The sequence below is a fragment of the Micromonospora sp. LOL_025 genome, assembly GCF_048060285.1.
In the GTDB taxonomy this organism is placed as follows: domain Bacteria; phylum Actinomycetota; class Actinomycetes; order Mycobacteriales; family Micromonosporaceae; genus Micromonospora.
The window spans coordinates 284,877-341,706 of record NZ_JBHMIR010000002.1 but is presented as its reverse complement, the minus strand read 5'-3'; the positions used below and the strand labels follow the sequence as shown (position 1 = coordinate 341,706).

Genomic DNA, 56,830 nt, shown 5'->3' with positions numbered 1-56,830 from the left:
GTCGGCCTCTCACCGGCCGGAGTCTGACTATGCCCAAACACACGCCATCGACACTCGACCCCAGGTCGCCGCTGGTCCTCGACACGAGGGAGCTGCCGCGCCGGCCTGGTGCCTTGCGTACGGTCAAGCGGGTGGTGCCGGCACCGGCGGACCTCGGCGGCGAGATGATCGCCGTGCCGGAGGGCGCGGACCTCGACCTCGACCTGAGGTTGGAGTCGGTGTCCGAGGGCGTGCTCGTCTCGGGGACCGTCAGCGGTACCGTCCGGGGCGAGTGCGGTCGCTGCCTACGCGAGATCGACGACTCGCTGGCCGTGCGGATCCAGGAGCTGTACGCGTACGAGAACAGCACCACGGACACCACGACCGACGAGGACGAGGTGGGCCGGATGCAGGGCGATCTGATCGACCTGGAGCCGGCGCTGCGGGACGCGGTGGTGCTCACGCTGCCGACCAACCCGCTCTGCCGGGAGGACTGCCCAGGCCTGTGCCCCGAATGCGGGGTGCACTTGGACGATCTGCCGGCCGACCACAGTCACGAGCAGATCGACCCGCGTTGGGCGGGCCTGTCGCAACTGAACCGTAAAGAGGAGTAGGAACCGTGGCCGTCCCCAAGCGCAAGATGTCGCGCAGCAACACCCGCGCCCGCCGGGCGAACTGGAAGGCGACCGTGGTCGCGACCGTGGCCTGCCCCCAGTGCAAGTCGGCGAAGCTGCCCCACGCCGCCTGCTCCGTCTGCGGCACCTACAACGGCCGCCAGGTTCTCGAGGTCTGACCTGGACGCCGAGTGACGCCCCCGACCCCTGGTCGGGCGGCGCGCGCACCCTGGCAATCGCCCGGTGCCCCGGCTCCCTCCGACGCCGGCCGGTCCGTTCCGGCCGGCGTTCCGATGGAGCCGGGCACCGCGCGGATCGCCGTTGACCTCCTCGGCGGGGACGACGCTCCCGCCGTCGTGGTTGACGGCGCTCTGCGGGCCGTGCGCGCCGACCCTGACCTGCATCTGCTGCTCGTCGGCCCGGCTGAGGCCGCCGGCGAGGTGATCCGTGCCCTCGACCCGGCGCAGCGCGCCCGGGTCACCGTACGGCCCGTCCGCGTCGCCGTCGGCATGGCCGACCACCCCGTGGCCGCCCGCGCCGAGAGCACCGTCCGCGCGGCGGTGCACGCCGTCCGCGACGGCGTCGCCGACGCGTTCGTCTCCGCCGGGTCCACCGGCGCCACCGTCACCGCCGTCGCCCTCGGCCTCGGCCGCTGGCCGGACGTGCGCCGTCCCGCGCTGGTCGCCACCCTGCCGGCCGTCGCCGGCCCGGTGGTGCTGCTGGACGTCGGCGGCTCGCTGGAGCCACGCCCGGCCACCCTGGCCCGCCACGCCGTGCTCGGCGCCGCCTACGCGGCGGTGGCGCACGCCGTCGCCGCGCCCCGGGTGGGGCTGCTGTCGGTGGGCACCGAGGCGGGCAAGGGCGACCGCGCCCGCCGCGTCACCGATCCCGTCCTCGCCGCCGCGTCGCTGCCCTGCGACGGCCGCTACGTCGGCCTCGTCGAGGGGTACGACGTCTCCCTCGGCGCGCGCGCCGATGTGGTGGTCACCGACGGGTTCACCGGTAACGTGCTGCTCAAGGCGATCGAGGGCGCGTACGCGATGGCCGGCGGGCCCCCCTCCGGCGGCGGCGCCCCGCGCGCGGCGGCCCTGCTCGGGGTCGCCGGGACGGTGGTCGTCTGCCACGGCGCCGCCCGCGCCGAGGACGTCGCCGCGGGCATCGCGCTGGCCGCCCATCTCTGGCGACGGCGCGCCACCGACCAGGTCCGCGCGCTGCTCGACGGCGCCGAAACGGGCGACCGCGAGGAACGCACGGACCGCTCCACCGACACCGAGGTACCCACATCATGAGCAACGACAAGCGGCGGCGGGCGTCCGTCGGTCACCTGGAAGCCGCGTTCGGCGTCAGCCTGGATCCGGAGCTGCTGCAGCGCGCGCTGACCCACCGCTCGTACGCGTACGAGAACGGCGGCCTGCCCACCAACGAGCGGTTGGAGTTCCTGGGCGACTCGGTGCTCGGCGTGGTGATCACCACCGCGCTCTTCCACAACCACCCCGACCTGCCCGAGGGGCAGCTCGCCAAGCTGCGGGCCAGCGTGGTCAACATGCGCGCCCTCGCCGACGTGGCCCGGGGCCTCGGCCCGGACGGGCTCGGCGCCTACCTGCTGCTCGGCAAGGGGGAGGAGACCACCGGTGGGCGGGACAAGGCGAGCATCCTCGCCGACACCCTGGAGGCGCTGCTCGGCGCGATCTACCTTCAGTACGGGCTGGACACCGCCGCCATCGTCATCCACCGGTTGTTCGACCCGCTGATGGCCGAGTCGGCCGGCCGGGGCGCGGCCCTGGACTGGAAGACCAGCCTCCAGGAGCTGACCGCGGCGCTCGGGCTCGGCGTCCCCGAGTACCGCATCGAGGGCACCGGGCCGGACCACCTCAAGACGTTCACCGCCTGGGTGGTCGTCGCCGGCAACCGCTACGGCGGGGCCGACGGGCGGAGCAAGAAGGAGGCCGAGCAGCGGGCGGCCGAGGCGGCCTGGCGGACGCTCACCGAGCAGGCGGAGCGGGAGCCGGTCGGGCCGGAGGGCCCGGTGGCCGGGGACGGGGCGGCGCAGGCCGCCGAGGCGGGCCTGGGCCGTGCCTGAGCTGCCGGAGGTCGAGACGGTCCGGCAGGGGCTGGCCCGCTGGGTCACCGGCCGGCGGATCTCCTCCGTCGAGGTGCGCCACCCCCGCGCGGTACGCCGGCACACGCCCGGCGGCGGGCACTTCGCCGACGTGCTGGCCGACCGGACGGTGCTGGACGTGCGCCGGCGCGGCAAGTACCTGTGGCTGCCGCTGGACAGCGGCGACGCCGTGATCGGGCACCTGGGCATGTCCGGCCAGCTGCTGGTGCAGCCGGCCGACGCCCCCGACGAGACGCACCTGCGGGTCCGGTTCCGGTTCTCCGACGACGGTCCCGAGCTGCGTTTCGTCGACCAGCGCACGTTCGGCGGCCTGTCGGTCTCCGCGGGGGGCGCCGAGCTGCCGGCGGAGATCGCCCACATCGCGCGGGACCCGATGGACCCGCAGTTCTCCGACGCGGCGTTCGTCGCCGCGCTGCGCCGGCGGCGTACCGAGGTCAAGCGGGCGCTGCTGGACCAGACGCTGATCTCGGGCGTGGGCAACATCTACGCCGACGAGGCGCTGTGGCGGGCGCGGCTGCACGGCGCCCGCCCCACCGACGCGCTGACCGGCCCGGCCGCCCTGCGGCTGCTCGGCCACGTCCGGGACGTCCTCGGCGAGGCGATCAAGTCCGGCGGCACCAGCTTCGACGCCCTCTACGTCAACGTCAACGGGGAGAGCGGTTACTTCGACCGGGCGTTGAACGTCTACGGCCGGGAGGGGCTGCCGTGCCACCGGTGCGGCGCGCCCGTCCGCCGCGAGGCGTTCATGAACCGTTCGTCGTACAGCTGCCCGCGCTGCCAGCCCCGCCCCCGAGGGTCCCTCCGGGGTTGACCGGGGCGTCGCCCCGGGCGAGGGCCACGCGGGAAGGCACCGGCGGTCAGGGCACCGGGCAGGGGAGCCGCCACGCGTCGAGCCGGCGTTCCTTGCGCATCGAGGAGAGGCCGTAGCCCACCGTGGTGACGCAGAAGTCCGTCGTCGAGCCGGCGTACTCCACGTGGAACACCGGCTTGCCCGCCTCGACGAACGGCAGCAGCCGGGCGCACTGGTCCAGCCGTACGCACTCCTCGTTGACGGCGAAGTCGAAGTCCGGGGCCAGGGCGGCCACCTGCCCCAGGTCGTTGACCAGGCCGGGGGAGAGGCTCAGCGAGCGGGCCAGCGCGGCCAGCCGGCGGTTGAACAGCAGTTGGTCGTCGAAGCCGAGCGGGAAGCCGGAGCGGTGCGCGTACCCGTCGGCGTCGGCCAGCGCGACCGCCCCGAAGCCCTTGCCCCGGCAGAGCCGGAACCGGTCGGCCAGCACCGGGCGTAGCGCGTCCCACTGCCGTACGTCGAGCCAGCGGCCCTGCGGCCGGCGGGACGCGGCACCCCGTACGGCGGCCGGGAAGCGGTCCGCGTCCGGGTCGGCCGGCAGGACGGAGCCGACGTGCACCTGGCAGACCAGCCGGCGGTCCCGGGAGCGCAGCTCGGCGGTCTGCGCGGCGGTGGTGGCGACCGGGTCGAGCAGGAAGACGTCGGCGTCGACGGCAGGATCCAGCACGCCGCTGAGCTGCCACTGCCACTGCCACCGGCCCGCCGACGCCGCCGGCCAGGTGGTCGGGGCACCGGGCGCGGTGAGGTCCGGCCGGCAGGCGGCGAGCACGCTCAGCAGCGCGAGCGCGACGCAGGCCGGCAGGGCCCGGCGCAGGCCCCGCCCGACGGTGCGCGTACGCGGCCGGATCCGCATCGGCAGCTCCGCGGGTCGCGGGCGGCGGCACACCGCCCGAGCGGGTACGCCGCGTCGGCGTACCTCACCCGGTCAAACGAGCGCGGACCCGCCCACGACTCGCGTTCAGCGCGGCGCGGCGAAGACCTGCGTCCAGTACGGCCCGTTGCTGTTGGCGACGCCGACGCCGATCTCGGTGAAGGCGCAGTTCAGGATGTTGGCCCGGTGGCCGGGGCTGTTCATCCAGGCATCCATGACGGCGGCCGGCGTCTTCTGGTTCCAGGCGACGTTCTCGCCGTAGGTGCGCCAGGAGTAGCCGACCCGGTCCAGCCGCGTCCCGACGTTGCTGCCGTCGCTGCCCGTGTGCGACATGTTCCGGTGGTCGGCCTGGTCCTGGCTGTGCCGCTGGGCGGCGGTCGTCAGCTTGTCGTCGACGCCCACCGCGCCGCAGCCGGCCTTGGCGCGCTCGGCGTTGACCAGGTCGACCACCTCGCGGGCCTGGCTGCTGGCCCCGCTACTGACCGGGGCCTTCGTGCCGCCGCCGGCCGGTGCCGTGCTCCGCTCGGCGGTGCGCCGCGAGGCCGCGGTCGTACGCGACGGCGCCGGCGTCGGCCTGGTGGTCTTCGTGGCCGACGGTGTCGGCCTGGCGGAGGTCGGGGCGGTGCTCGGGGTGGCGCTCGGGCTGGGCGGGGCCAGCGCGTCGCCGGGTGCCGATCCGCCGCCCGGCAGCACCGGGGCGGCGGCGATCGTGTCGTCGACGGCGGTGGGGTCGGTCGCCGGGCCGTCGCCGGTCAGCGCGACCGCGCCGACGCCGAGGCTCACCACGAGCGTGGCGGCCGCGGCGGCACCGCCGATCACCAGCGGGCGGCGGAACCGGCGGCGGGGGCGGTGGCGGCCCTCGGCGGTGGCCGGGGTCGCCGCGGCCGGGGCGGTCCGGAGCGCGGCGAGGTCGACGGGGGCGGTCGGGTCGTCGACCGGCCAGGCGCCGGCGGTCCGGTCGGCGGGGAGGGGACGCTCCGTCCGGTACGGCCCGTCCACCGGGTGGCCGGATCCGGCGGCCCAGCGGTCGTCCGACCCGGCCTGCCAGCGGTCGCCCGGCTCGGGCCGCCAGGCCGCGGTGGGCTCGGTGGACCGCGGCTGCCAGGTCCCGGCCGGCTCGGCGGGCTCGGGCTGCCAGCGGGCGGTCGGCTGGTCGCGGTGCCACTCGTCGGCGGGCTGCTCCGGGTCGTCCCCGAACAGGTAGGCCGACCTCGGCTCCGGACGGTCGGTGAGCCAGGCCGGCGGCTCCTCGCCCAGCGGCTGCTCGCGGCGCCGGCCGGCGCCGTCCGGGTCGTTCGGGTCGGTCCAGCCGTACACGCCTCTGCCTCCAAGGGGTCGGTTGCGGGCCGGGGTGACGCTACGTGGCGGGCGTGAACAGCGGCAACGTGGCTAAGGAAGAGTTAAGGGGAAGCCGGCCGGCGGGGTGGGGACTTCCCGGGATCCGGGGCGTAGAGTCAGGGTGTCCGGACAGAGTGTGTCCGCGCCTTGTGGCAGCCCCCGGCAAGTGGACAGGTCGACGTGGAAATGATCTACGGCCTGCGAGAACTTGACGAAAGAGGGGGTGTCGGCTCAATATGTAGGTGTCGCCAGTCGCGCCCGGTCATGCCCAGAATCGTCTGGGGTGACAGCCGCGTACACATTTGGGCGCGCGTTGGCCGGCCCTTCCGGCAGCGCATATCAAGGAGTCAACATGGCTAAGGCCCTGTACGGCCACGTAGGTGCGGCGCCCGATCGGCGTCTGCTCGACGAGGTCACCCGACTGCGTGCCACGGTTCGGGCTCTGGAGTTCGAGATCACGCGGCTGCGTGCCGAGAACGATCGGCTCGCGGCGGCTGCGGCGGAGGCGGACGACCTGCTCCGTCTGGCCGAGCCCGCGCTGACCTGATCTCCGGATCGCAAAACTGAATCGCATCACGCAAAAAGAGCGCGCCGACACTTCTGTGCCGGCGCGCAGCTCTGTCCGCACCTCTTTCCGCCGCACCAATTCCTGATCTTGTGCGGCCCGCCGCGACGATTCCCGCACGGCTCCCGGCCGACGGAAGGGCGCACGGGCGCACGCCGGCCGGCGGATCGACCCACGGCACCTCCGACGAGCGCCCGGCGGTCGTCAGGCGGGTCGCGTGCCCGGCGGTTCCCGGTCCCGGGTTAGTCTGCGGGTTCACCCAGGTCCGCGCAGCCGGCGACGGTACGGCGGCCACCGGACGAGGATCGAGAAGGTGCATCTCAAGAGCCTGACGGTGAAGGGCTTCAAGTCCTTCGCCTCCGCGACGACGCTGAAGCTGGAGCCGGGGATCACCTGCGTGGTCGGCCCGAACGGCTCCGGCAAGTCCAACGTCGTCGACGCCATCGCCTGGGTGCTCGGCGAGCAGGGGGCCAAGGCGCTGCGCGGCGGCAAGATGGAGGACGTCATCTTCGCCGGCACCGCCGGCCGGGCCCCGCTGGGCCGGGCCGAGGTGACCCTCACGATCGACAACACCGACGGCGCGCTGCCGATCGAGTACACCGAGGTCTCGATCACCCGCCGGATGTTCCGCTCCGGCGAGAGCGAGTACGAGATCAACGGCGACTCCTGTCGGCTGCTCGACATCCAGGAGCTGCTGTCGGACTCCGGCATCGGCCGGGAGATGCACATCATCGTCGGCCAGGGGCGACTCGACGGGATGCTGCACGCCAAGCCGGAGGACCGGCGGTCGTTCATCGAGGAGGCGGCCGGCGTCCTCAAGCACCGCAAGCGCAAGGAGAAGGCGCTGCGGAAGCTCGACGCGATGCAGACGAACCTCAACCGGCTCACCGACCTCACCGCCGAGCTGCGCCGCCAGCTCAAGCCGCTGGGCCGGCAGGCGGAGGTGGCCCGCCGCGCCGCCGCCATCCAGGCCAACCTGCGCGACGCCCGGCTGCGGCTGCTCGCCGACGACCTGGCCACCCTGCGGGCCACCCTCGACCGGGAGATCGCCGACGAGACCGCGGTGCGCGAGCGGCGCGAGCAGGTCGAGGCCGAGCACACCGAGGTGCAGGCGCGGCTGGCCGAGCTGGAGGCGGCCCTCGCCGAGGACGCGCCGCTGCTGGCCGCCGCCCAGGACACCTGGTACAAGCTCTCCGCCCTCTCCGAGCGGTTCCGCTCCATCGAGCAGCTCGCCCGGGAACGGCTGCGGCACCTCAGCGCCACCCCGGACGACGAGCGCCCCGGCCGCGACCCCGAGCAGTTGGAGGCCGAGGCCGAGCGGATCCGCGAGCAGGAGGAGGAGCTGCGCGGCGCGCTGACCGACGACCAGATCCGGCTGGCCGAGGCCGTCGAGCACCGCCAGGAGCTGGAACGGCAGCTCGCCGCCGCCGAACGCGAGCTGGTCGCCGCGGCCAAGGCGATCGCCGACCGGCGCGAGGGCCTGGCCCGGCTGACCGGCCAGGTCAACTCCGCCCGCGCCCGGACCACCAGCGCCGGCGAGGAGATCGAGCGGCTCGCCACCGCGCACGCCGACGCGCTGGCCCGGGCCGACCAGGCCCAGGCCGAACTCGACGCGGTCGCCGAGCAGTCCACCGAGGCGGACCGGGACAACGCCGACCTCGACGCCCGGCACGCCGAGGCGGTCGCCGCCCAGGAGCGGGCGCAGGCCACCGTGCGGTCGCTGACCGACGCGGAGCGGGCGGCGGAGAAGGACGCCGCCACCTGGAAGGCCCGGGAGGAGGCGCTCGCCCTCGGTCTGCGCCGCAAGGACGGCGCGGGCGCGCTGCTGGCCCGCGCCGACGAGGTCCCGGGCCTGCTGGGCAGCCTCGCCGGGCTGCTCACCGTCGCGCCCGGGCAGGAGGCCGCGCTCGCCGCCGCGCTCGGCGGGCTCGCCGACGCGGTCGCGGTCAGTGGCGTCGACGAGGCGGTCGAGGCCATGCGGCTGCTGAAGATCTCCGACGCCGGCCGCGCCGGCCTGCTGGTCGGCAGCCCCGCCGGGCCGGGCATGGACGGCCCCGCCGACGCGCTGCGGCCCAAGCTGCCCGACGGCGCCCGCTGGGCGCCCGACCTGGTGGAGTGCTCCCCACAGATCCGCCCGGCGGTGCACCGGGCGCTGCGCGACGTGGTGCTGGTCGACGACCTCGCCGCGGCGGCCGAGGTGGTCGCCGGCAACCCGGAGCTGCGCGCGGTCACCCCCGACGGGGACGTGGTCGGGGCGTACGCGGCGGCCGGCGGGTCCGCCAAGGCGCCCAGCTTCATCGAGGTGCAGGCCGCCGTCGAGGAGGCCCGGTCGAACCGCCTCGCCGCCGAACGCGCCGGCGCGGAGCTGCGCGAACAGCTCGTCGACGCCCGCGCCGAGGTGGCCGCCGCCAAGGAGACGGTGCAGCACGCCGCCGCCGCCAAGCGGGAGGCGGAGAGCCACCGCAACGCCGCCGCCCGCCGCCTGGCCGAGCTGGGCGCGGCGGCCCGCTCCGCGAAGGCGGAGACCGACCGGCTCGGCGAGTCGCGGGCCCGCGCGGAGGCGGCCCGGGAGCGGGACCTGCTCACCCTCGCCGAGCTGGAGGAGCGGCTGCGGCTGGCCGAGGAGACCCCCGTCGACGCGGAGCCCTCCACGGAGGAACGCGACCAGCTCGCCGCGATGGTGCCGCAGGCGCGGCAGAACGAGATGGAGGTCCGGCTCGCGGTGCGTACCGCCGAGGAGCGGGTCTCCTCGATCGCCGGCCGCGCGGACTCGCTGCGCCGGCAGGCCACCGCCGAGCGGGCCGCGCGGGAACGCGCGGCGGCGCGGCGGGCGGCGCGCACCCGGGGCGCGGGCATCGCCCGGGCCGTGGCGGGCGGGGCCCGGGAGGCCCTCACCCGCCTGGCCACCTCCATCGCCGCGGCCGAGGAGCACCGCGACGCCGTGGCGCGCGAGCGCGCCGCCCGCGAGGCCGAGCTCCAGGAGGTACGCGGTGCGGCCAAGCGGCTCGGCGCGGAGCTGGAGCGGCTGACCAGCCAGGTGCACCGCGACGAGGTGGCCCGCGCCGAGCAGCGGCTGCGCATCGAGCAGCTGGAGGCGAAGGCCGCCGAGGACTTCGGCCTGGACGTGGAGACCCTCGTCGCCGAGTACGGCCCGACCCAGCCCGTCCCGCCCACCCAGGCCGACGTGGCGGCGGCCGAACGCGACGGCCTGCCGGTGCCCGAGCCGGTCCGCTACGAGCGGCCGGTGCAGGAGAAGCGGGCGGCCAAGGCGGAACGGGAACTGGCCCTGCTCGGCAAGGTGAACCCGCTGGCCCTGGAGGAGTTCGCCGCGCTGGAGGAGCGCTACAAGTTCCTCTCCGAGCAGCTGGAGGACCTCAAGGCCACCCGCCGCGACCTGCTCACCGTGGTCAAGGACGTCGACGACCGGATCCTGGAGGTCTTCGCCAGCGCGTTCGAGGACACGGCCCGGGAGTTCCAGCAGGTCTTCACCGTGCTCTTCCCCGGCGGCGAGGGGCGGCTGGTGCTCACCGACCCCGACGACCTGCTCACCACCGGCGTCGAGGTCGAGGCCCGCCCGCCGGGCAAGAAGATCAAGCGGCTGTCGCTGCTCTCCGGCGGCGAGCGTTCGCTGACCGCGGTGGCGATGCTGGTGGCCATCTTCCGGGCCCGGCCCAGCCCGTTCTACATCATGGACGAGGTGGAGGCGGCGCTCGACGACGTCAACCTGGGCCGGCTGATCACGCTGCTGGCACAGTTGCGGGAGAAGAGCCAGCTCATCGTCATCACGCACCAGAAGCGGACGATGGAGGTCGCCGACGCCCTGTACGGCGTGACCATGCGCAACGGGGTGACCCAGGTGATCAGCCAGCGGCTCAACCGGGCCGACGGAGACGAGCGGCGTGGCCGCGGCGAGGAGAACGAGTAGTGGGTCGGGAACGGGCGACGGCGCTCCTGGTGGACTTCGACGGCGTCCTACGACGGTGGGACCCGGCGGTGGCCGCCGGGGTGGAGCGGGAGTACGGCCTGTCCGAGGGCGTACTCACCGAGATCGCCATGCAGTGGGGGCGGCTCCAGCCGGTGCTGACCGGCCGGGTCAGCCACGCCGACTGGATGACCAGCGTGGCCGACGCGCTGGCCGACTCCGTGGGCGGCCCCGAGCGGGCCCGGGCCGCCGTGGAGCAGTGGCAGCGCTACCGGGGCGAGGTGGACCCCGAGGTGCTCGCCTTCGTCCGCGAGGCGCGGGCCGGCGGCATCCGGGTCGGGCTCGGCACGAACGCCACCGACCTGCTCGACGCCGACCTCGCCGCGCTCGACCTGACGGACGAGTTCGACGTGGTGGTCAACTCGTCCAGGATCGGGGTGAACAAGCCGGCGAAGGAGTACTTCCAGGCGGCCTGCGAGGCTTTGGAGACCCCGGCGGCCCGGGTGCTCTTCGTCGACGACGAGGACTGGGCGATCCGGGGGGCCCGCGTCGCCGGCCTGTCGGCGCTGCGCTGGAGCGGCCCGGCCGACCTGCGGTACGCGCGGGCGGCCCTGGCGTACTGACCCGCTCCCGCCCCGGGCGTGGGCTACTCGCCCGTGACGCCGTCGATGCGTTCGCGGATCAGGTCGGCGTGGCCGTTGTGCCGGGCGTACTCCTCGATCAGGTGCACGTAGACCCAGCGCAGGTTGAACGTCCGGCCCTTCGGGCCGACCTCGGTGAAGGTCTCGTCGAGCGACCGTCCGGCGGCGGCGGCGCGGGCCAGCGCGATCTCCCGGTGGTAGGTGGCGAAGTCGGCCTCGGCGTCGGCGGCGCTGACGTCGTGGTCGGCGTCCGGATGCTCGGGCGTGAAGTAGGGGTAGTCGACCTCCTGGCCGGCGAAGTTCTCCCGGAACCACCAGGCCTCCACCTCGGCCAGGTGCCGGACCAGACCGAGCAGGGTGAGCCCGGAGGGCTCGACGCTCGGCGTGCGCAACTGCTCGGCGGTCAGCCCGGCGCACTTGAGCAGCAGGGTCTGCCGGTGGTAATCCAGCCAGCCCTCCAGCATCGTGCGCTCGTCGCCGACGTGGTGCTCGGGGGTCCGGGTGATCTCCGGTGCTCGCCATGTCATGCCGGTCATCCTGGCCGGCGCGTCCGACATCCGGCGAGCGGTTATCGGGGCGCCGGGACCACCGGCGGCGCGTCGGCGGTGGTCCGCCCGTCGCGGGCGGGCCGGCCGGGGTCCGGCGAGAGGTTCAGCCGCCGGGGGTGAGGCGCTGCCGCATGACCTCGCGCAGGTGGCCGTCGCTGGTGGTGCCCTCGATCGTCACCTCGGCCCTCCGACCGGCGTGCACCAGCGTGGCGACCGCGTTGCCGAAGTACGGCCCGGCGAGCCGCTTCCAGCGGAAGGGCGGGCGGCGCACCCCGGCGGTGCGGGCCAGCGCCCGGGTGGCCCCGGCCGGCCCGGACGACCAGCCGAGCTTCATCAGCGGGCGCATCCCGGCGGGCACCTGGTTGTGGATGGGCGAGCAGGTGAGCTGGTGCACCGGGGTGACCACGCTCCGGTCGTCGAAGCGTGCCCGCGCCACGTACGAGTGGTGCACGTCGCCGGAGAGCACGCTGATCGACGCCGGTGGCGCGTACGCCGGCCCGGCCCCGACCCGCTCGCCGGGCCCGCCGGGGGTGCCGCTGCCGAGGCGGGCGAAGAGCGCGCCGAGCCCGTCGAACGAGCGGCGGAACGCGGCCCAGTGCTCCAGGTCCAGCCCCCGGCGCAGCTTCTCCGACAGCCGGGCGACCCAGCGCCGCCGGGAGTCGGCCAGCTTCTCGTTCCACGCCTCCACGTGGTGGATGCCGGGCGGCAGCAGCCAGGGCAGGGAGGCGCCGACCACGAGGTGGTCGTAGACGCCGTGGGCGCGGTCGAGGAACCACGACCACTCGCCCGGGGGCAGCATCGCCCGCTGGCCCGGCTCCAGCACCCGGCTGCACCGGTTGTCCAGCATGACCAGCCGGGTGCGGCCCAGGTCCAGCGCGTAGCTCCACTGGTACTGCACGGCCCGCCACCGCTCGGTGTCGTGGGCGAGGTCGGCCTCGGTGTCGACCCGCTGCCCGAACTCGCGCAGCACGCCGGTCGCGTCCTCCGCCGCGACGACCTTGGCGTAGACCGGGTCGGCGGCGATCTCGTCGGGGGAGAGGTTGCCCAGGTGCTGGTAGACCCAGTACGAGGCGAGGCCGCTGGCGATCCGCTCCGCCCACCAGGGCTGGTCGCGCATGTCGGTCCGCCAGGGGGCCGAGGTGTTCCAGTCGTCGATGATCTCGTGGTCGTCGAAGATCATGACGCTCGGCACGGTGGAGAACAACCAGCGGATCTCCGGGTCCCGCCAGGACTCCAGGTAGAGCTTCGTGTACTCGTCGAAGCTGACCACCTGGTCGCCCGGCGCGCCCTTGGGCCGCCGGCGGCGCCGCTTCAGCAGCCGCCGGACCGTGGGGGAGGTCACGTCCGCGTAGACCTGGTCGCCGAGGAGCACCAGCAGGTCGGGCACGTCGGCCGGGTCCGGGTCCGCCATCAGCCGCCGGGCGTACGCGTCGAGGGCGTCGGGGGGCAGCCGCCGGGTGGTGGCGTGCTGGGTGGTCTCGCGGCACGAGCCGAAGACCAACCGGACCGGCTGGTCGAGGTCGTCGGCCGCCCGGGTGCGGATCACGCTGGGCGGGAACGTGCTCTTCGGCACCGGCCAGGCGACCTCGTCGTCGATCAGCACCTCGTAGGTGGTGGCGCTGTCGGGGGTGAGACCCTCCACGACGACGAGGGCGTAGTGGTGGTCGTACGCCGAGAAGGTGGGGGCGGTGCCGCCGGCGCCGTCGGCGGTGCGGACGGTGACCACCGCGGGCGCGCTGGTCTCGACCCAGATGGTGGCCCTCGTGCCGACCACCCTGCGGAGTAACGGGCCGATGAGCAGGTGTGCCGCGGGCATGGTCGACCTCCAGATGAGCGGACTTCATCTTTACTACCCGGCCGGCGGTCGCACCACTGCTGGCTGTGACCGAGCCTACCGTCGGCTTCCGCGGGCCCGGTCGGGAGCGGTGGCTGGGACAGCTTCGCCGGCATCTGACAGGATTCCGGCATGACCGAATACCTCCTCATCGCGCTCGCCCTGCTCGGCGTGCTGATCCTTGGCGGCATCGGGCTGGTCGTGCCGCGGCTGCGCCGGCGACCGGAGCCGCCGCTGCCCGAGACGGAGGTCGAGACCCGGGCCGAGGAGGACCTGGCCGGCCCGCCGGTGGAGGCGCCGGAGGCCGAACTGTCCACCGGGATCCTGGTGGAACCGCCGGTGGTGGAGGCCCCGGCCCCGGTGCTGGAGGTCCCCGAGCCGACGGCCGGGCGGCTGGTCCGGCTGCGCTCGCGGCTGTCCCGCTCGCAGAACGCCTTCGGCAAGGGTCTGCTCGGCCTGCTCAGCCGCGACCACCTCGACGAGGACGCCTGGGAGGAGATCGAGGACAGCCTGATCACCGCCGATGTCGGCATCGACGCCACCCGGGAGATCGTCGACCGGCTGCGCGAGCGGACCCGCGTCCTCGGCACCCGCTCCGCGGGTGAGCTGCGTGCCCTGCTCGCCGCCGAACTGGTCAACGCGCTCGATCCGACCCTGGACCGGTCGCTGCGGACCGCGCCCAAGGACGGCGTGCCGGCGGTGCTGCTGGTCGTCGGCGTCAACGGTGCGGGCAAGACCACCACCTGCGGCAAGATCGCCCGGGTGCTCGTCGCGGACGGTCGCAGCGTGCTGCTCGGCGCCGCCGACACCTTCCGGGCCGCCGCCGCCGACCAACTGGAGACCTGGGGCGGGCGGGTCGGCGCGGAGACCGTGCGCGGGCCCGAGGCGGCCGACCCGGCCAGCGTGGCCTTCGACGCCGTCAAGCGGGGCATCGACACCGGCGTCGACACCGTGCTGATCGACACCGCCGGCCGCCTCCAAAACAAGATCGGCCTGATGGACGAGCTGGGCAAGGTCAAGCGGGTGGTGGAGAAGCACGGCCCGATCGACGAGACGCTGCTGATCCTCGACGCCACCACCGGGCAGAACGGGCTGGAGCAGGCCCGCGTCTTCACCGAGGTGGTCAACGTGACCGGCGTCGTGCTCAGCAAGCTCGACGGCACCGCCAAGGGCGGCATCGTGATCGCCGTGCAGCGCAAGCTGGGCATCCCGGTCAAGCTGGTCGGGCTCGGCGAGGGCAAGGACGACCTGGCCCCGTTCGACCCCGCCCAGTTCGTCGACGCGCTGCTCGGTACCGAGCCGCTCGCCCGCGACGCGTAACCTCGCAGTGACGACCGACGATCGCGCCTACGCCGGGTGGCGCGACCCCAGCCACCCGTCGCCGCGCCTCGGGAGACCGTACGTGACTTCGCAGGAGATTCCGCTGCACGGCGGGAACGTCAGCACCGTCGTCCGGGTCGGCGACACGGTCCGGCGCAACGCCGGGCCGTGGACGCCCTCCGTGCACGCCCTGCTGCGCCACCTGGAATACGTGGGCTTCACCGGCGCACCCCGCGCGCTCGGCATGGACGAGCGCAACCGGGAGGTCCTGTCGTACCTGGAGGGGGAGTGCGGGGAATACCCGCTGGCCCCGCACTGGGTCACCGACGAGGCGCTGGTGACCGTCGCCACCATGCTCCGCATGTTCCACGACGCCCAGTACGGCTTCGTCCCGCCGCCCGGGGCGGTGTGGCGCTCGTTCGGCCCGCCGCCGCCGGACACCGAGGTGATCTGCCACCACGACGCCGCCCCGCACAACGTGATCTGGCGGCCCGACGGCACCCTCGGGCTGATCGACTTCGACCTCGCCTCGCCCGGCGCCCGGATCTACGACGTGGCGTACGCGGCCTGGACCTGGGTGCCGATATTCTCCGACCGGGACTCGATCACGCTCGGCTGGAAGCACCCCGACCGGCCGCGCCGGCTGCGCCTCTTCGCCGACGCGTACGGGCTGATCCCCCGGGACCGGCACCGGCTGATCCGGACCATCCGCAAGCGGATCGTGGACCACGTGGAGGGCATCCGCCGGATGGCCGCCGCCGGCGAGCCGGCCTTCGTCCGGATCGTGCACAAGGGGCACCTGCGCCGACCGATGCGCGACCTGCGGCTGCTCGACTACGAGCGCAACGCCCTGGAGTACGCGCTGCGCTGAGCGGTCGTGCCGTCGGCCGCGCCGGCCGGCGGTGAGGTTCTCTTCACACGTCCGAAACAACCCGTCACCATCCGGAAATCGACGGGTGACGCTGGGGGAAACAGGAGGCGAGCAGGCTTCCGCCCATCCGGCGTACGGGCGACGCTGCCCCGGAAGCCGTGAAGGAGGGAACTTCACCTTTAGGAGGCCAGCGTGCCTGAGGCACCCACGATCGATTCCGGCAACACCGTGTGGTTGCTGGTGTCGACGGCGCTCGTGCTGCTCATGACGCCCGGACTGGCGCTGTTCTACGGCGGCCTCAACCGGTCCAAGGGTGTACTGAACATGATGATGATGAGCTTCTCCGCGATCGGGCTCATCTCTGTCTTGTGGTGGTTCTACGGTTTCAGCATCGCCTTCGGCAGCGATGTCAACGGCCTCTGGGGCGACCCGGGCGCCTATCTCGGCACCAAGACGTTCCTCGCCGAGACCGACCTCTGGGGGGCGACGGCGGAGAACCCGAGCGGCATCGGCGTCCCGCTCTACGTGTTCATGGCCTTCCAGATGATGTTCGCCGTGATCACCGTCGCGCTGATCAGCGGCGCGGTCTCCGACCGGGCGAAGTTCGCCGGCTGGCTGCTGTTCGCGTTCGGCTGGGCGACGCTTGTCTACTTCCCGGTCGCGCACTGGGTGTGGGGCGGCGGCATCATCGGCGCCGACCTGCACGCGCTCGACTTCGCCGGCGGCACCGCCGTGCACATCAACGCCGGCGCGGCGGCCCTGGCGCTGGCCCTGGTGCTGGGCAAGCGGCTCGGCTGGCCCCGGGAGGGCATGAAGCCGCACAACATCCCGCTCGTCGCGCTCGGCGCCGGGCTGCTCTGGTTCGGCTGGTTCGGCTTCAACGCCGGTTCCGAGCTCACCGTCGACTCGGTCGCCGGCCTGGCCTTCATCAACACCCAGCTCGCCACGGCCGCCGCGGTGCTCGGCTGGATCGTCGTGGAGTGGATCAAGGACAAGAAGCCGACGCTGGTCGGCGCCTCGTCCGGCGCCGTCGCCGGCCTGGTCGCCATCACCCCGGCCTGCGGCTTCGTGGCCCCCTGGGCGGCGGTGCTGCTGGGTCTCGTCGCCGGGGCGGTCTGCGCGCTGGCGATCAGCCTCAAGTACAAGCTCGGCTACGACGACTCGCTCGACGTGGTCGGCGTGCACTTCGTCGGCGGCTGGATCGGCTCGCTCTGGCTCGGCCTCTTCGCCACCAACTCGGTCAACGGCGCGATCACCGACGTGATCGGCGCCTCCGACGGGCTCTTCTACGGCGGCGGGGTGACCCAGCTCGGCCGGCAGGCCCTGGCCGGCCTGATCGTCACCGCCTGGTCCTTCGCGGTGGCCTGGGTGCTCGCCTTCGCCATCGAGAAGACGATCGGCTTCCGCCTGCGGGCCGAGGACGAGGTCGGCGGCATCGACATCGCCGAGCACGCGGAGAGCGGCTACGACCTGTCGCCGGCCGCCGGCAGCGGCGGGGGCAGCGCGTTCGCCATGGCCGGGCTGACCGGCGCCAGGCCGGCGACGGAGCCGGCGGCCGCGCCCACCGCGCCCACCGAGTCGGCCGCGCCCGCCGGGCCGGCCGCCGAGTCCGCCGCCGAAAAGGTCGCCGGTTAACGTTCCTGGGATGGAGGGGTTGGACATGAAGCTGGTGACCGCGGTCATCAAGCCGTACCAACTGGACGCGGTGAAGGAGGCCCTGCACGCCCTCGGCGTGGCCGGCCTGACCGTCAGCGAGGTCCAGGGCTACGGGCGGCAGAAGGGGCACACCGAGGTCTACCGGGGTGCCGAGTACACGGTCGAGTTCCTGCCCAAGATCCGGGTCGAGGTGCTCACCGACGAGATCGACGTCGACAAGATCGTGGACGCCGTCGTCGGCGCCGCCCGGACCGGCAAGATCGGCGACGGGAAGGTCTGGGTGACCGCCGTCGAGGAGGTCGTCCGGGTCCGCACCGGCGAGCGCGGCCTCGACGCGCTCTGACCGGCCACCCACCGACATGACCTCGTCGACCAGGAAGAACGCGTCGGGACGCACCGGCGACGGTGCCGCCGGACTCCTGGTCGACGAGGTCGTCGGCGGCAACGACGGCGTCGGGGAACCGGCGCGGGCCGCGCGGGCCGACGCGTACGACCGGTGGTTGCGTGGGCTGCTGCCGCAGCGGCCCGGGGTGGCGCTGATCGCCGTCGGCGGGCTGGGCCGCCGGCAGTGCGCGCCGCACGGCGACCTCGACCTCGTCCTGCTGCACGCCGGGGTGCCCGGCGTGGACGAGCTGGCCGCCTCGGTCTGGTACCCGGTGTGGGACGCCGGACTGCGGCTGGACCACTCCGTACGGACCGTCCCCGAGGCGCTCTCCGTCGCCCAGGACGACGTGAAGGTGGCCCTCGGGCTGCTCGACGCGCGGCTGGTCGCCGGCGACGCCGCGCTCGCGGACACGCTCGTGCGCACCGCCGCCGACCACTGGCGGCGTACCGCCGTGCGGCAGCTCCCGGCGCTCCGCGAGCTCACCGCCGCCCGCTGGGCCGCCCACGGCGAGCTGGCGTTCCTGCTGGAGGGCGACCTGAAGGAGGCGGCCGGCGGGCTGCGCGACGTCGGCATCCTGCGGGCGATCGCCACCGCCGGCGTCACCGACGCGCTGCGCCCCGCCGTCCGCGCCGCGCACCTGCGGCTGCTGGACACCCGCGACGCGCTGCACCGGCAGGTCGGCCGCCGGGTCGACCGGCTGGTCGCCCAGGAGCGCGACGGGGTCGCCGCGCTGCTCGGCCTCCGGCACCTCCCGCCGGGCGCGGCAGGCGTCCCGCAGCCCCCGCCGGGCGCGGGAGACGTCCGGCAGCCCCCGCCGGGCGCGGGAAACGTCCGGCAGCCCCCGCCGGGCGCGGCCGACGGCCCGCGGCGGGCCGCAGCCGCCCCCGAAACCGTCGGCGACGGCGACGCGCTGTTGCGCCGGGTCGCCGGGGACGCCCGGACCGTCAGCCACGCCCTCGACGACGCCTTCCGCGCCGCCGACCGGCTCCGCTCGGGCCGCCGCCGGGGCGCCGACGGGCGTCCGCTGCGCCGACCGGTCGCCCGGGACGTCGTCGAGCACGACGGCGAGCTGGTGCTGGCCCGCACCGCGATCGGGGCGCGCCCCGACCCGAGCCTGTCGCTGCGAGTCGCCGCCGCCGCGGCCGTCACCCGGCTGCCGATCGCCCGGGCCACCTGCGAGTGGCTGGCCGCGTACTGCCCGCCGCTGCCGGCGCCGTGGCCGGCCGAGGCCCGGGCCGCGCTGATCACCCTGCTCGGCGCCGGTCCCGGCCTGGTGCCGGCCTGGGAGACCTGCGACCGGTACGGGCTGATCGAGGGCTGGCTGCCCGAGTGGACCCGGCTGCGCAGCCTCCCGCAGCACAACCCGGTGCACCGGTTCACCCTCGACCGGCACCTCGTGCAGACCGCGTACGAGGCCGGCCGGCACACCCGCGACGTGGACCGCCCCGACCTGCTGCTGCTCGGCGCCCTCCTGCACGACGTCGGCAAAGGGCTCCCCGGCGACCACAGCACCGTCGGGGCGCCGCTGGCCGAGGCGGTGGCCGCCCGGATCGGCCTGCCCGCGCCGGAGGTGGCGCTGATCGGCACGCTGGTCCGGCTGCACCTGCTCCTGCCCGACGTGGCCACCCGGCGGGACCTCGCCGACCCGGTCACCATCGCCGGGGTGGCCGAGCGGGTCGGCGACCCGACCACGCTGGACCTGCTGCACGCCCTGGTGCGGGCCGACGCCGCCGCCACCGGGCCGGCCGCCTGGTCGGACTGGAAGGGCCGGCTGGTCGCCGAGCTGGTCACCCGGGTACGGACCGCGCTGGACACGGGCGTGCTGCCCGCCCCGCCCACCCCCGATCCGGCCCTGCTGGCGGGGCCCCTGCCGGTCGTACACCTGACGGCCGACCGGGTGGCCGTGGCCGCGGCGGACCGGCGCGGCCTGCTCGCGACGGTGGCCGGCTGCCTGGCGCTGCACCGGCTGGAGGTGCTCTCGGCCGACGCCTCCACCGTCGACGGCCGGGCCCTGGTCGAGTGCCGGGTGCAGCCCCGGTACGGGCTCGCGCCCGACCCGATCGCCCTCGGCGCCGACCTGCGCCGCGCGGTGAACGGGGACGTCTCGGTCACCCAGCGGCTGCGCGGCCGGGCGCTCGCGGCGCGGTCCGGCGGGGCCGCGCCACGGGTGGTCTGGCACCGCGAGGCGGCCACCGACGCCGTGCTGCTGGAGTTGCGCGCCGCCGACGCGGCGGGCCTGCTCTACCGGGTCGCCTGCGCCCTCGACGAGGCCGGCGCCCAGGTGCGGGCGGCCCGCATCTCGACCCTGGGCGGGGACGTGGTCGACGCGTTCTACCTCGTCGGCGGCTGGCCGGACGACGCCACCCGGGCCCGCCTGGAGGCCGCGGTGCTGGCCGCGGTGTGAGGAGGTGCCTCCTGCCGGTCCGCCGACCCCCGGCGTGCCCGGGCGTGCCGGCGCCGTTCCGCTCCCCGGCTGTGCCCGGCCCGGAGCGGCCCCACGGCCCGGCCGGCTACCCTAGCGGTGGCCGGACACCTCGCCCGGTCGCCGATGTGCCCGCCGAAACACTGACAAACGGGATGTTCGCGTGTTTGACACCTTGAGTGACCGCCTGTCCGGGATCTTCACCAAGCTCCGCGGCAAGGGTCGGCTCACCGACGCCGACATCGACGCCACCGCGCGCGAGATCCGCCTCGCGCTGCTGGAGGCGGACGTCGCGCTGCCGGTGGTCAAGGGCTTCATCGCCAACGTCAAGGAGCGGGCGCGCGGCTCCGAGGTCTCCCAGGCGCTCAACCCGGCGCAGCAGATCATCAAGATCGTCAACGAGGAGCTGGTCAACGTCCTCGGCGGCGAGGGGCGGCGGCTCCAGTTCGCCAAGCAGCCGCCGACGGTGATCATGCTTGCCGGCCTCCAGGGTTCCGGTAAGACCACCCTCGCCGGCAAGCTGGCCCGCTGGCTCAAGGCCCAGGGCCACCAGCCGCTGCTGGTCGCCGCCGACCTCCAGCGCCCCAACGCCGTCGGGCAGCTCCAGGTGCTCGGTGGCCGCGCCGGCGTCGAGGTGTACGCCCCGGAGCCCGGCAACGGCACCGGCGACCCGGTGCAGGTGGCCCGCGCCTCGATCGAGCACGCGAAGCGGGCCGCCCGGGACATCGTCATCGTCGACACCGCCGGCCGGCTCGGCATCGACGCCGAGATGATGCAGCAGGCCGCCGACATCCGTGACGCGGTCGACCCGGACGAGGTCATCTTCGTCATCGACGCCATGGTCGGTCAGGACGCGGTGCGCACCGCCGAGGCGTTCCGCGACGGCGTGGGCATCACCGGCGTGGTCCTCTCCAAGCTCGACGGCGACGCCCGTGGTGGCGCCGCGCTGTCGGTCCGGGAGGTCACCGGGCAGCCGATCCTCTTCGCCTCCACCGGAGAGAAGCTGGAGGACTTCGACGTCTTCCACCCCGACCGGATGGCCAGCCGGATCCTCGGCATGGGCGACGTCCTCACTCTGATCGAGCAGGCCGAGCAGGCCTTTGACACCGATCAGAAGGAGAAGATGACCGCCAAGCTGATGGGCGGCGAGCAGTTCACCCTGGAGGACTTCCTCGACCAGCTCATCGCGGTCCGGCGGATGGGCCCCATCGCCAACGTGCTGGCCATGATGCCGGGCATGGGGCAGATGAAGGACCAGCTCGCCGAGGTCGACGACAAGCACTTCGACCGGGTCACCGCCATCATCCGGTCGATGACCCCCGCCGAGCGCACCAACCCGAAGATCATCAACGGCTCGCGCCGGGCCCGCATCGCCAGCGGCTCCGGCGTCACGGTGATGGACGTCAACCAGCTGCTCAACCGCTTCGCCGACGCGCAGAAGATGATGAAGCAGATGGGCGGCATGATGGGCCTGCCGGGCGGCGGCCGGCGCAAGGCCACCAAGTCGCCGAAGAACAAGCGCAAGGGCACCAAGGGCGGCAACCGGCCGCGCGCCGGGGCGGGCGCCGGGATGCCGGGCGGTTTCCCGGGCGGCATGCCGCAGCTCCCGCCGGGCATGGACCCGAACGACCTGGCTGCCGGCCAGGGCCTCCCGCCGGGCTTCAAGCTGCCGAAGATCGACTTCAACAAGCTCGGCAAGGGCGGCGACGGCCGGCCCCGCTGAGGTGTGTCGCCGACCGAGGGTGACATGATCCTTGCCTAGGGTGATGTCGCCCCTGGAAGGAGGAGTCATCAAGAGCCCGCCCGAGAAACCCCTGGCTTTAGCCATGGGTGTGGACGAGACAGTGCGATACACCTACCGGTTGCGCCCCGGCGCGACCGCAGTGGCCGCACTGTCCGAGGAGTGGGGCCGGTGCCGGTGGCTGTGGAACGAAGCCGTCCACCAGCAGAAGTCCGGCCGCAAGCCCACCTTCTGCAAGTTGTCCAAGCTGCTCACCGAAGCGCGGAGCCGGCACCCGTGGCTGCGGGACGGCTCCCAGGTCGCCCAGCAGCAAACACTGCGCACCTATGCATTGGCCTTGCAGCACTCGTTCAAGGTCAAGGGCCGCGGACGGCCAACGGCCAAGCGGCGCAAGAAGACTCTGCCCGGCCTTGAGTACACCGTGCGTGGATTTACCATCCGCGACCGCCGGTTGCGCCTGGCTGGCGGAATCAACATCCCGGTGGTCTGGTCCCGTGAGCTGCCGTCGAACCCGACCAGTGTGCGCGTCTACCAGGACTCGCTCGGCCACTGGTACGCCTCGTTCGTGGTCCGCCGCGAAGCCACACGCGCGCCCGCCGCAGACGGGAAGATCGGTGTCGACTGGGGTGTCACCACCACCGCCACCACCACGGACCCCGCCTACGACCTGCCTCACCTCGGCTACCGCAAGCGGTGCGCCGCCACGATGGCCAAGGTGCAGCGCAAGATGAGCCGTCGGCGCCGCCCCCGCGGATGCGCCCCCTCGAAGGGCTATCTGCGGGCCAAGCAGCAGGCCGCCAAGCTGCACAAGAAGGCGGCCAGGCAGAACATCCACGACGCCCGCCAGTGGGCGAAGAAGGTCGTGGATGACCACAGCGTGATCGCCGTTGAGGACTTCGAACCGAGGTTTCTGACCAGGACCACGATGGCCCGCAAAGCCGCGGACGCCGCAATCGGTGCCGCCAAATGGGAACTGATCGACCGTGGCATGCGGGCGGGCCGGAAGGTGGTGCTGGTGCCGCCCGCCTACACCACGATGACCTGCCCGAACGGTCGGAGTGGACGGTCGACGACCTCGGCGACCTACCGAAGGACCTTCCGTACGAGTTGGTCGACGGAAGGTTGATCCTGCCACCATGATGCCGGCGGCGTCCAGGGCGGCGTTGCCCACCGCCGTGCACCAGGACCTCTGCGTGCGACTGCTGCTCGCTCTCGAGGTCAACTGCCCCGCTGATTACCTGAGCATCGACCTGTCGATGCGCATCGACCGCCGCAACGAGCCGCGCCCCGACGTGGTCGCCATCCGCCGCGAGCACGCCGACCGCTCGCCCGTCCCCGTCGAGGACGCGCTGCTGGCCGTCGAGGTCCTCTCGCCGACCTCGACGTTCCGCGACCTCTACGACAAGGCGAAGGTCTACGCGCACGCCGGGGTGCGGACGTACTGGGTGGTCGACCCGCTGCACGAGCGGTTGACCCTCACGGAGTACACGCTCGGCCCCACCGGCGAGTACGAGGTGCTGACCCACACCGAGGATCTCTTCGTCACCGAGCGGTCCTGGAAGGTCTCCGTCGACCTGCCCGCGCTGACGACGCGGCGGGCCGGGCTGCTGGCGCGCGACGAGGGCTGAGCGCCCTACGGTCCACACGGGCGGGGCCCGGCCGTCACCGGCCGGGCCCCGCTTCTCGTACGACCGTCAGGACAGCAGGTCCGGCCGGTCGGTGACGCGCAGCGCGTTCACGATCGGCACGCTGTAGCCCTTGTGCGTCACGAACCGCACATTGAGCTGGCCGTCGATCACCCGCACCGTGTACGTCCGGCTCAGCGCGGCGTAGCTGCCCACCTCACCGGCCACGTCCAGCGACGGCAGCACCTCCTGGCCCTCGATCAGCACGTCGAAGACCCGCCGGTCCGGGTACTGCCGCTTCACCTCGGCGAAGTCCAGCTCCACCGTGTAGTGGCCGTCCGCGAGACCGTCGACGCGGTACTCGTACATCCCCTCACGCTGGCTGGCGAAGCGGGCCGGGTCGTTGGTGCCGGTGATCGGGGTGCTGGTCGTCCGGCGGCTGGAAGTGCCGAGGTAACCGGCGCTGCCGGCGGTCCAGGCCCGGTCCGGCGACCAGGTCTGGCCCTCGACGTCGGCCCGGGCCGACGTCGCGCCGGCGTCGATCGCCAGGGTGGTGCGCGGCACCACCAGGGTGACCGGGACGTCCAGGACGGGCTGGCGTCCGCTGGCCGAGGAGATCCGCAGCCTGGCCTGATGGAAGCTGCCGGGGGCCAGGCCGGCGGTGCTGGTCGCCACGCCGACGGTGTGCCGGCCGCCGCTGCCCAGGGTGACGGTGGCACCCGACAGGCCGAGCCAGCTGATGTCCTGCGGCGTGCCGTCGGAGTTCAGCTCGGTGACCGTGACGTCGGTGCCGAGCACCCCCGTGTTGCTGAGGGTGATCTGTCGGCTCCGGGTCTGCTCGGCCCCCGACACGACGGTCAGCTCGCTCGTCGGGGTGCCGACGCGTGCGGTACGCAGCGCCGCCGAACGGACCTCGGCCGCGCCGGCCTGCACCGCCACCGAGCCCGACGCGGCCTCGTAGTGCTGCTTGTCGATGGTGAACTCGACCGTGCCGACGGGAGCCTGGATCAGGTACGTGCCGTCGGCCTCGGTGGTCTGGGTGGCCGTCGCGTCGCCCACCCGGGCGGTCACGGTGGCCCCGGCGACCGGGCGCCCGTCGTTGGCGTCGGTGACCACACCGGAGAGCACTCCGCTGCGGGTGGTGCGGAACGTGATCGCCGTGCCGTCGGCGACCGCCCGGGCGTTGTACGAGTACTCGAAGCCGACGGTGCCGTCGACGTTCTCCAGGCCGATCGAGGCGCCGGTGCCGGTCTCCGCGCCGTCGCCGTCGATGTCGGCGTACCGGTAGGTGATCGAGCCGTCCTCACCGATGGCGGCGCTGAAGGTCAGCCGCATCGACCGGTCGGCGAAGAGCGACACGTTGCGCCACTCCACCACGAAGGTGCGGCGCGGCGCGGCACCCGTGACGGCCGTGTAGACCCCCGAGTCCTCCTCCACGTAGAGGTCGTCCCAGAACGGGAAGAGCGCGAGATCGGGGTTGGTGGTGTTCGGCAGGGCGGTGTTGAGGCGGCTGGTCGACGAGGTGCCGAAGCCGAGCACGCCGTTGGTGCTCACCCACGCCTGCCGGTAGGAGTTGCCGTAGAGCGGGACCCGGAAGGGCAGCGTGACGGGGACGGACTTGTTGTCACCGGTCAACGTCTCCAGCAGCTGGGTGCCGGCGACGAACGAGCCCTCGGCGGGGCCGCAGGCATACCCGAAGGAGTCGACCCGGTCGGGCAGGGTGACGTCCAGGACGGTGTCCGCGCCGACCTGCGCCGACCTGGTCACCTCGTCCGAGCAGCGGTACGTGTGGGCGAAGCGGACGTCGTACGTGCCGTGCGGCACCGTCACCGAGTAGCGGCCGTCGGCGTCGGCGGTGGCGGTGAGCGGGGTGCCGAGGACGGCGACGGTGGCGCCGCCGGCCGTGCCGTTCGAGGTGCGCACCGTGCCGCTGAGCGTGGCCGAGGGGGCCGCCCCGAGGGCGACGTCCGCGTCGGCCGTCTGGTTCTCGGTGATCGTCACCGAGGTCGTTCCCGTGGTGTGGCCGAACTTGCTCACCGAGACCGTGTAGCTGCCCACCATCAACCGGTCGAGCGCGTACGAGCCGTCGGCGCCGGTGCTGGTGACGCGGGTCATCGGGCCGGTGACCGTCACGTCCGCCCCGGCCAGCGGGTCGCCGCCGGAGGTGACCCGACCGCCCAGCGCGCCGAGGGCGCCCCGGGGGGTGGCGTCGACCGCTGCGTACGCGTCGAGCCGGCCCTCGCCGAAGACGTTGTTGTCGTCGACGGTACCGCCGCAGGTGAGCGCGTCGACGTCGATCGCGGTGTCGTCGAGGATGCGCTTGGTCTCGGCGACGTCACCCTGTAGGGCCGGCGAGGCCGACCACATCAGTGCCACGGTCGCCGCGGTGTGCGGGGAGGCCATCGAGGTGCCGCTGAGCGCCGAGTAGCCGCCCGGCACCGAGGAGCGGACGTTGGCGCCCGGCGCGGCGATGTTCGGCTTGATGTCGCCGTTCTCGCCGGTGCCCCGGCTGGAGAAGCTGGCGATCGCGTTGTTCACGTCGAACGCGCCGGAGCTGTAGCTGATCGTGTACGACCCGGGGCTGCCCGAGGTGTTGCAGCTCGGGCCGCTGTTGCCGTTGGAGAAGGCCGGGAAGATGCCGGCGGCCACCCATGACGAGACGATCTCGGTGTACCACGGGTCGTACGCGCTGGAGCCCCAGGAGTTGTTCACGACATCCGGGGCGAGGTCGGGGCGCGGGTTGGCGCCGTTGAGGTCGGTGGGGGCGACGATCCACTGTCCGGAGGCGAGCAGCGACGCTCGCGAGCAGCCGCTGGTCTCGCAGCCCTTGGCGGCGATCCACCGGGCACCCGGGGCCACGCCGATCACGTTGGCGCCGTCCGAGCCGACCATCGTGCCCATGGTGTGCGTGCCGTGGTTGTTGTTGTCGCACGGGGCGTCGGTGGGGCAGACGTCGGCCGGGTCGAACCAGTTGTAGTTGTGGTCGAGGGTGCCGTCACCGGTGCGCCCCCGGTAGCTGGCCGCCACGGCGGGGTGGGTGACGTCGACGCCGCTGTCGATGTTGGCGACCACGATGCCCTCGCCGCGTACGTTCAGCTCGTTCCAGACCCGCGGTGCGTTGATCCGGTCGATGTTCCACTCGGTGGCGTCGGTGGTGGGGACGGTCTCGCCGGGCAGCGGCTCCGGGATCTCGACCGGGTCGTCGGCGAGGATCTCGGCCACGTCGGTGCGCACGGCGAGGTCACCGAGCAATTCGGCGTCGCCGGTCACCCTGATCGCGTTGACCAGCCAGAACGGGTTGAACTCCGCGCCCTCGCGGGCCAGCATGGCGCGCAGGCCGGCCTGGCTGCGCTCGGCGTGGGCGGTCTTGGTGCGGTGGACGTGGGCGGCCTTCTGCGTCTTGCCGCGCAGGCTGGCCGCGCCGGACAGGTCGGCCTTGCTGTCCAGGAAGACCCAGTAGCTGGCCCTGCCCTCGCGGGCGAGCCGGGTGGTGACCTTCCTGTCGACCTTCGCGGCCACCGCCCTGACCTTCGTGTCGGCGGAGTCCGGTGCGGCGGCGGCCGGCGCCGCGGCGCCGATCGGCAGGGTGAGACCGACCGCCAGGCCGACCGCGGCCATTCGCCATCGTCGTGGTGACACTGTCCCGACGCTCCTTCTGAGGGTGAGGCGACACTGTGGACACCCGTGTCCGGGCGCCTGGGAGCATCCTGGTGACGAAGGATCTCTTCATCAAGACATGCGTAAATAAAGAAATCTGTCAATCAACTGTTCGTGTCGCTCCGTGGCGGCAGGGACACGCAGTGGAGTCGAAGGCGAGCGCGCCGAGTGGGGCCGGGCGCGGCCGGCGGACCGGCCTAGTCGCTGCACCCGGGCATCCCCGGCCCGTGTCGACCGGGAAGAATGGCGGGCGGACCGCCCCCTTTGCGCGCAGACGGAGGACGCATGGCCTGGCACGTACGCGGCGTGGTGCTGCCCGACGACGAGGTCCGTGACCTGTGGCTGGTCGGCGACCGGGTGACCTTCACCCCGGTCCCCGGCGCGGAGACCGTCGCCGACGGCGGCTTCGTGCTGCCCGGCCTGATCGACGCGCACTGCCACATCGGCATCGCCCGGGGCGGGGCGCCGATCACCTCGCTCGACCAGGCCCGCGAGCTGGCCCGCACCGACCGGGACGCCGGGGTCCTCGCGATCCGCGACGCCGGGTCGCCGTACCCCTACCCGGAGCTCGACGACGAGCCCGACCTGCCGCGGCTGGCCCGGGCCGGCCGGCACGTCGCGCCGCCGGAGCGCTACCTGCGTGACATCGGCGTCGAGGTCGGCGCGGCGGAGGTGGCGGCGACGGTGGCGGCGCAGGCGCGCGCCGGCAACGGCTGGGTGAAGCTGGTCGGCGACTGGATCGACCGGGGCGTCGGCGACCTCGCCCCGGCGTGGGACGCCGACACCATGACCGCCGCCGTCCGGGCCGCGCACGCCGCCGGGGTGCGCGCCGCCGTGCACACCTTCTCCGAGTCGGCCGTCGAGATCATGGTGCGCGCCGGGGTGGACTCGGTGGAGCACGGCACGGGCCTCAGCCTGGACCTGATCGACGAGATGGCCCGGCGGGGCACCGCCCTCATCCCCACGATGATCAACATTCGGACCTTCGGCGGGATCGCCGACCAGGCGCGGGCCAAGTTCCCCGGCTACGCCGACCACATGCTTGCCCTGCGCGACCGCTTCCCCGAGGTGGTGCGCTCGGCGTACGAGGCCGGGGTCCCGATCTACGTCGGCACCGACGCGGGCGGCGGCATCGACCACGGCCTCGCCGCGGAGGAGATGCTGCTGCTGCACGAGCAGGCCGGCATGTCCACCACCGACGTGCTCGCCGCCGCGTCCTGGCGGGCCCGCGAGTGGCTCGGCTTCCCCGGGCTGGTCGAGGGCGGCCTGGCGGATCTCGTCGTCTATCCCGAGGACCCGCGCGCCGACCTGCGCGCCGTGCGCAGCCCCGCCCGCATCGTGCTGCGCGGTCGCGTCGTCCGCTGACCCGCCGCGCCCGGGTCGCCGGCGGGGGTCGGGGCGGCGGCGCTCCCGGCGGTGCGGCGCAGCGGCCCGGGGCGGCACCCGGTCAGCCGGAGTGGGCGCCCTGGGTGACCGCGTGCAGGAGCAGGTACACCGCCAGGTCGGCGAGGGCGGCGGCCGTCTGCGCGACGGGGGCGCCGGGCAGGACGATGTGGCTGATCACCAACCGGACGACCGAGTCCGTGGCGAACGCGACGGCGTCCCGGTCGGCGCCCGGCAGCACGTCGTCGGCCCACTCCAGCAGCACCTCGGTGGCCTCGGTCAGGACCAGCTCCGACCGGGTGGTGAGGTAGGGCAGCAGGTCGTCCGAGCCGCCCCGGGAGCTGGTCAGGACGGCCTTGATCAGCGGGTCGTCGACCGCCTGCGTGAGGGTGTGCGTGATGGTGGCGTGCGCGGCGGCGCGCACGTCGTCGCCGTGTGCGCGCAGCAGGGCGCGTACGTCGCCGACGAACCGGTCGACCTCCCGCCGGGCGAGCGCCTCCGCCAGCCCCGCCTTGGTACCGAACTCGTTGTAGACCGTCTGCCGGCTGACCCCCGCCGCGCGCGCGACGGCGCCCATCCGGACGCCGTCCCAGCCGGTGGCGATGGTCAACGCCCGGGCGGCCTCGACGATCGCCTCCCGGGAACGGGTGCCGTCCCTCACCTCACCCATGGTGGTCGAATCCTAGCCCGGCCGCACCCGCCGGCACGGCGGAGACCGGCGACGTCGCGCCCGATGGCGTCGTCCCTTCGGCCGACGCATAGGATGTGCGGTCATGGCACGCGTGCTCACTCCCCGTGCGGAGGACTTTCCCCGCTGGTACCAGGACCTGATCGCCAAGGCGAAGCTCGCCGACAACGGCCCGGTCCGGGGGACCATGGTCATCCGCCCGGCCGGCTACGCCATCTGGGAGCGGATGCAGGCCGAGATGGACGCCCGGATCAAGGCGGCGGGCGCGGAGAACGCGTACTTCCCGCTCTTCATCCCGGAGAGCTACCTCAAGCGCGAGGCCGAGCACGTCGAGGGCTTCTCGCCGGAACTCGCGGTGGTCACCCACGGCGGCGGCAAGCAGCTCGCCGAGCCGGTGGTGGTGCGCCCCACCAGCGAGACCGTCATCGGCGAGTTCATGGCCAAGTGGATCGACTCCTACCGGGACCTGCCGCTGCTGCTCAACCAGTGGGCCAACGTGGTCCGCTGGGAGCTGCGCCCCCGGATCTTCCTGCGCACCAGCGAGTTCCTCTGGCAGGAGGGGCACACCGCGCACGCGACCCGCGACGACGCCCGCGCCTACGCCCGCCGGATCCTGCACGAGGCGTACGAGGACCTGATGGTCAACGTGCTCGGCATCCCGGTGGTCGTCGGCCTGAAGACGGCCCGCGAGCGCTTCGCCGGCGCCACCGCCACCTACACCTGCGAAGGCATGATGGGCGACGGGAAGGCCCTCCAGCTCGGCACCAGCCACGAGCTGGGGCAGAACTTCGCCAAGGCCTTCGACATCAGCTACTCGTCGGCCGAGGGCGGCCGGGAGCACGCCTGGACGACCTCCTGGGGCACCTCCACCCGGATGCTCGGCGGCCTGATCATGTGCCACGGCGACGACAACGGCCTGCGCGTTCCGCCGAAGCTGGCGCCCGTGCAGGCGTACGTCATGGTGGTCAAGGACGGCGAGGGCGTCGGCGAGGCGGCGGCCAAGCTGCGCGACGCGCTGCGCGACGCCGGCGTCCGGGTCGCGCTCGACGACCGCGTCGACACCCCGTTCGGCCGCCGGGCCGTCGACGCCGAGCTGCGCGGCTATCCCGTACGCGTCGAGGTCGGCCCCCGCGACCTGGCCACCGGCAACGCGGTCGTGGTCCGGCGTACGGACGGCTCGAAGTCCCCGACGCCGGTGGCCGACGTGGTGACCGCCGTGCTGGCCGCCCTCGACGCCGACCAGCGGGCCCTGCACGACCAGGCGCTGGCCCGCCGGAAGTCCCGCACCGTCGAGGTGTCGACCCTCGCCGAGGCGATCGAGGCGGCGGCCACCGGCTGGGCCATGGTGCCGTGGTCGGCGGTCGGCGTCCAGGGCGAGGCGGAGGCGAACGGCCAGGGCGTCACCGTGCGCTGCCTGCTGCGCGCCGACGGCTCGGTGCCCGACTCCGAGGACGAGCCCGACCTGGTCGCCATCCTGGCCCGCGCCTACTGACCGACCCGTACGCCGCACGGCCGGTCCCGCCTCGCGGGGCCGGCCGTCCGCGTGCCGCCACCCGGCGGGTCGACGGGCCGGGAGCCCGCCGGGCGCCGGTAGGGTCGGTGCGTGAGATTCGAAGCTGGGCGGCTGATCGTGCACCGCAACGTGCGCCGGGGGCGGATCGGCTGGGTACGCACCGCACGGGTGGTCAGCGACGACGACCGGGGCCTGCTGCTCTGGGTGGCCCGCGACTCCCCGGTCGCGAGCGAGGTCACCGAGGCCGGGCTGGGCATGCGGGCGGTGCCGTTCACCGAGTGGATCTCCTCGTCGTACCGCCTGGCCACCGGACGCTGGGACGGCCCCTCCGTGCTCAAGTTCCTGCCCGCCGGGGCGGCCCACTCCGTGTGGTGGTTCCGCGACGCGCACGACCGCTTCGCCACCTGGTACGTCAACCTGGAGGAGCCCGGGGTGCGCTGGGACGACGGCACGCTCGCCGGCGTCGACATGGTGGACCAGGACCTCGACGTGGTCGTCCGCCCCGACCGGGGCTGGGAGTGGAAGGACGAGGGGGAGTTCGTCGAGCGGCTGGCCTTCCCCGACCACTACTGGGTGCCCGACCCGGACGCGGTCCGGGCCGAGGGGAAGCGGGTGATCGCGCTGGCCGAGGCGGGGGAGTTCCCGTTCGACGGCACCTGGTGCGACTTCACCCCGCCGCCCGACTGGATCGTCCCGGACGAGCTGCCGCCCGGCTGGGACCGCCCCCCGGTGCGCTGACCTCGCCGCGCGAGCACGCGGACCGGTCGCCGCAGGTGTGCTTTCGGTCACTTCTGCCGCCCGGCGGGTGACCCGGGGCGGTCCGGTGTGAGCGATCCGCCGCCGATCTGGCAGAATGGCTGGCTGGTATCCGGCGCGTGTCCGGCGCCCTCTAACCCGGGCACGTCGCCAGTCCACCGAGCAGTCTCCGGCCCAACCCCACTGTGCCGGTCGACACTCACCCGTGCACCGCCCGTTCGGGCAGGTGAGATCGCAACAGGAGCGAAACAACTGTGGCCGTAAAGATCCGGCTCCTGCGGATGGGCAAGATCCGCAACCCGCAGTACCGCATCGTCATCGCCGACTCGCGCACCAAGCGCGACGGCCGGGCGATCGAGTTCGTCGGGGTCTACCAGCCGAAGGAAGACCCTTCGGTGATCGAGGTCAAGTCGGAGCGGGTCCAGTACTGGCTGTCCGTCGGCGCCCAGCCGAGCGAGGCGGTGCAGCGGCTGCTGGAGCTGACCGGTGACTGGCAGAAGTTCAAGGGCCTGCCGGCCCCGCCGCCGCTGAAGGTCGCCCCGGAGCGGGTCGACCGCACCGCGGCGTACGAGGCCGAGGCGAAGGCCGCCGCCGGGCTGGCCGAGGCGCCGGCGAAGCCGGCCAAGAAGGCCGCCAAGGCCGAGGCTCCGGCCGAGGCGCCGAAGACCGAGGCTCCGGCCGAGGCCCCCGCTGCCGCTGCCGACGCCGGTGAGCAGGCCTGACATGCCTCTGCGTCCGGCGTTGGAGCACCTGGTCAAGGGAATCGTCGACCACCCCGATGACGTACGCGTCCGGATGGTCGACTCCCGTCGGGGCAAGCGGCTGGAAGTCCGCGTGCACCCGGAGGACCTCGGCACGGTGATCGGGCGGTCCGGCCGGACCGCCAAGGCGCTGCGCCAGGTGATCGGCTCCATCGGCGGGCGCGGCGTGCGCGTCGACATCGTCGACTCGTACTGATGCTGCTCGTCGTCGGCAGGGTCGGCAAGCCGCACGGCATCCGCGGTGAGGTCACCGTGGAGGTGCGCACCGACGAGCCCGAAGCGCGGTTCGCCCCCGGCATGGTGCTGCGCACCATGCCGGGGGCGACGCCCCCGGCTGTGCCCAGCAATCGCGTGCTGCGCGCCGAGCCCGGGGCGACGCCCCCGGCTGTGCCCAGCAATCGCGTGCTGCGCGCCGAGCCCGGGGCGACGCCCCGGGCCGTGTCCAGCGATCGGGCGCCGCGCACCGAGGTCGGGGCGACGCCTCAGCCGTCGCCGGCCGCGCCCGAGCAGGGGGCGGCCTTCCGGGTGCCCGCCGAGCTGGTCGTGGAGTCCGCCCGCTGGCACCAGGGGCGGATGCTCGTCGCGTTCGAGGGCATTCTCGACCGGGACGTCGCCGAGGCGCTGCGCGGCACGCTGGTCGCGGTCGACAGCGCCGACGTCGCCCCGCCGGAGGACCCGGAGGAGTTCCACGACCACCAGCTCGTCGGGCTGGCCGTGGTCACCCCGGCCGGCGACCGGCTGGGCGAGGTGGCCCGGATCGACCACGCCCCCGCGTCCGACCTGCTGGTGCTGCGCCGTCCCGAGGGCGGCACCGCGCTCATCCCGTTCGTCAAGGCGATTGTCCCCGAGGTTGACCTCGCCGGCGGTCGCGTCGTCGTCGACCCGCCCGCCGGTCTGCTCGATCTGTAGAACCGCTGGAGCACCCCCGCATGCGCGTCGACATCGTGTCGATCTTCCCGGAGTACTTCGCCCCGCTGGACCTGTCGTTGATCGGCCGGGCGCGGGCGAACGGCACGCTGCGGCTGGCCGTACACGATCTGCGGATCTGGACCCACGACGTGCACCGCACGGTCGACGACACGCCCTACGGCGGCGGGCCCGGCATGGTGATGCGGCCGGAGCCGTGGGGCGAGGCGCTCGACGCCCTCGCCCCGGCGGAGGTGACCCCGCCCCGGCTGGTGGTGCCGGCCCCGACCGGCGCCCCCTTCACCCAGGCGACGGCGCACGAGCTGGCCGCCGAGCCGCACCTGCTCTTCGCCTGCGGCCGGTACGAGGGCATCGACCAGCGGGTGCTCGACCACGCCGCGACCCGGATGCCGGTGACCGAGGTCTCCCTCGGCGACTACGTCCTCTTCGGCGGGGAGGTGGCCGTGCTGGTGATCCTGGAGGCGGTCACCCGGCTGCTGCCCGGCGTGCTCGGCAACGCGGGCTCGCTGGCCGAGGAGTCGCACGCCCACGGGCTGCTGGAGGCCCCCATGTACACGAAGCCGGCGACCTGGCGGGGGCTGGAGGTGCCGGAGGTGCTCCGCTCGGGCGACCACGGCAGGATCGCCCGCTGGCGGCGGGACGAGGCGCTGACCCGCACCGCGACGCGTCGTCCCGACATGCTCGCCGCGCTGGACCCGCGCCGCCTGGACAAACGGGACGTCGCCGCGTTGGACCGGGCCGGATTTCAGGTGCCGCCGGGGGATGTGGCAAAGTAGGGGGGTTGCCGCAACCGGCCGCGCCGCGGCCGGCTGCGAGGATCCTCGACCGGGGTCGGGTCACCGACCGCCACCCGGGGATCAGAATCACCCACCCGCGCACCGATTGACGGTGCGCCGTGAGCCTCACGAGGACGCAGCGATGAACATCCTGGACGCCCTTGACGCCCAGTCGAAGCGCACCGACCTCCCCGACTTCCGTGCCGGTGACACCGTCAAGGTGCACGCCCGGGTCGTCGAGGGCAACCGGTCCCGTGTCCAGATCTTCCAGGGCGTCGTCATCCGCCGCCAGGGTGACGGTCTGCGCGAGACCTTCTCGGTCCGCAAGATCAGCTTCGGTGTCGGTGTCGAGCGCACCTACCCGATCAACAGCCCGGCGATCGACCGGATCGAGGTCGTGACCCGCGGTGACGTCCGCCGCGCCAAGCTCTACTACCTGCGCGAGCTGCGGGGCAAGAAGGCCAAGATCAAGGAGAAGCGCGAGAAGCAGCCCAGCTGACCTCGCGCTCGCCACGCCGCCCGAGCTGCGCGTATGTCGTACCGACCGGAGCGCACTACCCTGGTCGCTACGGGCGCAGCCGGGCGACGTCCCGCCACGACGGCGGAGCGACGACCACTACCGCCCGGGGAGCCCCGACAGGGTTCCCGGGCGGTAGTGTCATTTCTGCTGACCGGAGAGTGGCGTGGTACAGACGCTTGACGAGGACGGCGCCGTCGACCCCTGGCGCCGCCGGGCCCGCCGGCCCCGCCGTCAGATGCCCCTCTGGCAGGAGTTGCCGCTGCTGCTCGTCGTCGCGTTCTGCCTCGCCGTGCTGATCCGCACCTTCCTGCTCCAGGCGTTCTTCATTCCCTCCGGCTCGATGGAGGACACCCTCCTCGTCGGCGACCGGGTCCTGGTCAACAAGGTCGTCTACGACGTACGCGACCCGGTGCGGGGCGAGGTGGTCGTCTTCCGGGGCACCGACCGGTGGGCGCCGCAGGTCGCCGAGGAACCGGAGCCCGGGTTCGCGGGCAAGCTCAGCCGGACCGTCGGCGACCTGGTCGGCGTCAGCCGCCCCGGCGAGAAGGACTTCATCAAGCGGGTCATCGGCCTGCCGGGCGACCGGGTGAAGTGCTGTGACGCCGAGGGGCGGGTGCTGGTCAACGGCACGCCGCTCGACGAGTCGGCGTACGTCCTGCGGGACTCGCCGCTCGACATCCCGCCCAACCCCCGCGAGTGCCGGTCCCGGCGCTTCGAGGAGGTCGTGGTCCCGCCCGGGCAGATCTTCGTCATGGGCGACCACCGCATGGTCTCCCAGGACGCCCGCTGCCAGGGCCCGGTGCCGATCGAGAACGTGGTGGGCCGGGCGTTCACCGTGGTCTGGCCGTCGTCGCGCTGGAGCGCCCTGTCGGTGCCCGCGACCTTCGACGACGTCGCCGACCCGCCGGCCGCCTCCACGGGCGCGCCGCCCCCGGTCCGCCCCACGCCGGCCGGTGGTGTGGTGCTGCTCGTCCCGGTCGCTGCCGCGCTCGCCGTTCTCGCGCGTTCCGGACGGTGGCGTCCGGTCGGGCAACGTAGGCTCTTGCCGTGATTGACGAGCAGACCGACAAGCCGCGCAGCTCCTTCTGGAAGGAACTGCCCATCCTCCTGGGTGTGGCGATCCTGGTCGCGGTGCTGGTGCGCGCCTTCGTGCTGCAGACCTTCTTCATCCCCTCCCCGTCGATGGAGAACACCCTCCAGATCGACGATCGGGTGCTGGTCAACAAACTGGTCTACGACTTCCGGTCCCCGCACCGGGGCGAGGTGATCGTCTTCAAGGCCCCCCTGGAGTGGAGCGCCAACCCCGACGGCGAGGACTTCATCAAGCGCGTCATCGGCGTGGGCGGCGACCACGTGGTCTGCTGCGACGCGCAGGACCGGTTGGTGATCAACGGCAAGTCCCTGGACGAGCCCTACATCTTCCCGGGGGACAAGACCGCCGAGGAGTTCGACATCACCGTCCCGAAGGGCCGGCTCTGGGTGATGGGCGACCACCGCGAGGCGTCGGGCGACTCGCTGGAGCACTGGCAGCAGTCCGGTCAGGACATCACCGTCGCCACCATCCCCGAGGACGACGTCGTGGGACGGGCCTTCACCGTCTTCTGGCCCGTCGGGCGGGCCACCTGGCTGAGCGTACCGAAGCCGTACGAGGCCATCCCCGAGCCGTAGGGGTCGCCGGGCGTGTGCGTTGTCGGCGGCGTCTGGCAGGCTGGTGCGGTGACCGTCTACACCCCCCGGCGTGCGGCGCGCGTCCTGCTCGTCGACGCGGCGGGTCGGGTGCTGCTCTTCAGCGGCTCCGACCCGGCCCGCCCCGAGCACGGCCGCTGGTGGTTCACCCCCGGCGGCGGCCTGGACCCGGAGGAGACCTACCCCGGGTGCGCCGCGCGGGAGCTGGCCGAGGAGACCGGGCTGCGGCTGCCGGCGTCGGCCTTCGGCGCGCCCGTGCACCGCGACGTGGCGGAATTCCCCTTCGACGGCGTGTGGTACCGGCAGGAACAGGAGTTCTTCCTGGTGCGGGTGACGGGTCACGAGGTCGACACGGCGGGCTTCAGCGAGATCGAGCGGGCCAGCGTCGCCGCGCACCGGTGGTGGCCGCCGGACGAGCTGGCCGCCAGCGGCGAGCGCTACTACCCGCCGGACCTGCCGGCTGTGCTGGCCCGGGCGCTGGCCGCCTCGGTCGCGCCCACGACCGGGCAGGACGCGCCGTGCTGACGCCGCCGCGCACGGTGGTGCGCCGCGAGGGTGGGCTCTACGCGCTGGAGCGCGCGTTGCAGCGGCGCGGCTTCCGGCACGTCGCCGGGGCCGACGAGGCGGGTCGCGGCGCCTGCGCCGGGCCGCTGGTCGCCGCCGCCGCGATCCTGCCCGAGGGCCGCCGCGGCGAGATCGACGGGCTGGCCGACTCCAAGCTGCTCACCCCCGCCAGCAGGGAGCGGATCCACGACGAGGTCGTGGCCCGCGCGCTGGCGTACGCCGTGGTGGTCATCCCGGCCGAGGAGGTCGACGAGCGGGGCCTGCACGTGAGCAACCTGGCCGCGATGCGACGCGCGCTGGCGTCGCTGACGACCCGCCCCGACTACGTGCTGACCGACGGCTTCGGAGTGGACGGCCTCGACGTGCCGGGGCTGGCCGTGTGGAAGGGCGACCGGGTGGCCGCCTGCGTCGCGGCGGCGAGCGTACTGGCCAAGGTCACCCGGGACCGGATGATGGTCGAGTTGGACGGGGCGTTCCCGGGCTACGGGTTCGCCGAGCACAAGGGTTACATCACCGCGGAACACACCGCGGCGCTGCGGGACCGGGGGCCGTGCCGGGAGCACCGGTTCTCGTACGTGAACGTGGCGACGGTGTCCGGTCGCGACGGCGCCCCACCTCGGGCGCGTCGGCCGGCGGACGCGAGGCGGGACGAGCCGATGGAGCGCTCCTGCCCGCCAGGGGGTACCGTCGGCGTGGCGTTGGGCGAGCAGCCTCAGCCTCCGGCGTCGGTGGGGGAAGATGTGGTCATGGAAGGCGGAGTGCGATGAGCGCGGAAGACCTCGAGAAGTACGAGACCGAGATGGAGCTGCAGCTCTACCGGGAGTACCGCGACATCGTCCGCCAGTTCTCCTACGTGGTGGAGACCGAGCGCCGGTTCTACCTGGCCAACCAGGTCGACCTGCACGTGCGCAACTCCGACGGCGAGGTCTACTTCGAGGTCGAGATGCACGACGCCTGGGTGTGGGACATGTACCGCCCGGCGCGGTTCGTGAAGAACGTCCGGGTGATGACCTTCAAGGACGTCAACGTCGAGGAGCTGGAGAAGCCCGACATCTCGCTGCCCGCCGACTCCGGCTTCGGCGGCTGATCGCCGGTCTCCCGCCCGGTGGTCCCACCGCCGGACGCACGGCCCCGTCGGCGCCCTCACCCCGCGCGGCCGTCGCCCCTCTCCGCCCCGGCCGGGTTCATTCCGACAGCACCACGACCTCGACGCGCTGCACGAGGTTGTTGGCGAAGCCGCCCCGGTTCCACGGCTGCTCGACCGGCTGGCTGCGGCCGGAGGCGTCGGTGGCGCGGGCCCCGAGGACGTGCCTGCCCGGCGGCGCCGTCCACTCGTACCGCCACCGGCGCCAGGCGAACTCCCCGCCGACCTGCTCGTCCAGGATGGCCGGTCGCCAACTGGCCCCGCCGTCGGTGGTCACCTCCACCGAGACGACCGGGGCGTGGCCGGACCAGGCGCGACCGTCCAGCGTGCACGGACCGGGCCGCAGCACGCGGGTGCGGGACATGAAGTCGGGGAAGCCGGGCGGCCGGACCAGCGCGCGCGGCTCGATCCGGGTCACCGGCACCCCGGGGTCGGCCGCGTCCCGGCGCAGCCGGTAGGCGACCGCGTTCTGGTAGCCGTCGAACGCCTCGGTGCGTACGTCGATCGCGCGCAGCCACTTGACGTGCGCCATGCCGTACCAGCCGGGCACGATCAGCCGCAGCGGGGCACCGTGCTGCGGCAGCAGCGGAGCGCCGTTCATCTCGTACGCCAGCAGCACCTCCTCGCGCAGCGCGTCGGCGGCCGGCAGCGCCCGCTGGTAGTCCTGCTCGACGCCGCGTTCCACGCCGTGGTCGGCACCCGTGAACACCACGTCGACGGCGTCGGCGGCGATCCCCGCCTCGCGCAGCAGCGGCGCCAGCGGGGTGCCGGTCCACTCCGCGTTGCCGACCGCCTCGACCAGCCACGGCTGGCTCACCGGTCGCGGATGCAGCAGGGCGCGCCCGTTGCCGGCGCACTCCAGCGTGACCCGGCGGGTGACCCGGGGCCGCTCGCGCAGCGCGGCGAGATCGAGGGTCAGCGGCCGGTCCACCGCGCCGGCAACGGTCAGCGCGTGCGTGGCCGGGTCGACATCCGGGATGTCGTAGTGGATGAGCAGGTAGTGCAGGCCGGCCGGGGTCACGTCGTAGCGCAGCGCCTCCAGCGGGATGCCGTGGTTGCGGGCGGCGAGCTGCAACTCCTCGGCGGTGATCCCCTCGCCGGGCTCCGCCACGCGGGAGGGCCGGCTGACGTCGTCCACAGTGGTCATCGTGGCCTCCCCGGTGGGACGGCGGCGGCTCCGCCGTGTCGCCCGTCCCAGCCTAGGGCCTCGCCGGTGCCCGCCGCCGCTCCCGGGGCCGCCCGACGGGCCGGGCGTCCGTCGGCGGTCGCGCCGCCCCGTGACCGGCCGGCCGCCGGCCCGTAGCAGATCGGCCCGTCCTCCGGTGGTCCGTCCACAGGACACCCGCCGTCCACAGGAGCGGGCGTCGCGGGTGGCGGGGGCGGACACCCGCCGGCAGGCTGCGCCCCATGCGACCAGCCACGCGTACCGGCGCCGCCGTGCTCTGCGCCGCCCTGCTGCCCCTCGGGCCTGCCGCCGCCCCCGCCTCCCCGCCGGTGTCGGCGGCCGCCCGGCCGCCCGCTTCCGCAGGCGTCGTGGCGTCGCCCCCCGGGGCCGCGCCGCCCCGCGCGACGCGGTTGCGGTGGCCGCTCGACGGCGTCCCGCGCCCGGTGCGCCGGTTCGACCCGCCGCCCCGGCCGTGGCTGCCCGGCCACCGGGGCGTCGACCTGGCCGCCGCGCCGGGCGCCACCGTGCGGTCCGCCGGTGCCGGCACGGTGCTCTTCGCCGGCCTGGTCGCCGGCCGCCCCGTCGTCACGGTCGGGCACGCCGACGGCCTGCGGACCACCCACGAGCCGGTGTCGCCGGCGGTGCGCCCCGGCGACCACCTGACCGCCGGGGCACCGCTGGGCGCCCTCCTCTCCGGTCACCCGGGCTGTCCCGCTACCGCCTGCCTGCACTGGGGGCTGCGGCGCGGCGCCGACTACCTCGATCCGCTGGCCCTGCTCGGCCTGGGACCCGTGCGGCTGCTGCCGCTCGACGGCGCCGACCCCGCTGGGGGCGGCGGGCTCGACGGCGCCGGCCCCGCCCTCAGCGCTGGGCGAGCAGCGGGGGCAGCCGCACCGAGAGCCGCTCGTACTCGTCCGGCGTGTTGTAGACCTGGGCACAGAGCCGCAGCCAGCCGCGTCCGTTCCAGGCCATGACGGCGACCTCGGTGGCGAGCCGCTCGGCGATCCGTTCCCGCAGCGCCCGCGCCGCGTCGAACGTGGTGTCCAGGCCCGGCGGCAGCGGGACGATACGCATGGCGACCCCGGGTCCGCCGGGGTCCGGCAGGTCGGCGGGCGCCACCCCGAGCGCGTCCCCCAGCACCCGCTGGCCGTACGCCGCCAGCGCGGCGTTGTGCCCGCGTACCCGGTCGACGCCGAGGCTGCGCAGCGTGAACAGGCCCACCGGCGCGGCCAGCCAGCCCGTGTAGTCCTGCGTCGCCGCCCACTCGACGCGGCCGGGAAACCCCGACTCCTGCTCCCAGGAGACGACCAGCGGCTCGATCCGCTCCCGCCACGGCGGGGCGACCGCCAGCACGGCGGTGCCGCGCGGCGCGTACGCCCACTTGTGCAGGTTGCCCACCCAGAAGTCGGCGCCGACGTCGCCCACCGGTGCCGGCAGCATGCCCGGGGCGTGCGCGGCGTCGACGAGGACGGGTATCCCGTGCTCCCGGGCCACGCCGACGATCGCGGCGACGGGAAAGAGCCGGGCGGTGGCCGAGGTGAGCTGGTCCACGACGAGCAGCCGGGTCCGGCCGGGGCGCAGTCCGGCGCGGACGATCTGGACGATCTCCTCGCCCGAGGCGGCCAACGGGACGGGCAGCGCCCGGGTGACCGCCCCCGTACGCCGGCACTCCCGGGCGATCGAGAGGCCGACCGCGCCGTAGCCGTGGTCGGTGGTGAGCACCTCGTCGCCGGGACGCAGGCCGAGCGACTGGAGCACCAGCGCCACTCCGGTGGTGGCGTTCGGGACCAGGGCGGTGCCGTCCGGGTCGGCGCCCAGGAAGCCGGCCAGGTGCCGGCGGGTGTGGGCGATCCGGTCGACCAGACCCTGCGTGAGGAAACGCAGCGGGTTGGCCTCCATCTCGTCGCGCAGCCGCTGCTGTGCCCGCTGCACGGCGATCGGTACCGCGCCGAACGAACCGTGGTTCAAATGGCTGACGGCCGGGTCGAGCGAGAAGAGCAGGCGGGCTGCCGCGATCGGCTCGGGCGGCTGCGGGAGGCTCACCCGGTGATCGTAGCGACCGGTCGATCTCCCGCCGCCGTTCCGCCGGTACGGTCCGGCGGGCACGACGGTCGGGGGCGATCGTCCGGGACACGGTGCCGTCGAGCCGATGCCGGTAGACCGTCCTCGATCCCGGAGAATCGCTGGTCATGGACGTCGAACTGCGCTGGCCGACCGCCGCCGACCGGCAGCTCCGCGCCGAGGTGCACCGGGTGCTGCACGCGGTGGCCGAGCGGGGCGGTGCGATCGGCTACGTGGTCCCGCCCGGCCGCGCCGAGACCGACGCATGGCTGGACGGGGTGCTCGGTCTCGTCGCGACCGGCGACGCCGCGCTGGTCCTCGCCGTGCTCGGCGACCGGGTGGTGGGGACCGGGACGTGGCGGCGCGGTCCGAAGCCGATCTTCACCCACCACGCCGACCTGGAGAAGGTCACCGCACACCCCGCCGCCCGTGGCCGCGGCATCGGTCGGCTCGTCACCGGCGCGCTGATCGACGACGCCCGCAAGGCCGGCATCGAGACCCTCGCGCTGGGCGTGCGCGGCAACAACCACGGCGCCATCGAGCTGTACGAGCGCCTCGGCTTCCGCGAGTGGGGGCGGCTGCCGAACGTCATCGAGGTGGGCGACGAACGCTACGACGACGTGCGGATGTGCCTGGACCTCGGGCGCGAGCCGCACGTCGTGCTGCGGGGCTCGGCCCCCGACGGGCCGGGTTCGTCGCCGCGTCGGGCCTGAGCAACCGGCCTTTGCCTGCCAGGTCGTCGTCTGCCGGTTGCGGAATTCGGCCGTGTCCACCCACGGGCGTCCGGCCGCCGACCGTGCCACGCGGGCGCGGGGTGGCCCGCGACGGCGGGACTCAGGCGCGGGGGTGGGCCTGGCGGTAGGCGGCGCGGAGCCGCTCCACGGACACGTGGGTGTAGATCTGGGTGCTCGCCAGGGACGAGTGTCCCAGCAACTCCTGCACCGCCCGCAGGTCGGCGCCGCCCTCGAGCAGGTGGGTCGCCGCCGAGTGCCGCAGCCCGTGCGGGCTTATCGGGGGCAGGCCGGTCGCCGCCGCGTACCCGCCGACGATCCGCCGCGCCGTCGTCGGGTTGAGCCGTCCGCCGCGGGCGCCGAGCAGCAGCGCGTCGCGGGAGTGCGGTGCGGCCAGCGCCGGCCGGCCGTGGCGCAGCCACTCGTCGAGCGCCCGCTGCGCCGGCACCCCGTACGGCACGGCGCGTTCCCGGCCGCCCTTGCCGAACACCCGCACGACCCGTCGCGCGTGGTCGACGTCGGCGACGTCGAGGCCGCACGCCTCGCTGATCCGCACCCCCGTGCCGTAGAGCAGCTCCAGCAGCACGCGGTCCCGCAGCAGTACCGCCTCGGCGACGCCGTCAGCCGCCGCAGGGGGAGGACCCGACGACCCTGGCGACGCCGGCTGGGTGTCATCCCCGTCGGGCGTCGACGGTCGGGAGCCCTTCCCGTCGGGGGACGACGGCCCGGAGTCATTCCCGGCGGGTGACGAGGGTCGGGAGTCGTCGTCCCCGGCGGGTGGGGACGGCGGCACGGCCGGGGCGAAGCGGCCCGGCGCTTCGACCAGGGCGGCCGCCTGGTCGGCGCGCAGCACGGTCGGCAGGTCCCGGTGGGCGCGTGGGCTGGACAGGGCGCCGGCCACGTCGGCGGGGAGCAGCCCGGCGCGGTGCGCCCACGCGCTGAACGTCCGCGCCGAGGCCGCCCGGCGGGCGAGCGACGTCCGTGCGGCCCCCATCGTCCGCTGCTTCGCCAGCCAACTGCGCAGCACGGCGAGGTCCAGCTCCGGCAGTCCGGCGCAGCCCATCCGGTGGGCGTGGTCCAACAGGGACACCACGTCACCGACGTACGCCCGGACGGTGTGGGCGGACCGGTTGCGCACCGAGGCGAGGTGCCCGGCGAAGTCGTCCACCACCTCGCGCATCGCGGGTGGGAGGGCCTCGTGGGTCGCCCGGGTGCCGTTCGCCTCCCGGCTCACCGCGACCCCCTCGCAGCCGCCCGCCGGGCGCCCGGCGTGCCTCGCGTGGGCCCTGGCGCCCGGCCAGGCCGAGCCGGGGGCGCCGCCTGGCCGGGCCGCACGGGAAGCCGCACCCCTCGGTACACCTTGGTGCGGATCGAGGCCGTGGCGGCGGTGGGCGGCGGATCCTCGGGCGGCACGGGACCAGCCTACGGCCGTCCAAGGCCACCGGCAGGGCACCGGGCCGTGGCCGGGCCGGGCACCGGTCGCCTGGCGTCACCGGCAGGGTGCCGGGGTGGCCGGGCGCCCGGGAGGCGCCCGGCCGAGCCGGCTCGTGGGTGCTTCCGGCACGGACGCGCGGCACGGGTGATGGATTGCGTGGGCCGGTGCGCGCAGACTTGTCGTACCAACGGGTGTGGGCCCTGGTCGTGGTCGCCGCGCGACGACGGGATCAGGCTCGACGAAGGGGGACCGGACATGGGGGTGGACGTCGTCCTCTACCGGGTGGTCGGGGTGGGCTCCGACCGGCGTCGCCTCGTGCCGGCCGAGGTGCTGCCCGATCCCGACGACGTACTGCTGAACCTCGTCCGGCGGGTCCGTGGCGCCGGGCGTACCCCGCTGCTCGACCGGGTGGATCCGGTCGGTGAGCTGGTGGTCCCCGCCGGCCAGACGCCGCAGCTCCTCGCCGAGGTGCGCTGCCTCGCCGAGGTGGCCCGGTCGACGCCGGAGCTGACGCACGTGCGCCGGCTCGACCGGTTGGCGCGGCGCTGCCGGCAGGACCGCGCGATGGAGATCCGCTTCGAGGGTGACTGACGGCGGTTCGCGGTCCGTCCGCCGGTTCACGGTCTGTCCGGCGTCGCCGGTCGCCCGGCGGTCGCCTTCCGGGCCGGCGGGGGCGCGAGGGCGTACCCGTCGTCGCGGCGGAGCACCAGGGCCAGTTCCTCGAGCATCGACAGCTTCCGCAGGGCGGTACGGACGGGCACCCCGGCCCGCGCGGCGAGGACGTCCACGCCGACCGCGCCCCGACGGGGCAACGCCTCGACGACGGCCCGTGCGTCGTCGTCGAGCAGGTCGACCGGTTGCTGCGGGCCGCGCGGTACGGGCGCCAGGTCGCCGATCCGCCCGACCTCCTCCAGCACCTGCGCGACGCCGGTCACCAGCCGGGCCCTCGGGTACTCCCGCAGCGTCTCGTGCGCGCCGACGGACATCGCCGAGGTGACCGGGCCGGGCACCACCATGCCGGGTTTGCCCAGTGCGAGCGCCCGGTGGGTGGTCTGGGTGGCACCGCTTCGGGCGGCCGCCTCCACCAGCACCGTGCCGAGGGTGCCCGCCGCGATCACCCGGTTGCGGATGAGGAACCGGGGCCGGAGCGGATCGGCTCCCGGCATCCACTCGCTGACCAGCAGCCCGGTGTCGGCGATCCGGTCGAACAGCGCCGCGTTGCCCATCGGGTAGGGACGGTCCACGCCGCAGGCGAGCACCGCCACGGTGAGGCCGCTGGCGTTGAGCGCGCCCCGGTGGGCGGCGGCGTCGATGCCGAAGGCTCCGCCCGAGACGACGGTCCAGTCCCGGTCGGCCAGCCCGTAGCCGAGTTCCGTGGCGACGTGCGTGCCGTACCCGGTGGCGGCGCGGGCACCGACGACCGCGACGGAGCGGTCGAACGCCTCTGCGAGCGGCCACGAGCCGCGTACCCAGAAGCAGAGCGGCGGGGCGGTCTCGACGTCCACCCGCCGGTAGGCGCCGGGCAGCCGGAGCCGGCGCAGGTCGCCGACCCGGACGGGCCACTCGTCGTCGCCGGGGACGACGATCCGGGCGCCGAGCCGGTCCGTGCGGGCCAGCGCCTCGGCCGCGACGGCCCGGGCGTCGCCGGCCGCGCAACGGGCCGCCACGGTGTTGCGCAGCGTCTCCTCCGGTGCGCCCCCGTCGAGCAGCAGGTCGAGCGCTGCCGTCGGGCCGAGCCGGTCGACCAGCCGGTGCACCGACCAGGTGCCCGGCTCGGCGAGCCAGGTGAGCGCCACCCTGGCCAGGGTCTCCTCGTCGGTGCTCACGTCGCGTCCCCCGTCCTCAGTTGGATGGCCTCCCGGACGTCCTCCCGGTCGGGACGGTCCCGACCGTCCAGATCCGCGATAGTCCAGGCCAGGCGGATGATCCGGTCGAAGCCCCGGGCCGACAGCGACCCGGCGTCCAGCCGGGCCCGCAGCTCGGCCGTGTCCGGCCCGGGCAACCGCCAGGGCGGGCGGCGCAGGTACGGGCCGGGTATCTCGGCGTTGAGCCGGTGGCCGAGCACCGCCCAGCGCGCGGCCGCCGCCCGCCGGGCCACCGCCACCCGCGCGGCGACGGTGGCGGACGCCTCGCTGTCGACGGTGGCCTCCATCAGCTCGGCCGCCCGGACGGGCGGCAGCTTCACCTGCACGTCGATCCGGTCCAGCAGCGGCCCGGAGAGCCGGCTGAGGTAGCGCCGCCGGGCCTGCGGCGGGCACTCGCAGTACGCGTCCCCGGCCGGCTTGGCGCACGGGCACGGGTTGGCCGCCAGCACCAGCTGCGTACGGGCCGGGTACTCGGCGCCGCCTCGGCTGCGGACGAGCCGGACCCGGCCGTTCTCCAGCGGCTGACGCAGCGCCTCCAGCGCGCCCCGGCTGAACTCGGGCGCCTCGTCGAGGAAGAGCACGCCCCGGTGGGCGAGCGAGATCGCGCCGGGGCGGGCCAGCCCGGAACCGCCGCCGACCAGCGACGGCACCGTCGCCGTGTGGTGCGGTGCCTGGAAGGGCGGGCGGCGCAGCAACCGGCCGCCCGGCGGCAGCAGCCCGGCGATGGAGTGCAGCGCGGTGACCTCCAGTGCGGCCTCGTCGTCCAGCTCGGGCAGGATCGACGGGAGGCGCTCGGCGAGCATGGTCTTGCCGGCTCCCGGCGGCCCGACCAGCGCCAGATGGTGCCCGCCCGCCGCGGCCACCTCCAGCGCCCTGCGGCCCAGCCCCTGCCCGGCGACCTCGGCCAGGTCGGGCCCGCCGCCGGTCGGCGGCGGCCCGTCGGACTCCGGCTCGATCAGGGGCGAGCCGTCGCGGATGAAGCTGACCAGCCGGTGCAGCGTGTCGACGGCCCGGACCCGGACCCCGGGGACGACCGCCGCCTCGGCGGCGTTGCCGGCCGGAACGATCACCTTCCCGACGCCGGCCCGGGCGGCCGCGGCGACCATCGGCAGCACACCGCGCACCGGCCGGACCGCGCCGTCGAGGCCCAGCTCGCCCAGGACCACCACGTGTTCCAGGGGCAGCAGCGGCAGCTCGCCGGAGCCGCCCAGCAGGGCCGCCGCGATCGCCAGGTCGAACGCGGAGCCGAACTTCGGCAGGTCGGCCGGCAGCAGGTTGAGGGTGATCCGCCGGTTGGGCCAGCGCTGGCCGGAGTTGACCACGGCCGCGCGGACCCGGTCCCGGGCCTCGTGCAGGGCGGTGTCCGGCAGCCCCGAGATGACGACAGCCGGCAGGCCGGCCGCCAGGTCGGCCTCGACCTCCACCAGGTGCCCGGTGACACCCACCAGGCCCACGCAGAGCACCTTCGCGTAGCTCACGACGCCGCCCGCCGTCGCTCGACGCCGGGCCCGGCCATCAGAACGCCCCCTTGAGGTGTTCGACCCGGGCGGCGCCGGCGCCGGTGAGGCGTACCGAGACGACGTCGAAGCGCACCTCGTCGGCGGTGGTGCCGGTGTCGGCGAGCCACCGTGCGGCGAGCCCGCGCAGGCGCCGCGCCTTGGCCGGTACGACCGCCTCCGCCGGCGGCCCGAACTCGTCGGTGCGGCGGGTCTTCACCTCGCAGAAGGCGAGCACCGGCCCGTCCCAGGCGATGATGTCGATCTCTCCGGCCGGGCAGCGCCAGTTCCGGGCCACCGGGCGCAGTCCCGCCCCGATCAGGTGCCGGACGGCGCACCGCTCCCCGTACGCGCCGACCGCCTGGTTCCGCTTCGTCATGTCCGGCACCGTGCACCCGGCGGGCGGGCAGCCGCCGCCTCGCGCCCCGGAACCTGTGGACGACGGAGGTGCTGTGGACGGACGGACGATCATGCCCTCGTCGTGCTACGCGGCCCGCCCCGGTGGACCGCCGTCAGGAGCCACGCGGCGCCCCGCTGAGCTGGCCCTGCCCGCCCGTCGCCGTCCCCGCCCGTCGCCGTCCCCGCCCAGCGCCGCGCGGTGACCGACGCTCGCGGGAGTGCGGGTGTCCCGGGGGCGAATGGCGCCCGTGGAGCCGGTCGCATACGGTGCCGGACGTGGACGGACGACGGAACTTTGTCGAAGATCAGGAGTCGCGCTGGTATCCGGCCGACCGCGACCGTGACCGTGAGAGCGGCTACGGGGAGGCGGACTGGCGCGGTCCGGCCGAGAGCCGATACCGGGACGACGACCTGAACGCCCCCGAGCAGCGCCGGGCCGCGGAGGACGACCGCTACGGCGACTCCGTGGGGACCCGGCGCGGTGAACCAGGACGCTTCGGCGCGTCGACGGAGCCCGACTCGGGCCGCTTCGGGGCCGTCGAGCCCGACTCCGGGCGCTTCGCAGCCGTCGAGCCCGACTCGGGCCGCTTCGGAGCCGTCGACACCGACCGGGGCCGCTTCGGCGGACCGGAGGACTCGGGCCGGTTCGCGGCCACGGGGCGGGAGGACCCGGGCCGGTTCACCGTGACGGGACCGGAGGACTCCGGCCGGTTCGCCGTCACCGGCCCCGAGGACTCCGGCCGGTTCGCCGTCGTGGGATCGGAGCCCGGAAGGTACGGCGAGGGCGATTCGGGGCGCTTCGCGGCGGTGCCGCCGCTCGGGGACGCCCGGTCGGAGACCGAGGGGTACCGGGCGAGCCGCTCGCGTCGGGCCGAGGCGGACCCGGACGTCTCGGGGGAACTGCCCGCCGACCGTCCGGGCCGGCGGGCCGCCCGGGAATCGAGGGAGACGCGCGACGCGCTGTCGACGTCGGGCGTCGACGCCCTGGCCGGGGCGGTTCCCGTGGAGCGGACCACGGAGCCGACCCGCCCCGCCCCGTTGGGCGGTTATCCGATCGTCGCGCCCGGTCGGGTGGCCGAGGCCGCGAGCCCGGCGGAGACGCCGGTCGACGAGCCGGTCCGGCCGGTCGCGCCCCCGAACCCGTTGGAGATGCCGACCGGGCCGATGCCGCCGATCGCGCCCCGCGGCGACCTCGCGCCGGGGGAGCTGCCGGCGTACCCGCCGGTGGTCGCCCCGCACCCCGGAGCGCCGGCGGGCGACGGGGTCTACCGGACCCGGCGGCCGGTGCTGGCCGCGCTCTTCACCCTGCTGGTCCTGGTGTTCGAGGTGCCCGCGATGCGGGTGCTGATCAGCGGCGTGACCGGCGACCCGGTCTCGGCCGCCGACGTCGTGGTGGGGATCTTCCTGGTCTGCGGCCTGCCGATCTTCGCGATCGGCCTGTACGGGCTGCGCACCGGCGGGCTGTCGCTGGCGGAGGGGAGTCGGGGCTGGCTGCGCCCGCCGACGGCGTACCTGACCGTCGGCCTGGTGCTCTTCGTCGCCGCCGCCCTCGCGGTCGGCTGACCCTCGACCGTCGGGACCTGGCGCCCTCGGGCCTGACGCTGCCGGGGCCTGGCGCCCTCGGGCCTGACGCTGGCGGGACCGCTGCGTCTGACGCCCGCAGAGAGTGCTCCGCCTGACGGCGAGCACCGGCCCGGGCGGGCGCGCCGAGTGCCGGAAATGGGCGTTCCGACCCCTTCCCCGCACCCGAGGCATCGGGGGCGGGGAAGGGGCGTACACTGGTCGACTGGCGACCGCCTCGCGCGGTCGACCTCGCGCGCCCTCTCCACGAGCCGTCGTGGGGCGACGGCCTCCCTGGTCCCGATCTTGGTCGGGCCCGCCATGGCCGCCGACCGGGCGCCAGGACGCCCGGCCGCCTGGCCGGGCGGGACAACCAGGGACCACGAGGAGTACCCCACCATGGCCGTCGTGACCATGCGTCAGCTGCTGGAGAGCGGTGTCCACTTCGGGCACCAGACCCGGCGCTGGAACCCGAAGATGAAGCGTTTCATCTTCACCGAGCGCAACGGTATCTACATCATCGACCTGCGCCAGACCCTCGACTACATCGAGAAGGCCTACTCGTTCGTGCGCGGGACCGTCGCCGAGGGTGGCAGCATCCTCTTCGTCGGCACCAAGAAGCAGGCCCAGGAGGCCATCGCCGAGCAGGCGACCCGGGTCGGTCAGCCGTACGTCAACCACCGCTGGCTCGGCGGCATGCTGACCAACTTCCAGACGGTCTACAAGCGGCTCCAGCGGATGAAGGAGCTGGAGGCTCTGGGTGACCTGAGCGGCACCGCCGCCGGCTACACCAAGAAGGAGACCCTGCAGCTCTCCCGCGAGAAGATCAAGCTGACCCGCACGCTCGGCGGTCTGCGGGACATGCAGAAGCTCCCGGCCGCGATCTGGGTGGTCGACACCAAGAAGGAGCACATCGCCGTCGACGAGGCCCGCAAGCTGGGCATCCCGGTGATCGCGGTGCTGGACACCAACTGCGACCCGGACGAGGTCGACTTCCCGATCCCGGGCAACGACGACGCGATCCGCTCGGCCGAGCTGCTGACCAAGGTCGTGGCCGCCGCCGTCGCCGACGGCCTGATCGCCCGTTCCGGCCGTCGTCGTGGCAGCGACGAGAAGCCGGAGCCGGGCGTCGCCTCCGACGAGCCGCTGGCCGAGTGGGAGCGCGAGCTGCTCGAGGAGCCGAAGAAGGCCGACGAGCAGGCCCCCCAGGCCGAGCAGGCCCCGCAGGCCGAGCAGGCTCCGCAGGCCGAGCAGGCCCCGCAGGCCGAGCAGGCCCCGCAGGCCGAGCAGGCCCAGCCGGTCGAGCAGGCTCCGCAGGCCGAGCAGGCCCCGCGGGCCGAGCAGGCCCAGCCGGTCGAGCAGCCGGCGACCGCCGCCGCGGAGTGACCGCACCGCCGCTTTCCCGCCGCCCGTTCTCCCGGGCGGCGGGGAGCGGCAGGTACGCCGGGCACGTCGCGCCCGGATCCGGGTAACCGGCACCAGGACCAACCCACCCGCAGTCTCAACACCGAAGAGAGAGCCATGTCCAACTTCACCGCCGCGGACGTCAAGAAGCTCCGCGACCTCACCGGCGCCGGCATGATGGACTGCAAGAAGGCGCTGACCGAGGCCGAGGGCGACTTCGACAAGGCCGTCGAGATCCTGCGCGTCAAGGGCGCCAAGGACGTCGGCAAGCGGGCCGGCCGTACGGCCGCCAACGGTCTGATCGCCCACTCCGGCAAGGCGCTGCTCGAACTCAACTGCGAGACCGACTTCGTCGCCAAGACCGACGCCTTCATCGAGCTGGCCCAGCAGCTGGTGGAGCACGGCGAGCGCAGCGGCGTCGGCACCGCCGAGGAGCTGCTCGCCACCGAGCTGGACGGCAAGACCGTCGCCGACCTGGTGCAGGAGCAGTCCGCCAAGATCGGCGAGAAGCTCGTCCTCAACCGCTTCGCCAAGCTCGACGGCACCACCGCCGTCTACCTGCACCGCAAGAGCCAGGACCTGCCCCCGGCGGTCGGCGTGCTGGTGCAGTACACGAGCACGGCCGGCGACGAGGCGTCCGACTCGGACGCCCGGGGTGTGGCGATGCAGATCGCCGCCATGCGGCCGAAGTACCTCACCCGGGACGAGGTGCCGGCCGACGTCGTCGAGTCCGAGCGGCGCATCGCCGAGCAGACCGCCCGCGAGGAGAACAAGCCCGAGGCGGCCCTGCCGAAGATCGTCGAGGGTCGGGTGAACGCGTTCTTCAAGGACTACGTCCTGCTGGAGCAGGCGTCGGTCGCCGACAACAAGAAGTCGGTGAAGCAGCTGCTGGCCGAGGCCGGCATCGAGGTCACCCGCTTCGTGCGGTTCGAGGTCGGCCAGGCCTGAGCCGCCCCGGGCGCTCCGCGCGCCGCGGGCAGGGAAACGTCGACGAGGAGGCCGCCGGTGTACGTGACAGGCACCGCGGCCTCCTCGTCACATAGGGTCGGCTACGGCAGTTTCGCGGTACGGGGCGTACGGGACGTGCGCATGGGGAAGGGCGGGGCGGATGACGCAGGTTGTGAGTGACCGGAGTCTGGCGGCGGACGATCCGACGGCGCCACCCCCCGGTCGGGCCCGCCGGGTGGTGCTGAAGCTCTCCGGTGAGGTGTTCGGCGGGGGCGCGATCGGGGTGGACCCGGACGTCGTACAGGCCATCGCCCGGCAGATCGCCACCGTGGTCCGCCGCGGCGTGCAGGTCTCGGTGGTGGTCGGCGGCGGCAACTTCTTCCGGGGCGCGGAGTTGCAGAAGCGCGGCATGGACCGGGCCCGGGCCGACTACATGGGCATGCTCGGCACCGTGATGAACTGCCTCGCGTTGCAGGACTTCCTGGAGAAGGAGGGCATCGAGACGCGCGTGCAGAGCGCGATCACGATGGCCCAGGTCGCCGAGCCCTACATCCCGCTGCGCGCCATCCGGCACCTGGAGAAGGGCCGCGTGGTGATCTTCGGCGCGGGCGCCGGGATGCCCTACTTCTCCACCGACACGGTGGCCGCCCAGCGGGCCCTGGAGATCCGCGCCGACGTGGTGCTGATGAGCAAGAACGGCGTGGACGGCGTCTACACCGCCGACCCGCGCCTCGACCCGACCGCCAGCAAGTTCGACTCGATCACCTTCTCCGAGGTGCTGCGGCGTAACCTGCGGGTCGCCGACGCCGCCGCGTTCAGCCTGTGCATGGAGAACGGCCTGCCGATGCTGGTCTTCGGCGCGCAGGGCGACGACACCATCATCCGGGCCGTGGGTGGCGACAAGATCGGCACCCTGATCACCGCCTGAGCGGTCTGACCCCGACCTCAGCGGTTCCTCCGACACGACAAGCCCACGACGAGCACAGAAGGAGGCGAGGAGACCGGTGATCGACGACACCCTCCTCGAGGCCGAGGAGAAGATGGAGCGTGCGATCGAGCACGCCAAGGAGGAGTTCGGCGCGATCCGCACCGGTCGCGCCAACGCCGCCATGTTCTCCAAGATCATCATCGACTACTACGGCAGCCCCACGCCGCTGCCCCAGATGGCGTCCATCGGGGTTCCCGAGCCGCGCATGGTGATCATCAAGCCGTACGACAACTCGCAGATCAACGCCATGGAGAAGGCGATCCGCGACTCCGACCTCGGCGCCAACCCGAACAACGAGGGCAACCAGCTCCGCATCCTGCTCCCGCAGATGACCGAGGAGCGCCGCCGAGAGATGATCAAGGTCGCCCGGCACAAGGGCGAGGAGGCCAAGGTGGCCATCCGCAACATCCGCCGCAAGGGCAAGGAAGAGCTGGACCGGCTCGTCAAGGACGGCGAGGTCGGCGAGGACGACGGCCGCCGCGCCGAGAAGGAACTCGACGACCTGACCCAGCGCTTCGTCGCCGCCGTCGACGACCTGGTCAAGCACAAGGAGAACGAGCTTCTCGAGGTGTGAGCCGTACGCCGGCACCTTACCGGCGACGACGGCATCGTGGCACCGGCGCTCCACCGTCCGATCACGGGCGGCGGGCCCGGTGCCACCGTCGTAGGAGGGCCGCACGGGGCCGGTCCGACGTGAGGGATCGGTGGGTGCAGTAGGCTCGGCAGGATTCCCGGCCACCCTGCGGTGAACGCTGGGGATCGGCCGGCCGTCGGGCGGGTCGACCGGACGGAACAGTCGCGCGGTAGGGGAATGGTTGTGGTTGTGCGTCATCTGGTGGATCTCGTACCGGTCCCGCTCGGTGCGTGATGTCCCACCTCGATCCCCACGGCAGCGCCGAGCCCCGCGGCTGGGACCGCCCCGACGCTCCCGCCCCCGCACCGGCGCCCGCCCTCCCCTGGCCGGAGCCCGAGATCGATCCGGGCCAGTGGCACCGCCGGCCCGCCGTGCTCCCCGACGCGTACGCCGAGGCGCCGGCCCGCTCCCGTCCGCAGGCCGACGTGGCGGCGGCCGGTGACCCGGCGGCGATGAACGGCCACCGCGACCATCCCGACGACTCCGAATACCCGACCACCCAGCTCGAACCGGTCCGGGACGTCGAGCCGGAGCCGGAGCCCGCGCGGCCCCCGGGCCGCCGGCAGCGCGGTCGACGCCGGGCCGGCGCCGACCGGCCCCCGACCCGGCAGCCCGTCCCGAGCCGGGCCGGGCGCAACCTCCCGGCGGCCATCGCCGTCGGCGTGGGCCTCGGCGCCCTGATCGTGGTGCCGCTGTTCTTCTACCGGACCGCCTTCCTGGTGGTGGTGGCAGCGGCGGTCGCCGTCGGCATGTGGGAGATGGCCCGGGCGGTACGCCGCAGCGGCGCGCACCCACCGCTGGTGCCGCTGATCGCCGGCGGGGTGCTCACCATCGGGCTGGCCTGGTTCTCCGGTCCCGACGCGCTCAGCCTCGGCCTGCTGGTGACCGTGCTGGGCACCATGGTCTGGCGGCTCGGCGACGGGCCGGGCGGCTTCCAGCGCGACCTGACCGCCGCCACCCTCATCGCGGTGTACGTCCCGTTCCTCGGCGGCTTCGCCGCGCTGCTGGCGGCGGTGCCCGAGGACGGTGACCTGCGGGTGCTGGTGACGCTGGCCGCGGTGGTCCTCTCCGACACCGGCGGGTACGCCGCCGGCGTCAGCTTCGGCAAGCACCCGATGGCCCCCTCGGTGAGCCCGAAGAAGTCCTGGGAGGGCTTCGCCGGCTCGGTCGCCGCCGCGGCGCTGGGCAGCGCCCTGCTGCTCTGGCTGCTCCTGGACGTGGCCCCGTGGTGGGGCGCGCTCTTCGGGTTGGCGGTCTCCGGCGCCGCCGTCCTCGGTGACCTCGCCGAGTCCATGATCAAGCGGGACCTCGGGGTGAAGGACATGAGCAACCTGCTCCCGGGGCACGGCGGCCTGATGGACCGGTTGGATTCGATCCTCTTCGCGCTGCCGACCGCGTACCTGCTCCTGGCGGTCTTCGTCCCGGTGCTGGAGTGAGGCGTGAATCACCCGTCGTCAGTGGTCCCGCCCGGGCGGCGGGGGGCGATTCGGCACCTCCGGACAGGTGTGTCGGCCGTCCGGCGTGACAGACTGGACGCGCCATGACGAGCTTGCCCCTGATCCCCGCAGACCCCGACGCCCCCGGGCGGCGGCCCGCGATGCCCCCCCGTCACCTCGCCGATCTCGACCTCGCCGGCCGCCGGGCCCTGGTCACCGAGCTGGGGGAGCCGGCGTTCCGCGCCAAGCAGGTCTCCACCCACTACTTCGGTCGGCTGGTGCGTGATCCGGGGCAGATGACCGACCTGCCGGCCGCCACCCGGGAGAAGCTCGCCGACCAGCTCCTGCCCCGGCTGCTCACCCCGGTCCGCGAGCTGGCCTGCGACGACGGCGCGACCCGCAAGGCGCTCTGGCGGCTGCACGACGGCTCGCTGGTGGAGAGCGTGCTGATGGGTTATCCGGACCGCGTCACCGTCTGCATCTCCAGCCAGGCCGGCTGCGGCATGGCCTGCCCGTTCTGCGCCACCGGCCAGGCGGGACTGACCCGCAACCTCTCCACCGCCGAGATCGTCGACCAGGCGGTCTACCTGGCCGGGGTGGCCGCCTCCGGAGCGGTGGCGGGTTCTCCGCCGCGCCTGTCGCACGTGGTCTTCATGGGCATGGGCGAGCCGCTGGCGAACTACTCCCGGGTGGTCGCGGCGATCCGTCGGCTGGTCGCCCCGGCGCCCGAGGGGCTCGGGCTGTCGCAGCGTCACATCACGGTCTCCACGGTCGGCCTGGTCCCGGCCATCCGCCGACTGGCCAGCGAAGACCTCTCGGTGACCCTTGCGTTGTCGCTGCACGCCCCCGATGATGAGCTGCGCGACGAACTCGTGCCGGTCAACCAGCGCTGGAAGGTGTCCGAGGTGCTGGACGCGGCGTGGGACTACGCGGCCCGCACAGGGCGTCGCGTGTCGATCGAGTACGCCATGATCAGGGACGTGAACGACCAGCCGTGGAGAGCCGATCTGCTCGGGCGGCTGCTGGCCGGGAAGCTGACCCACGTGAACCTCATCCCCCTCAACCCGACTCCGGGCAGCCGTTGGGACGCCAGCCCCAAGCCGGTCGAGCGGGAGTTCGTCCGGCGGTTGCGCGAGGCCGGGGTGTCGACGACCGTGCGGGACACCCGGGGTCGCGAGATCGACGGAGCGTGCGGGCAGCTCGCCGCCGCCGAGGACATGGACACCGACACCGACCGGGCCGGGGAGAAGGCGTGACCGGGCGTAGCGAACGAGACCAGGAGACATAGTGGCGAGTCAGGGTCAGCGTTTCCGGCGTAAGGCGCTCCGCCGGGGATACAAGGTCGACGAGGTCGACGCCTTCCTGGATCGGGTCGAGGCGACGCTCGACGGCCGGCCGGTGGGTGCCCCCGTCGCCTCCCAGGAGGTCCACGACGTCGTCTTCCGGGTCCGCTTCAACGGCTACGACGAGTGGCAGGTCGACCTGCACCTCGACCGGGTCGAGCGGCAGCTGGCCGAGCTGGAGGAGCGCGGTGGCGCCGGCGGCCGCGGCGGCGACCCCCGCGACGCCGACCGGATGGGTCCGCCCGACCGCCTGGGTCCGCCCGACCGGATGGGTCCCCCGGACCGCATGGGCCCGCCGGTGCGCGACGACCGCGGCATGTCGCCGGTCCCGCAGCCGATGCCGCCCCGGCCGATGCCGGCGCAGGCCGGTCCGCCCGGCGACCGCTACGGCCGCTACGACGAGCCCACCGGTGCCTTCGCCGGTGGTTACGACGCCCCCCGGGGCGGCTACGAGCCGCCGCGCGGCCCCGGCCCGATGGGACCGAACGCCCCGATGGGCCACGGTGCTCCGCCGCCGCGCGGCCTGCCCGCCGGCCCCAGCGGCTACGGCGACGGTCCCGGCGGCTACGGCGACCGCCCCGGCGGCTACGGCGACGGTCCCGGCGGCTACGGCGACGGCCCCGGCGGCTACGGCGACGGCCCCGGCAAGTACGCCGACGCCCCGGGTGGTGGCTACGGCGACGGTCCGGGCGGTGGCTACGGCGACGGTCCGGGTAACTACGGCGACCGTCCGGGCGGCTACGGCGACGGCCCCGGTGGCTACGGCGACGAGCCGCGTTTCGACGGGTTCGAGGCCGGCCGGCGCGCTCGCGCCGACATGACCGCCGAGATCCGGATGCCCGAGCGGGACCTGCGTGACCTGCGGGGCCGCGGCCCGGCCGGGCCCCCTCCGCAGCCGCAGCCGGGCTTCGGCGGTCCGCCGCACGCCGGTCCGCCGCACGCCGGCCCGCCGGTCGGTGGCCCACCCGTTGGTGGCGCACCCGTCGGTGGCCCGCCGCCGATGGCGGGCCCGCCGATGGCCGGCCCGCCCGGCAGCGACCTCTACCGCGTCGACCAGATCCGGCGCAGCTTCCAGGTGCGCCGGTTCGGCAGCGGGTACGACCCCGACCAGGTCGACCGGTTCTTCGACACGCTGCTGGGCGGCATGCAGGGGCGCAACCCGATGCCGGTGAACCCGAAGGAACTGGACACACTGCGTTTCGGGCTGGTACCCGGCGGCTACTTCGAGGCCGAGGTCGACGCCGCGCTCAAGGACGTGCAGGACATCCTGTTCGGCCGCTGATCCGCGTACGGCGAGGGCCCGCTCCCCGGTCGGGGGCGGGCCCTCGTGCGTGTGGCCTCCGGCGCGCGGACCGGTGCGACGCCGGCTGACGCGGGTGCGGTCAGGACCGCAGGCCGTTGCGCCGCAGCACGGTGTCGCCGATGACGATGAGCAGCAGCAGCACGGCCAGGCCGATCAGCCAGATGTTCTCGACCCTGCCCTCGTGGTTGCCGCAGAGCATCGCCAGCAGGGCCAGCGCGGAGACAACCGCGCCGATCCGCCCGGACTTGCGGTGCCCGGGCTTGTGCTGGTCTGGCGACGTTACCGGCTCGCTTCCTGCCACTGTCGGTCCTTCCCTCGCGATCGGATCTCCGGTTAGTCTGGCACGCCCCGTGCCGGGCCCGGCGCTGGGTCCGACCGATGGGGCGGAC

Annotated in this window: 51 protein-coding genes and 2 pseudogenes; 40 read left to right on the top strand and 13 right to left on the bottom strand. The window is 74.2% G+C overall.

Annotation, left to right across the window (positions count from 1 at the left end; all coding sequences use genetic code 11):
- Positions 1-29 precede the first annotated feature (29 nt).
- The 5 genes from ACFHW0_RS04255 to mutM all read left to right on the top strand — a co-directional run bounded on the left by ACFHW0_RS04255 (position 30) and on the right by mutM (position 3,523).
- Complete coding sequence (locus tag ACFHW0_RS04255) at positions 30-593, top strand: YceD family protein (RefSeq protein WP_121396122.1); 564 nt, start codon at positions 30-32, stop codon at positions 591-593.
- Positions 594-598: 5 nt separating this feature from the next.
- The gene (rpmF, locus tag ACFHW0_RS04250) at positions 599-772 is read left to right on the top strand and encodes a 50S ribosomal protein L32 (protein ID WP_018786309.1); all 174 of its coding nucleotides are present in this window, start codon (positions 599-601) and stop codon (positions 770-772) included.
- 114 nt (positions 773-886) lie between these two features.
- Positions 887-1,882: a phosphate acyltransferase PlsX gene (locus ACFHW0_RS04245; protein WP_416605566.1), complete on the top strand. Its 996-nt coding sequence runs from the start codon at positions 887-889 to the stop codon at positions 1,880-1,882.
- Positions 1,879-2,673 (top strand): ribonuclease III, encoded by a 795-nt coding sequence (gene rnc / locus ACFHW0_RS04240; protein WP_416605564.1) that lies wholly within the window; start codon positions 1,879-1,881, stop codon positions 2,671-2,673. The genes ACFHW0_RS04245 and rnc overlap by 4 nt, the downstream gene beginning before the upstream one ends.
- A complete protein-coding gene (mutM, locus tag ACFHW0_RS04235; protein WP_416605563.1) occupies positions 2,666-3,523 on the top strand; it encodes a bifunctional DNA-formamidopyrimidine glycosylase/DNA-(apurinic or apyrimidinic site) lyase in 858 nt (285 codons plus the stop codon). Before rnc ends, mutM begins: the two co-directional genes overlap by 8 nt.
- Before the next feature lie 46 nt (positions 3,524-3,569).
- On the opposite strand, the gene ACFHW0_RS04230 is transcribed toward mutM, so the two are convergent.
- Both ACFHW0_RS04230 and ACFHW0_RS04225 read right to left on the bottom strand, forming a co-directional pair.
- Complete coding sequence (locus ACFHW0_RS04230; protein WP_416605562.1) at positions 3,570-4,412, bottom strand: endo alpha-1,4 polygalactosaminidase; 843 nt, start codon at positions 4,410-4,412, stop codon at positions 3,570-3,572.
- A gap of 105 nt (positions 4,413-4,517) precedes the next feature.
- Positions 4,518-5,747, bottom strand: coding sequence for a CAP domain-containing protein (locus ACFHW0_RS04225; RefSeq protein ID WP_416605561.1), 1,230 nt, complete (start codon positions 5,745-5,747; stop codon positions 4,518-4,520).
- A 373-nt stretch (positions 5,748-6,120) separates the two neighbouring features.
- Between ACFHW0_RS04225 and ACFHW0_RS04220 the strand changes: the two genes are divergently transcribed.
- The 3 genes from ACFHW0_RS04220 (at position 6,121) to ACFHW0_RS04210 (ending at position 10,878) form a co-directional block, all read left to right on the top strand.
- Complete coding sequence (locus tag ACFHW0_RS04220) at positions 6,121-6,315, top strand: hypothetical protein (RefSeq protein ID WP_091096806.1); 195 nt, start codon at positions 6,121-6,123, stop codon at positions 6,313-6,315.
- Positions 6,316-6,646: 331 nt separating this feature from the next.
- Positions 6,647-10,258 carry a chromosome segregation protein SMC gene (gene smc, locus ACFHW0_RS04215; protein ID WP_416605558.1) on the top strand — a complete coding sequence of 1,204 codons (3,612 nt, stop codon included), beginning with the start codon at positions 6,647-6,649 and terminating at the stop codon, positions 10,256-10,258.
- Entirely contained in the window at positions 10,258-10,878 is a 621-nt protein-coding gene (locus tag ACFHW0_RS04210) for an HAD-IA family hydrolase (RefSeq protein WP_416605556.1), read from the top strand. Before smc ends, ACFHW0_RS04210 begins: the two co-directional genes overlap by 1 nt.
- Positions 10,879-10,901: 23 nt before the next feature.
- Here ACFHW0_RS04210 and ACFHW0_RS04205 read toward each other — a convergent pair whose 3' ends face one another.
- Positions 10,902-11,423 (bottom strand): DinB family protein, encoded by a 522-nt coding sequence (locus ACFHW0_RS04205; protein WP_416605554.1) that lies wholly within the window; start codon positions 11,421-11,423, stop codon positions 10,902-10,904.
- A 124-nt stretch (positions 11,424-11,547) separates the two neighbouring features.
- On the bottom strand, positions 11,548-13,260 hold the full coding sequence (locus tag ACFHW0_RS04200) for an alkaline phosphatase D family protein (protein WP_416605553.1): 1,713 nt from the start codon (positions 13,258-13,260) through the stop codon (positions 11,548-11,550).
- A gap of 150 nt (positions 13,261-13,410) precedes the next feature.
- Here ACFHW0_RS04200 and ftsY point away from each other — a divergent pair, with 150 nt between their 5' ends.
- The 8 genes from ftsY to ACFHW0_RS04160 all read left to right on the top strand — a co-directional run bounded on the left by ftsY (position 13,411) and on the right by ACFHW0_RS04160 (position 23,301).
- Positions 13,411-14,598 carry a signal recognition particle-docking protein FtsY gene (ftsY, locus tag ACFHW0_RS04195; protein ID WP_357662357.1) on the top strand — a complete coding sequence of 396 codons (1,188 nt, stop codon included), beginning with the start codon at positions 13,411-13,413 and terminating at the stop codon, positions 14,596-14,598.
- Positions 14,599-14,605: 7 nt separating this feature from the next.
- Positions 14,606-15,469: an aminoglycoside phosphotransferase family protein gene (locus ACFHW0_RS04190; protein WP_172896564.1), complete on the top strand. Its 864-nt coding sequence runs from the start codon at positions 14,606-14,608 to the stop codon at positions 15,467-15,469.
- 192 nt (positions 15,470-15,661) lie between these two features.
- Entirely contained in the window at positions 15,662-17,104 is a 1,443-nt protein-coding gene (locus tag ACFHW0_RS04185; RefSeq protein WP_416605551.1) for an ammonium transporter, read from the top strand.
- A 25-nt stretch (positions 17,105-17,129) separates the two neighbouring features.
- Positions 17,130-17,468, top strand: coding sequence for a P-II family nitrogen regulator (locus ACFHW0_RS04180; protein ID WP_176733926.1), 339 nt, complete (start codon positions 17,130-17,132; stop codon positions 17,466-17,468).
- Positions 17,469-17,484: 16 nt separating this feature from the next.
- Entirely contained in the window at positions 17,485-19,914 is a 2,430-nt protein-coding gene (locus ACFHW0_RS04175; RefSeq protein WP_416605550.1) for a [protein-PII] uridylyltransferase, read from the top strand.
- Positions 19,915-20,095: 181 nt separating this feature from the next.
- Positions 20,096-21,655, top strand: a complete 1,560-nt coding sequence (ffh, locus tag ACFHW0_RS04170; RefSeq protein WP_416605549.1) for a signal recognition particle protein — start codon at positions 20,096-20,098, stop codon at positions 21,653-21,655.
- Positions 21,656-21,698: 43 nt separating this feature from the next.
- On the top strand, positions 21,699-22,799 hold the full coding sequence (locus ACFHW0_RS04165; RefSeq protein ID WP_416605548.1) for an RNA-guided endonuclease InsQ/TnpB family protein: 1,101 nt from the start codon (positions 21,699-21,701) through the stop codon (positions 22,797-22,799).
- A 10-nt stretch (positions 22,800-22,809) separates the two neighbouring features.
- The gene (locus ACFHW0_RS04160; RefSeq protein ID WP_416605547.1) at positions 22,810-23,301 is read left to right on the top strand and encodes a Uma2 family endonuclease; all 492 of its coding nucleotides are present in this window, start codon (positions 22,810-22,812) and stop codon (positions 23,299-23,301) included.
- A gap of 66 nt (positions 23,302-23,367) precedes the next feature.
- Here the strand turns inward: ACFHW0_RS04160 and ACFHW0_RS04155 are convergent, their stop codons facing one another.
- Positions 23,368-26,916 carry a S8 family serine peptidase gene (locus ACFHW0_RS04155; protein ID WP_416605546.1) on the bottom strand — a complete coding sequence of 1,183 codons (3,549 nt, stop codon included), beginning with the start codon at positions 26,914-26,916 and terminating at the stop codon, positions 23,368-23,370.
- 324 nt (positions 26,917-27,240) lie between these two features.
- Here ACFHW0_RS04155 and ACFHW0_RS04150 point away from each other — a divergent pair, with 324 nt between their 5' ends.
- Positions 27,241-28,320, top strand: a complete 1,080-nt coding sequence (locus tag ACFHW0_RS04150) for an amidohydrolase family protein (RefSeq protein WP_416605544.1) — start codon at positions 27,241-27,243, stop codon at positions 28,318-28,320.
- A gap of 82 nt (positions 28,321-28,402) precedes the next feature.
- Here the strand turns inward: ACFHW0_RS04150 and ACFHW0_RS04145 are convergent, their stop codons facing one another.
- The gene (locus ACFHW0_RS04145; RefSeq protein WP_416605543.1) at positions 28,403-29,008 is read right to left on the bottom strand and encodes a TetR family transcriptional regulator; all 606 of its coding nucleotides are present in this window, start codon (positions 29,006-29,008) and stop codon (positions 28,403-28,405) included.
- 103 nt (positions 29,009-29,111) lie between these two features.
- Between ACFHW0_RS04145 and proS the strand changes: the two genes are divergently transcribed.
- From proS to ACFHW0_RS04085, 12 genes and pseudogenes are all read left to right on the top strand, one after another.
- Positions 29,112-30,518 (top strand): proline--tRNA ligase, encoded by a 1,407-nt coding sequence (gene proS / locus ACFHW0_RS04140; protein ID WP_416605542.1) that lies wholly within the window; start codon positions 29,112-29,114, stop codon positions 30,516-30,518.
- 111 nt (positions 30,519-30,629) lie between these two features.
- On the top strand, positions 30,630-31,277 hold the full coding sequence (locus ACFHW0_RS04135; RefSeq protein ID WP_416605541.1) for a DUF402 domain-containing protein: 648 nt from the start codon (positions 30,630-30,632) through the stop codon (positions 31,275-31,277).
- A 272-nt stretch (positions 31,278-31,549) separates the two neighbouring features.
- Entirely contained in the window at positions 31,550-32,017 is a 468-nt protein-coding gene (gene rpsP / locus ACFHW0_RS04130) for a 30S ribosomal protein S16 (RefSeq protein WP_311410948.1), read from the top strand.
- Positions 31,992-32,252, top strand: coding sequence for an RNA-binding protein (locus ACFHW0_RS04125; RefSeq protein ID WP_172862164.1), 261 nt, complete (start codon positions 31,992-31,994; stop codon positions 32,250-32,252). The genes rpsP and ACFHW0_RS04125 overlap by 26 nt, the downstream gene beginning before the upstream one ends.
- On the top strand, positions 32,252-32,965 hold the full coding sequence (rimM, locus tag ACFHW0_RS04120) for a ribosome maturation factor RimM (protein WP_416605540.1): 714 nt from the start codon (positions 32,252-32,254) through the stop codon (positions 32,963-32,965). The genes ACFHW0_RS04125 and rimM overlap by 1 nt, the downstream gene beginning before the upstream one ends.
- A 20-nt stretch (positions 32,966-32,985) precedes the next feature.
- Positions 32,986-33,759, top strand: a complete 774-nt coding sequence (trmD, locus tag ACFHW0_RS04115; RefSeq protein WP_416605539.1) for a tRNA (guanosine(37)-N1)-methyltransferase TrmD — start codon at positions 32,986-32,988, stop codon at positions 33,757-33,759.
- A 142-nt stretch (positions 33,760-33,901) separates the two neighbouring features.
- Positions 33,902-34,258, top strand: a complete 357-nt coding sequence (gene rplS / locus ACFHW0_RS04110; protein WP_089001547.1) for a 50S ribosomal protein L19 — start codon at positions 33,902-33,904, stop codon at positions 34,256-34,258.
- 184 nt (positions 34,259-34,442) lie between these two features.
- Positions 34,443-35,317, top strand: a pseudogene (gene lepB, locus ACFHW0_RS04105) (signal peptidase I).
- Positions 35,318-35,326: 9 nt separating this feature from the next.
- Positions 35,327-35,947: a signal peptidase I gene (gene lepB / locus ACFHW0_RS04100; protein ID WP_121396101.1), complete on the top strand. Its 621-nt coding sequence runs from the start codon at positions 35,327-35,329 to the stop codon at positions 35,945-35,947.
- Positions 35,948-35,995: 48 nt separating this feature from the next.
- Positions 35,996-36,490, top strand: a complete 495-nt coding sequence (locus tag ACFHW0_RS04095; protein WP_416605538.1) for an NUDIX hydrolase — start codon at positions 35,996-35,998, stop codon at positions 36,488-36,490.
- Positions 36,484-37,296, top strand: coding sequence for a ribonuclease HII (locus ACFHW0_RS04090; RefSeq protein ID WP_151457076.1), 813 nt, complete (start codon positions 36,484-36,486; stop codon positions 37,294-37,296). Before ACFHW0_RS04095 ends, ACFHW0_RS04090 begins: the two co-directional genes overlap by 7 nt.
- Positions 37,293-37,616 (top strand): DUF2469 domain-containing protein, encoded by a 324-nt coding sequence (locus ACFHW0_RS04085; protein WP_007075222.1) that lies wholly within the window; start codon positions 37,293-37,295, stop codon positions 37,614-37,616. The genes ACFHW0_RS04090 and ACFHW0_RS04085 overlap by 4 nt, the downstream gene beginning before the upstream one ends.
- A 97-nt stretch (positions 37,617-37,713) precedes the next feature.
- Here ACFHW0_RS04085 and ACFHW0_RS04080 read toward each other — a convergent pair whose 3' ends face one another.
- Positions 37,714-38,820 carry a sulfite oxidase gene (locus tag ACFHW0_RS04080; RefSeq protein ID WP_416605537.1) on the bottom strand — a complete coding sequence of 369 codons (1,107 nt, stop codon included), beginning with the start codon at positions 38,818-38,820 and terminating at the stop codon, positions 37,714-37,716.
- Between the two features lie 260 nt (positions 38,821-39,080).
- Here ACFHW0_RS04080 and ACFHW0_RS04075 point away from each other — a divergent pair.
- Positions 39,081-39,653 (top strand): annotated as a pseudogene (locus ACFHW0_RS04075) (murein hydrolase activator EnvC family protein); the annotation flags it as partial.
- A gap of 46 nt (positions 39,654-39,699) precedes the next feature.
- Here ACFHW0_RS04075 and ACFHW0_RS04070 read toward each other — a convergent pair.
- Positions 39,700-40,881, bottom strand: coding sequence for an aminotransferase class V-fold PLP-dependent enzyme (locus ACFHW0_RS04070; RefSeq protein ID WP_416605536.1), 1,182 nt, complete (start codon positions 40,879-40,881; stop codon positions 39,700-39,702).
- 146 nt (positions 40,882-41,027) lie between these two features.
- Between ACFHW0_RS04070 and ACFHW0_RS04065 the strand changes: the two genes are divergently transcribed.
- Positions 41,028-41,612, top strand: coding sequence for a GNAT family N-acetyltransferase (locus tag ACFHW0_RS04065; protein WP_416605535.1), 585 nt, complete (start codon positions 41,028-41,030; stop codon positions 41,610-41,612).
- Positions 41,613-41,733: 121 nt separating this feature from the next.
- Here the strand turns inward: ACFHW0_RS04065 and ACFHW0_RS04060 are convergent, their stop codons facing one another.
- A complete protein-coding gene (locus tag ACFHW0_RS04060) occupies positions 41,734-42,810 on the bottom strand; it encodes a tyrosine recombinase XerC (protein WP_416605739.1) in 1,077 nt (358 codons plus the stop codon).
- 510 nt (positions 42,811-43,320) lie between these two features.
- On the opposite strand from ACFHW0_RS04060, the gene ACFHW0_RS04055 reads away from it, so the two are divergent.
- A complete protein-coding gene (locus ACFHW0_RS04055) occupies positions 43,321-43,656 on the top strand; it encodes a hypothetical protein (protein ID WP_416605534.1) in 336 nt (111 codons plus the stop codon).
- A 26-nt stretch (positions 43,657-43,682) separates the two neighbouring features.
- Here the strand turns inward: ACFHW0_RS04055 and ACFHW0_RS04050 are convergent, their stop codons facing one another.
- From ACFHW0_RS04050 to ACFHW0_RS04040, 3 genes are read right to left on the bottom strand one after another with little or no spacing between them, the layout of a single operon-like run.
- Positions 43,683-44,978: a DNA-processing protein DprA gene (locus ACFHW0_RS04050; RefSeq protein ID WP_416605738.1), complete on the bottom strand. Its 1,296-nt coding sequence runs from the start codon at positions 44,976-44,978 to the stop codon at positions 43,683-43,685.
- The gene (locus ACFHW0_RS04045; RefSeq protein ID WP_416605533.1) at positions 44,888-46,408 is read right to left on the bottom strand and encodes a YifB family Mg chelatase-like AAA ATPase; all 1,521 of its coding nucleotides are present in this window, start codon (positions 46,406-46,408) and stop codon (positions 44,888-44,890) included. The genes ACFHW0_RS04050 and ACFHW0_RS04045 overlap by 91 nt, the downstream gene beginning before the upstream one ends.
- Positions 46,409-46,445: 37 nt before the next feature.
- Positions 46,446-46,805 (bottom strand): YraN family protein, encoded by a 360-nt coding sequence (locus tag ACFHW0_RS04040; protein ID WP_121396090.1) that lies wholly within the window; start codon positions 46,803-46,805, stop codon positions 46,446-46,448.
- A 287-nt stretch (positions 46,806-47,092) separates the two neighbouring features.
- Between ACFHW0_RS04040 and ACFHW0_RS04035 the strand changes: the two genes are divergently transcribed.
- The 8 genes from ACFHW0_RS04035 (at position 47,093) to ACFHW0_RS04000 (ending at position 56,420) form a co-directional block, all read left to right on the top strand.
- Positions 47,093-48,388, top strand: a complete 1,296-nt coding sequence (locus ACFHW0_RS04035) for a hypothetical protein (protein WP_416605532.1) — start codon at positions 47,093-47,095, stop codon at positions 48,386-48,388.
- Positions 48,389-48,784: 396 nt separating this feature from the next.
- Positions 48,785-49,771, top strand: a complete 987-nt coding sequence (rpsB, locus tag ACFHW0_RS04030; protein WP_416605531.1) for a 30S ribosomal protein S2 — start codon at positions 48,785-48,787, stop codon at positions 49,769-49,771.
- A 135-nt stretch (positions 49,772-49,906) separates the two neighbouring features.
- On the top strand, positions 49,907-50,737 hold the full coding sequence (gene tsf / locus ACFHW0_RS04025) for a translation elongation factor Ts (protein ID WP_121396087.1): 831 nt from the start codon (positions 49,907-49,909) through the stop codon (positions 50,735-50,737).
- 160 nt (positions 50,738-50,897) lie between these two features.
- Positions 50,898-51,665, top strand: a complete 768-nt coding sequence (gene pyrH, locus ACFHW0_RS04020; RefSeq protein ID WP_416605530.1) for a UMP kinase — start codon at positions 50,898-50,900, stop codon at positions 51,663-51,665.
- Positions 51,666-51,741: 76 nt separating this feature from the next.
- Positions 51,742-52,299 carry a ribosome recycling factor gene (gene frr, locus ACFHW0_RS04015; protein ID WP_089001534.1) on the top strand — a complete coding sequence of 186 codons (558 nt, stop codon included), beginning with the start codon at positions 51,742-51,744 and terminating at the stop codon, positions 52,297-52,299.
- A 293-nt stretch (positions 52,300-52,592) separates the two neighbouring features.
- Positions 52,593-53,795: a phosphatidate cytidylyltransferase gene (locus ACFHW0_RS04010; RefSeq protein WP_416605529.1), complete on the top strand. Its 1,203-nt coding sequence runs from the start codon at positions 52,593-52,595 to the stop codon at positions 53,793-53,795.
- A gap of 104 nt (positions 53,796-53,899) precedes the next feature.
- Positions 53,900-55,051, top strand: coding sequence for a 23S rRNA (adenine(2503)-C(2))-methyltransferase RlmN (gene rlmN, locus ACFHW0_RS04005; RefSeq protein WP_416605528.1), 1,152 nt, complete (start codon positions 53,900-53,902; stop codon positions 55,049-55,051).
- Positions 55,052-55,082: 31 nt separating this feature from the next.
- Complete coding sequence (locus tag ACFHW0_RS04000) at positions 55,083-56,420, top strand: DivIVA domain-containing protein (RefSeq protein ID WP_416605526.1); 1,338 nt, start codon at positions 55,083-55,085, stop codon at positions 56,418-56,420.
- A gap of 100 nt (positions 56,421-56,520) precedes the next feature.
- Here ACFHW0_RS04000 and ACFHW0_RS03995 read toward each other — a convergent pair whose 3' ends face one another.
- Positions 56,521-56,742, bottom strand: a complete 222-nt coding sequence (locus ACFHW0_RS03995) for a DUF2631 domain-containing protein (protein WP_121396083.1) — start codon at positions 56,740-56,742, stop codon at positions 56,521-56,523.
- Positions 56,743-56,830: the final 88 nt, after the last annotated feature.

Coding starts and splice junctions, on each gene's coding strand:
- ACFHW0_RS04255 (WP_121396122.1), top strand. CDS start 30: ATGCCCAAACACACGCCATCGACACTCGACCCCAGGTCGCCGCTGGTC.
- ACFHW0_RS04245 (WP_416605566.1), top strand. CDS start 887: ATGGAGCCGGGCACCGCGCGGATCGCCGTTGACCTCCTCGGCGGGGAC.
- rnc (WP_416605564.1), top strand. CDS start 1,879: ATGAGCAACGACAAGCGGCGGCGGGCGTCCGTCGGTCACCTGGAAGCC.
- ACFHW0_RS04230 (WP_416605562.1), bottom strand. CDS start 4,412: ATGCGGATCCGGCCGCGTACGCGCACCGTCGGGCGGGGCCTGCGCCGG.
- ACFHW0_RS04220 (WP_091096806.1), top strand. CDS start 6,121: ATGGCTAAGGCCCTGTACGGCCACGTAGGTGCGGCGCCCGATCGGCGT.
- ACFHW0_RS04205 (WP_416605554.1), bottom strand. CDS start 11,423: ATGACATGGCGAGCACCGGAGATCACCCGGACCCCCGAGCACCACGTC.
- ACFHW0_RS04200 (WP_416605553.1), bottom strand. CDS start 13,260: ATGCCCGCGGCACACCTGCTCATCGGCCCGTTACTCCGCAGGGTGGTC.
- ftsY (WP_357662357.1), top strand. CDS start 13,411: ATGACCGAATACCTCCTCATCGCGCTCGCCCTGCTCGGCGTGCTGATC.
- ACFHW0_RS04180 (WP_176733926.1), top strand. CDS start 17,130: ATGAAGCTGGTGACCGCGGTCATCAAGCCGTACCAACTGGACGCGGTG.
- ACFHW0_RS04175 (WP_416605550.1), top strand. CDS start 17,485: ATGACCTCGTCGACCAGGAAGAACGCGTCGGGACGCACCGGCGACGGT.
- ACFHW0_RS04165 (WP_416605548.1), top strand. CDS start 21,699: ATGTCGCCCCTGGAAGGAGGAGTCATCAAGAGCCCGCCCGAGAAACCC.
- ACFHW0_RS04160 (WP_416605547.1), top strand. CDS start 22,810: ATGATGCCGGCGGCGTCCAGGGCGGCGTTGCCCACCGCCGTGCACCAG.
- ACFHW0_RS04155 (WP_416605546.1), bottom strand. CDS start 26,916: ATGGCCGCGGTCGGCCTGGCGGTCGGTCTCACCCTGCCGATCGGCGCC.
- ACFHW0_RS04150 (WP_416605544.1), top strand. CDS start 27,241: ATGGCCTGGCACGTACGCGGCGTGGTGCTGCCCGACGACGAGGTCCGT.
- ACFHW0_RS04145 (WP_416605543.1), bottom strand. CDS start 29,008: ATGGGTGAGGTGAGGGACGGCACCCGTTCCCGGGAGGCGATCGTCGAG.
- proS (WP_416605542.1), top strand. CDS start 29,112: ATGGCACGCGTGCTCACTCCCCGTGCGGAGGACTTTCCCCGCTGGTAC.
- rimM (WP_416605540.1), top strand. CDS start 32,252: ATGCTGCTCGTCGTCGGCAGGGTCGGCAAGCCGCACGGCATCCGCGGT.
- trmD (WP_416605539.1), top strand. CDS start 32,986: ATGCGCGTCGACATCGTGTCGATCTTCCCGGAGTACTTCGCCCCGCTG.
- rplS (WP_089001547.1), top strand. CDS start 33,902: ATGAACATCCTGGACGCCCTTGACGCCCAGTCGAAGCGCACCGACCTC.
- ACFHW0_RS04085 (WP_007075222.1), top strand. CDS start 37,293: ATGAGCGCGGAAGACCTCGAGAAGTACGAGACCGAGATGGAGCTGCAG.
- ACFHW0_RS04080 (WP_416605537.1), bottom strand. CDS start 38,820: ATGACCACTGTGGACGACGTCAGCCGGCCCTCCCGCGTGGCGGAGCCC.
- ACFHW0_RS04065 (WP_416605535.1), top strand. CDS start 41,028: ATGGACGTCGAACTGCGCTGGCCGACCGCCGCCGACCGGCAGCTCCGC.
- ACFHW0_RS04060 (WP_416605739.1), bottom strand. CDS start 42,810: ATGCGCGAGGTGGTGGACGACTTCGCCGGGCACCTCGCCTCGGTGCGC.
- ACFHW0_RS04055 (WP_416605534.1), top strand. CDS start 43,321: ATGGGGGTGGACGTCGTCCTCTACCGGGTGGTCGGGGTGGGCTCCGAC.
- ACFHW0_RS04040 (WP_121396090.1), bottom strand. CDS start 46,805: ATGACGAAGCGGAACCAGGCGGTCGGCGCGTACGGGGAGCGGTGCGCC.
- rpsB (WP_416605531.1), top strand. CDS start 48,785: ATGGCCGTCGTGACCATGCGTCAGCTGCTGGAGAGCGGTGTCCACTTC.
- tsf (WP_121396087.1), top strand. CDS start 49,907: ATGTCCAACTTCACCGCCGCGGACGTCAAGAAGCTCCGCGACCTCACC.
- pyrH (WP_416605530.1), top strand. CDS start 50,898: ATGACGCAGGTTGTGAGTGACCGGAGTCTGGCGGCGGACGATCCGACG.
- ACFHW0_RS04010 (WP_416605529.1), top strand. CDS start 52,593: ATGTCCCACCTCGATCCCCACGGCAGCGCCGAGCCCCGCGGCTGGGAC.
- rlmN (WP_416605528.1), top strand. CDS start 53,900: ATGACGAGCTTGCCCCTGATCCCCGCAGACCCCGACGCCCCCGGGCGG.